The sequence below is a fragment of the Massilia sp. Masssp94 genome, assembly GCF_059491305.1.
The window spans coordinates 628,575-684,768 of the sequence record NZ_CP168501.1; the positions used below are offsets into that span (position 1 = coordinate 628,575).

The 56,194-nt window shown below is 66.3% G+C and carries 50 protein-coding genes and 1 pseudogene (2 of these 51 only partly in view); 31 read left to right on the top strand and 20 right to left on the bottom strand.

All coding sequences use genetic code 11. The features are described from left to right. Positions 1-1,167, bottom strand: the beginning of a protein-coding gene (locus tag ACEN9G_RS02625; protein ID WP_483127656.1) for a DNA translocase FtsK. Its footprint begins 1,473 nt before the window's first position; 1,167 of the gene's 2,640 nt are visible here — the first part of the coding sequence; it begins with the start codon at positions 1,165-1,167; its stop codon lies beyond the left edge, outside the window. A 189-nt stretch (positions 1,168-1,356) separates the two neighbouring features. On the opposite strand from ACEN9G_RS02625, the gene trxB reads away from it, so the two are divergent. The 4 genes from trxB (at position 1,357) to ACEN9G_RS02645 (ending at position 5,968) form a co-directional block, all read left to right on the top strand. Further along, complete coding sequence (gene trxB, locus ACEN9G_RS02630) at positions 1,357-2,310, top strand: thioredoxin-disulfide reductase (protein WP_413345516.1); 954 nt, start codon at positions 1,357-1,359, stop codon at positions 2,308-2,310. 51 nt (positions 2,311-2,361) lie between these two features. Then, positions 2,362-3,027 (top strand): Smr/MutS family protein, encoded by a 666-nt coding sequence (locus ACEN9G_RS02635; protein ID WP_413340744.1) that lies wholly within the window; start codon positions 2,362-2,364, stop codon positions 3,025-3,027. A 111-nt stretch (positions 3,028-3,138) separates the two neighbouring features. Then, positions 3,139-5,337 carry an ATP-binding protein gene (locus ACEN9G_RS02640; RefSeq protein ID WP_413340742.1) on the top strand — a complete coding sequence of 733 codons (2,199 nt, stop codon included), beginning with the start codon at positions 3,139-3,141 and terminating at the stop codon, positions 5,335-5,337. Positions 5,338-5,362: 25 nt separating this feature from the next. After that, positions 5,363-5,968: a trimeric intracellular cation channel family protein gene (locus tag ACEN9G_RS02645; protein WP_056127730.1), complete on the top strand. Its 606-nt coding sequence runs from the start codon at positions 5,363-5,365 to the stop codon at positions 5,966-5,968. A 135-nt stretch (positions 5,969-6,103) separates the two neighbouring features. Here ACEN9G_RS02645 and ACEN9G_RS02650 read toward each other — a convergent pair whose 3' ends face one another. Then, positions 6,104-6,442 (bottom strand): P-II family nitrogen regulator, encoded by a 339-nt coding sequence (locus ACEN9G_RS02650; protein WP_036236923.1) that lies wholly within the window; start codon positions 6,440-6,442, stop codon positions 6,104-6,106. A gap of 44 nt (positions 6,443-6,486) precedes the next feature. Further along, the gene (locus ACEN9G_RS02655; RefSeq protein ID WP_413340739.1) at positions 6,487-8,541 is read right to left on the bottom strand and encodes an NAD(+) synthase; all 2,055 of its coding nucleotides are present in this window, start codon (positions 8,539-8,541) and stop codon (positions 6,487-6,489) included. Between the two features lie 27 nt (positions 8,542-8,568). On the opposite strand from ACEN9G_RS02655, the gene ACEN9G_RS02660 reads away from it, so the two are divergent. Continuing rightward, entirely contained in the window at positions 8,569-9,711 is a 1,143-nt protein-coding gene (locus tag ACEN9G_RS02660) for a GNAT family N-acetyltransferase (RefSeq protein WP_413340737.1), read from the top strand. 24 nt (positions 9,712-9,735) lie between these two features. On the opposite strand, the gene ACEN9G_RS02665 is transcribed toward ACEN9G_RS02660, so the two are convergent. Next, the gene (locus ACEN9G_RS02665; RefSeq protein WP_413340736.1) at positions 9,736-11,145 is read right to left on the bottom strand and encodes an aminotransferase-like domain-containing protein; all 1,410 of its coding nucleotides are present in this window, start codon (positions 11,143-11,145) and stop codon (positions 9,736-9,738) included. A gap of 135 nt (positions 11,146-11,280) precedes the next feature. On the opposite strand from ACEN9G_RS02665, the gene ACEN9G_RS02670 reads away from it, so the two are divergent. Beyond that, complete coding sequence (locus ACEN9G_RS02670; protein ID WP_413340734.1) at positions 11,281-13,590, top strand: FdhF/YdeP family oxidoreductase; 2,310 nt, start codon at positions 11,281-11,283, stop codon at positions 13,588-13,590. Here the strand turns inward: ACEN9G_RS02670 and ACEN9G_RS02675 are convergent. Continuing rightward, positions 13,587-14,114 carry a GNAT family N-acetyltransferase gene (locus ACEN9G_RS02675; RefSeq protein WP_483127657.1) on the bottom strand — a complete coding sequence of 176 codons (528 nt, stop codon included), beginning with the start codon at positions 14,112-14,114 and terminating at the stop codon, positions 13,587-13,589. The genes ACEN9G_RS02670 and ACEN9G_RS02675 overlap by 4 nt on opposite strands. Then, positions 14,111-15,031, bottom strand: a complete 921-nt coding sequence (locus ACEN9G_RS02680; RefSeq protein ID WP_413387612.1) for a LysR family transcriptional regulator — start codon at positions 15,029-15,031, stop codon at positions 14,111-14,113. Before ACEN9G_RS02680 ends, ACEN9G_RS02675 begins: the two co-directional genes overlap by 4 nt. A 344-nt stretch (positions 15,032-15,375) precedes the next feature. Between ACEN9G_RS02680 and ACEN9G_RS02685 the strand changes: the two genes are divergently transcribed. The 10 genes from ACEN9G_RS02685 (at position 15,376) to ACEN9G_RS02730 (ending at position 26,166) form a co-directional block, all read left to right on the top strand. After that, positions 15,376-17,670: a TonB-dependent receptor gene (locus tag ACEN9G_RS02685; protein WP_413339860.1), complete on the top strand. Its 2,295-nt coding sequence runs from the start codon at positions 15,376-15,378 to the stop codon at positions 17,668-17,670. A gap of 92 nt (positions 17,671-17,762) precedes the next feature. After that, positions 17,763-18,638 (top strand): alpha/beta fold hydrolase, encoded by an 876-nt coding sequence (locus ACEN9G_RS02690; RefSeq protein ID WP_413339858.1) that lies wholly within the window; start codon positions 17,763-17,765, stop codon positions 18,636-18,638. A gap of 44 nt (positions 18,639-18,682) precedes the next feature. Continuing rightward, positions 18,683-19,876: a substrate-binding domain-containing protein gene (locus ACEN9G_RS02695; protein ID WP_413339857.1), complete on the top strand. Its 1,194-nt coding sequence runs from the start codon at positions 18,683-18,685 to the stop codon at positions 19,874-19,876. Between the two features lies 1 nt (position 19,877). Continuing rightward, a complete protein-coding gene (locus tag ACEN9G_RS02700; protein ID WP_413339855.1) occupies positions 19,878-20,639 on the top strand; it encodes an ABC transporter ATP-binding protein in 762 nt (253 codons plus the stop codon). Positions 20,640-20,661: 22 nt separating this feature from the next. Beyond that, positions 20,662-21,387 (top strand): ABC transporter ATP-binding protein, encoded by a 726-nt coding sequence (locus ACEN9G_RS02705; RefSeq protein WP_413339853.1) that lies wholly within the window; start codon positions 20,662-20,664, stop codon positions 21,385-21,387. Between the two features lie 7 nt (positions 21,388-21,394). Continuing rightward, positions 21,395-22,417: a branched-chain amino acid ABC transporter permease gene (locus ACEN9G_RS02710; RefSeq protein ID WP_413339851.1), complete on the top strand. Its 1,023-nt coding sequence runs from the start codon at positions 21,395-21,397 to the stop codon at positions 22,415-22,417. A 1-nt stretch (position 22,418) separates the two neighbouring features. Beyond that, positions 22,419-23,489: a branched-chain amino acid ABC transporter permease gene (locus ACEN9G_RS02715; protein WP_413339849.1), complete on the top strand. Its 1,071-nt coding sequence runs from the start codon at positions 22,419-22,421 to the stop codon at positions 23,487-23,489. A gap of 167 nt (positions 23,490-23,656) precedes the next feature. Further along, complete coding sequence (locus tag ACEN9G_RS02720) at positions 23,657-24,319, top strand: choice-of-anchor J domain-containing protein (protein ID WP_413339847.1); 663 nt, start codon at positions 23,657-23,659, stop codon at positions 24,317-24,319. Between the two features lie 13 nt (positions 24,320-24,332). Then, complete coding sequence (locus ACEN9G_RS02725) at positions 24,333-24,722, top strand: post-PEP-CTERM-1 domain-containing protein (RefSeq protein WP_413339846.1); 390 nt, start codon at positions 24,333-24,335, stop codon at positions 24,720-24,722. Next, on the top strand, positions 24,709-26,166 hold the full coding sequence (locus ACEN9G_RS02730) for a PA domain-containing protein (protein ID WP_413339845.1): 1,458 nt from the start codon (positions 24,709-24,711) through the stop codon (positions 26,164-26,166). Before ACEN9G_RS02725 ends, ACEN9G_RS02730 begins: the two co-directional genes overlap by 14 nt. Before the next feature lie 61 nt (positions 26,167-26,227). Here ACEN9G_RS02730 and ppa read toward each other — a convergent pair whose 3' ends face one another. Beyond that, on the bottom strand, positions 26,228-26,764 hold the full coding sequence (gene ppa / locus ACEN9G_RS02735) for an inorganic diphosphatase (RefSeq protein WP_413339843.1): 537 nt from the start codon (positions 26,762-26,764) through the stop codon (positions 26,228-26,230). Between the two features lie 275 nt (positions 26,765-27,039). On the opposite strand from ppa, the gene ACEN9G_RS02740 reads away from it, so the two are divergent. Continuing rightward, the gene (locus ACEN9G_RS02740) at positions 27,040-27,231 is read left to right on the top strand and encodes a hypothetical protein (RefSeq protein WP_413339841.1); all 192 of its coding nucleotides are present in this window, start codon (positions 27,040-27,042) and stop codon (positions 27,229-27,231) included. Positions 27,232-27,234: 3 nt separating this feature from the next. Here ACEN9G_RS02740 and ACEN9G_RS02745 read toward each other — a convergent pair whose 3' ends face one another. From ACEN9G_RS02745 to hemC, 4 genes are read right to left on the bottom strand one after another with little or no spacing between them, the layout of a single operon-like run. Continuing rightward, positions 27,235-28,401 (bottom strand): heme biosynthesis protein HemY, encoded by a 1,167-nt coding sequence (locus tag ACEN9G_RS02745; protein WP_495605520.1) that lies wholly within the window; start codon positions 28,399-28,401, stop codon positions 27,235-27,237. A gap of 47 nt (positions 28,402-28,448) precedes the next feature. Then, positions 28,449-29,600 carry a uroporphyrinogen-III C-methyltransferase gene (locus ACEN9G_RS02750; protein ID WP_413345607.1) on the bottom strand — a complete coding sequence of 384 codons (1,152 nt, stop codon included), beginning with the start codon at positions 29,598-29,600 and terminating at the stop codon, positions 28,449-28,451. Continuing rightward, the gene (locus ACEN9G_RS02755) at positions 29,597-30,367 is read right to left on the bottom strand and encodes a uroporphyrinogen-III synthase (protein WP_483127659.1); all 771 of its coding nucleotides are present in this window, start codon (positions 30,365-30,367) and stop codon (positions 29,597-29,599) included. The genes ACEN9G_RS02750 and ACEN9G_RS02755 overlap by 4 nt, the downstream gene beginning before the upstream one ends. After that, positions 30,360-31,265, bottom strand: coding sequence for a hydroxymethylbilane synthase (gene hemC, locus ACEN9G_RS02760; protein WP_495605574.1), 906 nt, complete (start codon positions 31,263-31,265; stop codon positions 30,360-30,362). The genes ACEN9G_RS02755 and hemC overlap by 8 nt, the downstream gene beginning before the upstream one ends. Before the next feature lie 149 nt (positions 31,266-31,414). Here hemC and ppc point away from each other — a divergent pair, with 149 nt between their 5' ends. Continuing rightward, positions 31,415-34,330, top strand: a complete 2,916-nt coding sequence (ppc, locus tag ACEN9G_RS02765; RefSeq protein WP_413338256.1) for a phosphoenolpyruvate carboxylase — start codon at positions 31,415-31,417, stop codon at positions 34,328-34,330. A 27-nt stretch (positions 34,331-34,357) separates the two neighbouring features. Here ppc and ACEN9G_RS02770 read toward each other — a convergent pair whose 3' ends face one another. Next, complete coding sequence (locus tag ACEN9G_RS02770; protein WP_413338258.1) at positions 34,358-35,269, bottom strand: LysR family transcriptional regulator; 912 nt, start codon at positions 35,267-35,269, stop codon at positions 34,358-34,360. A 183-nt stretch (positions 35,270-35,452) separates the two neighbouring features. Here ACEN9G_RS02770 and ACEN9G_RS02775 point away from each other — a divergent pair, with 183 nt between their 5' ends. The 5 genes from ACEN9G_RS02775 to ACEN9G_RS02795 all read left to right on the top strand — a co-directional run bounded on the left by ACEN9G_RS02775 (position 35,453) and on the right by ACEN9G_RS02795 (position 44,055). Beyond that, positions 35,453-36,454 (top strand): zinc-dependent alcohol dehydrogenase family protein, encoded by a 1,002-nt coding sequence (locus ACEN9G_RS02775; RefSeq protein ID WP_413338260.1) that lies wholly within the window; start codon positions 35,453-35,455, stop codon positions 36,452-36,454. Positions 36,455-36,518: 64 nt separating this feature from the next. Further along, positions 36,519-39,635: a type VI secretion system Vgr family protein gene (locus tag ACEN9G_RS02780; protein ID WP_483127661.1), complete on the top strand. Its 3,117-nt coding sequence runs from the start codon at positions 36,519-36,521 to the stop codon at positions 39,633-39,635. Further along, a complete protein-coding gene (locus ACEN9G_RS02785) occupies positions 39,632-41,989 on the top strand; it encodes a T6SS effector phospholipase Tle3 domain-containing protein (RefSeq protein ID WP_413338266.1) in 2,358 nt (785 codons plus the stop codon). The genes ACEN9G_RS02780 and ACEN9G_RS02785 overlap by 4 nt, the downstream gene beginning before the upstream one ends. Before the next feature lie 131 nt (positions 41,990-42,120). Next, positions 42,121-43,755 (top strand): type VI lipase adapter Tla3 domain-containing protein, encoded by a 1,635-nt coding sequence (locus ACEN9G_RS02790; protein WP_413338268.1) that lies wholly within the window; start codon positions 42,121-42,123, stop codon positions 43,753-43,755. A gap of 30 nt (positions 43,756-43,785) precedes the next feature. After that, the gene (locus tag ACEN9G_RS02795) at positions 43,786-44,055 is read left to right on the top strand and encodes a PAAR domain-containing protein (protein ID WP_413338270.1); all 270 of its coding nucleotides are present in this window, start codon (positions 43,786-43,788) and stop codon (positions 44,053-44,055) included. Positions 44,056-44,073: 18 nt separating this feature from the next. Here the strand turns inward: ACEN9G_RS02795 and ACEN9G_RS02800 are convergent, their stop codons facing one another. The 4 genes from ACEN9G_RS02800 to ACEN9G_RS02815 all read right to left on the bottom strand — a co-directional run bounded on the left by ACEN9G_RS02800 (position 44,074) and on the right by ACEN9G_RS02815 (position 47,323). Next, a complete protein-coding gene (locus ACEN9G_RS02800) occupies positions 44,074-44,850 on the bottom strand; it encodes a transporter (RefSeq protein ID WP_413338272.1) in 777 nt (258 codons plus the stop codon). Between the two features lie 53 nt (positions 44,851-44,903). Further along, entirely contained in the window at positions 44,904-45,212 is a 309-nt protein-coding gene (locus ACEN9G_RS02805) for a hypothetical protein (protein ID WP_413338274.1), read from the bottom strand. 10 nt (positions 45,213-45,222) lie between these two features. Beyond that, a complete protein-coding gene (locus ACEN9G_RS02810; protein WP_483127662.1) occupies positions 45,223-45,999 on the bottom strand; it encodes a transporter in 777 nt (258 codons plus the stop codon). A gap of 157 nt (positions 46,000-46,156) precedes the next feature. Further along, the gene (locus ACEN9G_RS02815; RefSeq protein ID WP_413338285.1) at positions 46,157-47,323 is read right to left on the bottom strand and encodes an MFS transporter; all 1,167 of its coding nucleotides are present in this window, start codon (positions 47,321-47,323) and stop codon (positions 46,157-46,159) included. 99 nt (positions 47,324-47,422) lie between these two features. Here ACEN9G_RS02815 and ACEN9G_RS02820 point away from each other — a divergent pair, with 99 nt between their 5' ends. Continuing rightward, a complete protein-coding gene (locus tag ACEN9G_RS02820) occupies positions 47,423-47,923 on the top strand; it encodes a MarR family winged helix-turn-helix transcriptional regulator (RefSeq protein WP_413338287.1) in 501 nt (166 codons plus the stop codon). Here the strand turns inward: ACEN9G_RS02820 and ACEN9G_RS02825 are convergent, their stop codons facing one another. Together ACEN9G_RS02825 and ACEN9G_RS02830 are read right to left on the bottom strand one after the other, a co-directional pair. After that, positions 47,924-48,076 (bottom strand): glutathione S-transferase C-terminal domain-containing protein, encoded by a 153-nt coding sequence (locus ACEN9G_RS02825; RefSeq protein WP_413338277.1) that lies wholly within the window; start codon positions 48,074-48,076, stop codon positions 47,924-47,926. Then, a pseudogene (locus ACEN9G_RS02830) lies at positions 48,076-48,177 on the bottom strand (thioredoxin domain-containing protein); the annotation flags it as partial. The gene ACEN9G_RS02825 and the pseudogene ACEN9G_RS02830, both read right to left, overlap by 1 nt. A 26-nt stretch (positions 48,178-48,203) precedes the next feature. Here ACEN9G_RS02830 and ACEN9G_RS02835 point away from each other — a divergent pair. Then, positions 48,204-48,476 (top strand): LysR family transcriptional regulator substrate-binding protein, encoded by a 273-nt coding sequence (locus tag ACEN9G_RS02835; protein ID WP_413338279.1) that lies wholly within the window; start codon positions 48,204-48,206, stop codon positions 48,474-48,476. 53 nt (positions 48,477-48,529) lie between these two features. Here ACEN9G_RS02835 and rpoD read toward each other — a convergent pair whose 3' ends face one another. Beyond that, positions 48,530-51,250 (bottom strand): RNA polymerase sigma factor RpoD, encoded by a 2,721-nt coding sequence (gene rpoD, locus ACEN9G_RS02840; protein WP_483127663.1) that lies wholly within the window; start codon positions 51,248-51,250, stop codon positions 48,530-48,532. 588 nt (positions 51,251-51,838) lie between these two features. Here rpoD and ACEN9G_RS02845 point away from each other — a divergent pair. The 6 genes from ACEN9G_RS02845 (at position 51,839) to ACEN9G_RS02870 (ending at position 55,725) form a co-directional block, all read left to right on the top strand. Further along, positions 51,839-52,342 (top strand): ProQ/FINO family protein, encoded by a 504-nt coding sequence (locus ACEN9G_RS02845; protein ID WP_413345500.1) that lies wholly within the window; start codon positions 51,839-51,841, stop codon positions 52,340-52,342. Positions 52,343-52,355: 13 nt separating this feature from the next. After that, on the top strand, positions 52,356-53,033 hold the full coding sequence (locus ACEN9G_RS02850; RefSeq protein ID WP_495605521.1) for a 3'-5' exonuclease: 678 nt from the start codon (positions 52,356-52,358) through the stop codon (positions 53,031-53,033). Between the two features lie 2 nt (positions 53,034-53,035). After that, complete coding sequence (locus tag ACEN9G_RS02855) at positions 53,036-53,413, top strand: c-type cytochrome (RefSeq protein ID WP_413346451.1); 378 nt, start codon at positions 53,036-53,038, stop codon at positions 53,411-53,413. A gap of 83 nt (positions 53,414-53,496) precedes the next feature. Continuing rightward, positions 53,497-54,225: a c-type cytochrome gene (locus tag ACEN9G_RS02860; protein WP_483127665.1), complete on the top strand. Its 729-nt coding sequence runs from the start codon at positions 53,497-53,499 to the stop codon at positions 54,223-54,225. Continuing rightward, positions 54,222-55,493 (top strand): cytochrome c, encoded by a 1,272-nt coding sequence (locus ACEN9G_RS02865; RefSeq protein ID WP_413338600.1) that lies wholly within the window; start codon positions 54,222-54,224, stop codon positions 55,491-55,493. Before ACEN9G_RS02860 ends, ACEN9G_RS02865 begins: the two co-directional genes overlap by 4 nt. Before the next feature lie 16 nt (positions 55,494-55,509). Next, positions 55,510-55,725 carry a hypothetical protein gene (locus tag ACEN9G_RS02870; protein ID WP_413338602.1) on the top strand — a complete coding sequence of 72 codons (216 nt, stop codon included), beginning with the start codon at positions 55,510-55,512 and terminating at the stop codon, positions 55,723-55,725. Here ACEN9G_RS02870 and ACEN9G_RS02875 read toward each other — a convergent pair. Further along, positions 55,715-56,194, bottom strand: the 3' portion of a protein-coding gene (locus ACEN9G_RS02875; protein WP_413338604.1) for a DUF4865 family protein. Its footprint extends 57 nt past the window's final position; the window shows 480 of its 537 coding nt (coding positions 58-537); its start codon lies beyond the right edge, outside the window; its stop codon occupies positions 55,715-55,717. The two genes, ACEN9G_RS02870 and ACEN9G_RS02875, sit on opposite strands and share 11 nt — an antisense overlap.

The following is a 56,194-nucleotide window of genomic DNA, read 5'->3' on the forward strand; positions in this document are numbered from 1 at the left end:
CGGCAGCGTGCTGTCGCCATGGACCTCGAACAGGTGCGACTGGCGTTCCTTTTCGGCGCGCTCGGAACGCGGCACGCTCGTCATCGCCGGTTCGATCTTGATCGGCGACGGATTCGGCGCGGATGCCGGCGGCAGCGGCGCGGTCGGCTTCGCGGGTGCGCGCGGCGCGACGGGCGCGTCATCCGGCTCGTCGAACGACGGTTCGAACGCGCCTGCCGCCGGCGGCGCCTCCGCATCGTCGATCTGCGGCTCGGCGCGGGCGCGTGCCAGCTTCGCGTCGCCGCGCGCCTTCACCTTCGCCTTCATCTTCGCGAGGAAGCCCGGCGCCGGCGGCGCGGCGTCCTGTGGATCGTCGAACTCGTCGTCGCGCGGCGTCTCGATGCGGACCGGCGAACCGGCATGTTTTTCCACGTACTTGGCGCGCTCGTGCACGACGACCTCGTCGCGCTTGTGCGCCGCCACTTCGCCGTAGCGGCGGTCTTCGCGGTCTTCGTAGCGCAGGCGGAACCAGTCCCACGTCGTCTCGACGGATTCGCCGATGCGCTCGGCGACGGCCAGCCACGACACCTGGAAATACCAGGAAAAACCGAGGCCGAACAGCAGCAGCAGGAGCAAGGTCGCGCCCGTGAAGCCGAACGCGGTGTGGGCGGAATGGCCGATCAGTTGGCCGAGCACGCCGCCGGCCGCGCGCGGCAACTCGACTTTCAGCGACCACATGCGCAGGTATTCCAATCCCACGCTGCCGGCGAACATCAGCACGAAACCGATCCAGCGGATCAGGGTCTCGCCCTGGTGCTCGGGCTCCTGCTCCGCTTCCTGGACGATGAACCGCGTGTGCAGCCGCCGATAGCCCTTCCACACGGCGCGCGTAAAGCAGACGCACAGCCACCAGGCGGAAAAGCCGAAGATGAATAACAATAAGTCGGCCATCCAGGCGCCGGCGCGGCCGCCCAGGTTGGCGACGTGGGCGACCGCGTTCTCGTGCGACCAGCCCGGATCGGCCTTGTTATAGCTGAGCAAAATGAGGACGAAATACAACAACGCGACGGCCGTGGCCAGCCAGCGCGCCTCCGACAACAGCCGCACGAGCCGGTTCGGCAGCGGCTGGCGGGGCGGTCGCGGCTTGTGAGTATAGGTCGTGCTTGTCGATGGACTATTCTTGCTCATTGCGGTGTGAAACGGTACTGCCGGGTAACAATTCCCCGAAGATGACCATTCTAAGCGATATAGCGCCGCGTTGGCCCCACGATTCATGCTTGTTTGCATCATCGACTATAATCCCGGGTTCGACGCCTCTTGATTCCCGCACTGCCCGGCCCCACTTTCCGGGCATCATCCAATAGAAGAAGTTCACACATGACCACTCGCAAACATGCCAAAGTCCTGATCCTCGGTTCCGGCCCAGCCGGTTACAGCGCTGCCGTGTACGCCGCGCGCGCCAATCTCAGTCCGATGCTGGTGACCGGTGTCGAGCAGGGTGGTCAACTGATGACGACGACCGACGTCGAGAACTGGCCGGGCGACCCGCTGGGCGTGCAAGGTCCGGAACTGATGCAGCGCCTGCTGCAGCACGCCGAGCGCTTCAATACCGAGATCGTGTTCGACCATATCCACACGACCTACCTGAACGAGAAGCCGATCCGCCTGGTGGGCGACTCGCACGAGTTCACGTGCGACGCGCTGATCATCGCGACCGGCGCCTCCGCGCAATACCTCGGCCTGCCCAGCGAACAGGAATTCATGGGCAAGGGCGTGTCCGCCTGCGCCACGTGCGACGGCTTCTTCTACCGCAACCAGGAAGTGGCGGTGATCGGCGGCGGCAACACCGCGGTCGAGGAAGCGCTGTACCTGTCGAACATCGCGACGAAGGTCACGCTGATCCACCGCCGCGACAAGTTCCGCGCCGAGCCGATCCTGGTCGACCGCCTCATGGCCAAGGTCGCAGAAGGCAAGATCGTGCTGGAACTGAACCAGACGCTGGACGAGGTCAAGGGCGACCAGAGCGGTGTGACCGGCCTGCAGCTGAAATCGACGGACGGCGGTTCGACCAAGGAGCTCAAGGTGCACGGCCTGTTCGTGGCGATCGGCCACAAGCCGAACACGGGCATCTTCGAAGGCCAGATCGACATGCACAACGGCTATATCAAGACCCGCGGCGGCAGCGAAGGCATGGCCACCGCGACCAACGTCCCGGGCGTGTTCGCGGCCGGCGACGTGCAGGACCACGTGTACCGCCAGGCGATCACGTCGTCGGGTTCGGGCTGCATGGCCGCGCTGGATGCCCAGCGTTACCTTGAAGCCCTGGAGTAACGCCCGGGTTGCCGGGGGCAACCCGGCGAATCTAGATGAGGTTTTATGGCGATGAAGGACTTCGCTGAACTGAAATCCCTGCGCGACAAGCTCAAGGAAGACGAAAGGCTGCGCGCCATCGAAAAGGCCGAGCGGGAAAAGCGCGAGCGCATCGCGCGCGAGCACGCCGTCGAATTCCGCACGGCCGTCACGGACGTCGTCAAGATGCCCGAGTCGGACCGCTACGTGTGGCGCCCGATGCACGAATTCGAAACGCGCGGCCAGCCCCTGCCCACGCGTCCCCGCACCCTGGAAGAAGAAACGGCCGCCGTGCTGCGCGAGTCGATGCTGTCCGACCAGTTCGACGTGGACGGCCTGCTCGACGAAGATCCGTCCCTCAGCTGGTCGGCGCCGGGCGTCGGCCCGGACGTGGTGAAAAAGCTGCGCAAGCGCCACTGGCCCGTCGAGGACGAGCTGGACCTGCACGGCCTCACACGCGACCTGGCGCGCCGCCACGTCGACGCCTATCTCCGCAAATCCACCAGGCGCGGCATCCGCTGCGTGCGCATCATCCACGGCGTGGGCTATGGTTCGGCCGGCGGCGAACCGGTCCTGCGCGGGATGGTCCACAGCTGGCTCGTGCAGACGGGCGACGTGGTCGCGTTCTGCGTCGCGAACCGGGCCGACGGGGGCAATGGCGCATTGATCGTCCTCCTGCGCCCCGCACTGCTCGACTGAACACATCCATTCAAGCACGTTTCATCGTCAAGAATCCGCAACGATCTGACGAAACGGGTAAGATGCAGACTCGTAGCGCCACGGTGGCCCTGCCAGTATAAGGATGAGTGAGTGGAGTCCAGTACGCCCGAACCGATGGCAGTGCCGCAGCGGGTCGATCTGCAGAATTGTGCGGACGAACCGATCCATCTCCCCGGCTCGATCCAGCCGCACGGCGCCCTCCTCTTCCTGTCGGACGCCGGGCGCGTCGAAGGCTGGAGCACCAACATCGCCACCGTCATGGACCACGAACCCGCGCTGGGACAACCCTTCGGCACGCTCGGGCTGCCGGGGGCGGTGACTGAACTCATCCAGGAATGCCTGGCCACGATCGAGGACGGCGAAGCACCGGCCTCGGTGGCGGCCCTGTCCATCGGCGGGCGCGAATACGATTGCGTCGTGCACGCACACATGCGGCGCGTGCTCGTCGAATTCGAGGCGCGCGACGTCAGCATCGAGGAAGTCGCCCAGTTCGCGATCAAGGCGCACTCGTCGATCGACCGCCTGCGCCGCCAGCGCAGCATCGACGGCCTGCTGGAAGCGGCCGTGCGCCAGATCCGCGACTTCACGGGTTTCGACCGCGTGATGGCCTACGCTTTTCGCAGCGACGATTCCGGCGACGTGGTGGCCGAGGCACGCCGCGACGACCTCGTGCCCTACCTCGGCCAGCGCTACCCGGCCGGCGACATCCCGCCACAGGCGCGCCGACTGTACGTGCTGAACACCCTGCGCATGATCGCCGACGTCGGCTACCACGCCGTGCCGCTGCTCGGCGCGGAAGGCGGCGCGCCGCTCGACATGAGCTTCGCCGTGCTGCGCAGCGTGTCGCCGATCCACGTGGAGTATCTGCAGAACATGGGCGTGGGCGCGTCGATGAGTGTGTCGATCGTCATCCACGGCCGCCTGTGGGGCCTGATCGCGTGCCACCACATGGCGCCGAAGCGCGTGCCCTACTCCGTGCGGATGGCGGCCGACGTGCTCGCGCAGGTGATCGCCTCGACCGTGCAAGGCATCGAGGCGCGCGAGGACGCGGAACTGGTCGAGCATGCGGCCAAGGTGCGCACGAGCCTCGTCGAATCGCTGCTGCTGGAAGAAGACCCGCTCGAAGCCCTCGTCGAGCATGGCGACGGCCTGCTCGAATCCACGCATGCGCAGGCGCTCGTCGTCTGCCAGTACGGGCACGTCGTGTGCCGCGGCGTCGACCAGGCGCTGGGGGACGCCATCGTCGCGTCGCTGCCGGCCGAGCCGCACGACACCGTCATCCGGACGTCCGTGAAGGAGTGGCCGGACGCGATCCAGGCCCGGCTCGGCAAATGGGTCGGCATGCTGGGCCTGCCATTCGACCCGCCCAGCGGCGGCTGGTGCGTGCTGCTGCGCACCGAACAGATCGAGGAAGTTGCCTGGGGCGGCAAGCCGGACAAGACCCAGGCCGGCCCGCTGGGCGAGCGCCTGACGCCGCGCGGTTCGTTCGAGGCGTGGCACGAGACCGTGCGCGGCCTCGCCCACCCGTGGGAAGACGGCATCCTCACGCATGCGCGCATGATGCTGGGCGAACTGGCGCGCGTGTCGAACGCGCGCCGCGCCCAGACGGAATCCACGCGCGCGCAACTGCTCGCCATGCTGGGCCACGACCTGCGCGACCCGCTCAACTCGATCAACATGGCCGGCATGGTCCTCGAACGCACGGACGGCGTCGGCAACAAGGGCACGCTGGGCAAGCGCATCCAGTCGTCCAGCAACCGCATGCAGCGCATGATCGGCCAGGTGCTGGACATGAGCCGCATCGACCGCGGCCTCTCGCTCGGCATCGACCTCCAGCCCGTCGACCTGGCGGCCCTCGCCTGCGACATGGTCGAGGAAGCGCGCCTCGCCTATCCGACCATCGTCTACGATTTGCACACCGTCGGGCCGGCGTTCGTGCTGGCGGATGGGGGCCGGCTCGGCCAGGTGATCTCCAACCTGCTGTCCAACGCCCGCCACCACGGCGAACCGAACCAGCCGATTACGATCCGCCTCGCGCCGCGCGACGGTATCGCCGTGCTGGAAATCGCGAACGCGGGCGCGCCGATTCCGGAAGAGACGGCAAGCGCGCTGTTCAATCCATTCAAGCGCAGTTCGCTGAACAATCCGCGCAACCGCACGGGCATGGGCCTCGGCCTCTACATCGCCCAGCAGATCGTGCGCGAGCACGAGGGCGAGATCGACTACCGCCACGAGGGCGGCAAGGTGATCTTCGCCGTGCGCCTGCCGCTGGCACCGAACGCCAGCTGACGCGGCCCGGGCCCTCTCCTCCCGCATGCACCTCATCACCGTCATTGAAATCGTTGCGATCCTGGTGGGCGCGTTCTCGGGATTCATCGAGGCGCGGAGAAAGCGCATGGACGTGGTGGGGGTGTTCACGGTGGCCTTCATCGCCGCATTCGGCGGCGGCACCCTGCGCGACATCCTGCTCGATAAACGGCCGCTGTTCTGGGTGATCCACCAGGAATACGCGATCCTGATCTTCGTGCTGGCCCTCGTCGCGACGCCGCTGATCCGCACCCTGCGCCAGATCGTGTCGGAACGGCTGATCGTCATCGCCGACGCGGTCGGCCTGGGGCTGTTTTCCGTGGCGGGCGTATCGTCCGCGCTGGACGCGCACATGCCGCTGTTCATCGCCTCGATGATGGGCGTGATCACGGGGATCTTCGGCGGCGTGATGCGCGACATCGTCTGCAACGAAGTGCCGATGGTGTTCAGGGACGGCAAGCCCTACGCGATCTGCGCGTTCCTCGGCAACTGGATGTTCCTGCTGCTGGGGATGAACGGCTTCCCGCACGATTTCGCGCTGTGGTCCAGCGCGATGTTCATCGTCGTGTTCCGGCTGGTGGCGTGGAGGTTCGATGTGCGGGTGGGGCGGTAAGGCCACGTAACACATGAACACCGTCATTCCCGCGAAGGCGGGAATCCATGCTGACTCTCAGAATCAGGTCAACGCGGCGTCACTGTGCCAATTACCGGAGCCTCAGTATGGGTCCCCGCCTTCGCGGGGACGACGTTATACGGCGTCCGGCCCCGTCTCGCCCGTACGGATACGAATCACCTGCTCCACTTCCTGCACGAAGATCTTGCCGTCGCCGATCTTGCCGGTGCGCGCCGCCTTGATGATCGCGTCCACGACCTGCTCGGTCAGCGCATCGTCGACCACCACTTCGATCTTCACCTTGGGCAGGAAGTCGACCACGTATTCGGCGCCGCGGTACAGTTCCGTGTGGCCCTTCTGGCGGCCGAAGCCCTTCACTTCCGTGACGGTAAGGCCGGTGACGTTCACTTCCGCCAGCGCCTCGCGCACTTCGTCCAGTTTGAACGGCTTGATCACGCAGGTAATCTGTTTCATGTTTATCTCCTAAAAATTTCCCGGGATTATCGCATGGTGCCCGGTCAGTCCGGAATCCTCGCCAGCTGGTCCATCCACACGGTCGCTTCCGAGTCGCTCGGCGCGCGCCAGTCGCCGCGCGGGGACAGCGAGCCGCCGTTGCCGACCTTCGGCCCGTTCGGCACGCACGAGCGCTTGAACTGGCTCGTCTTGAAGAAGCGCCACAGGAAGATGCCGAGGTTTTTCTTGATCGCCGCGAGGTCGTACTGGTTGCGCGCCGGGCTGCCGCCTTCCGGCCACGGACCGGCCGCGCGATCCTGCCACGCGCTCCACGACAGGAACGCGACCTTCGCCGGGCCGAAACCGTAGCGCAGCGTGTAGTACAGGTTGAAATCCTGCAGCTCGTACGGACCGATGAAGTCTTCCGTCACCTGCGCCGGCTTGTTCGCCTCCCCCACCTTACCCGGGACCAGCTCCGGCGAGATCTCCGTCTCCAGCACGTTGATCAGGACGTCGGAGCCCGTGTCGCCGATCTGCTTCGTATCGGCGACCCAGCGCACGAGGTGGGAAATGAGCGTCTTGGGCACGCTCGCGTTGACGTTGTAGTGCGACATGTGGTCGCCCACGCCATACGTGCACCAGCCCAGCGCCAGTTCGGACAAATCGCCCGTGCCGATCACGATCGCATGATGGTGGTTCGCGAGACGGAACAGGTGACTGGTGCGCTCGCCCGCCTGCACGTTCTCGAACGTGACGTCGTACTGTTCCGCGCCTTCCGCGTACGGGTGGCCGAGGTCCTTCAGCATCTGGATGCAGCTGGGGCGGATGTCGATCTCGTGCGCCGTGCAGCCCACGACGCGCATCAGTTCGCGCGCCTGGCGCAGCGTGCGTTCGCTCGTCGCGAAGCCGGGCATCGTGTACGCGAGGATGTTCGTGCGGGGAAGCCCCAGCTTGTCCAGCGCCTTGGCGCAGACGAGCAGCGCGTGTGTCGAATCCAGGCCACCGGAAATACCGATGACGACTTTCTGGTGCCCGGACGACTGCAGCCGCTGCACGAGCGCCTGCACCTGGATGTTGTAGACCTCCGTGCAGCGCTCGTCGCGGCGGCGGCCGTCGGCCGGCACGTACGGGAAGCGCTCGACGAGGCGGGCCAGCGGCAGGTCCCGGTCGACTGGCAGCGGCACGGCGAATTTCTGTACGCGGAATTTTTCGACCTCATGCGCGTGGCGGCGCACCGATTGCGCGAACGTCGTCGTGTGCATGCGGTCGACCGACAGGCGTTCCAGGTCGACGTCGCCGAAGATGATGTGCGAGTCGGCCAGGAAGCGCCCGGACTCGGCCAGCCTGTCGCCCTTTTCGTAGATCAGCGACTGGCCGTCCCACGCCATGTCCGTCGTCGATTCGCCGCGGCCCGCCGATGTGTACAGGTACGCGGCCAGGCAGCGCGCCGACTGCTGCGACACGAGCTGGTGCCGGTAGCCGCTCTTCCCGACGACGACGTTCGACGCGGACAGGTTCACCAGCACCGTCGCGCCGGCCAGCGCGGCGTACGAGGACGGCGGGATCGGCACCCACACGTCTTCGCAGATCTCGACATGGAAGCGGAACAGCGGTTGATTCTCGAGCTCGAAGATCTGTTCGGGACCGAACGGCACGTCCTGGCCCAGCAAGGTGATCCGGTCGACGGCCGCGTTGTCCGCGGGACTGAACTGCCGACTTTCATAAAATTCGCCATAATTGGGCAGGTAGCTTTTCGGGACCACACCCAGGATGCGGCCGTCCGCGACGACCACGGCACAGTTGAACAGCACGTGGTTGACGCGCAGCGGCGCGCCGACGACGAGGGCCAGCGGCAGAGTGCTCGACGCGGCGACCACCTCGGCCAGCGCGTCCAGCACGGCGTCGAGCAGCGCGCGCTGGTGGAACAGGTCGTCGCACGTGTAGGCCGACAGCCCCAGTTCGGGGAACGCGGCCAGCACGGCGCCATTCTCGGCGGCTTCACGCGCAAGGCGGATCGTTTCCTGCGCATTGAACGCCGGGTCGGCAACCTTGCAACGCGGGCTGGCGACGGCCACGCGCGCGAAATCATGGGAATACAGGTTGAAGAATCGCTTATCCATAGGTCTCAACAGCTCACGGAAGTCATCTTGAATTATCGCACGCATATCGTTTCTTCTCTGTCCGAGATCGGGCAGGCGGACTGGGATGCCCTCGTGGCCCTGCAGCAGGATCCGAACCCGTTCCTGTCCTTTGCCTTCCTGCACGCCCTGCACGAATCCGGCAGCGCCACGCCGGAGACGGGCTGGCAGCCGCAATACATCGCCCTGTACGACGCGGATGAGCAGCTGGCGGCCGCCCTGCCCCTGTACGTGAAAGGCCATTCGTACGGCGAATACGTGTTCGACTGGGCCTGGGCCAACGCCTACCAGGAGCATGGACTCGACTATTACCCGAAGCTGCTGTCCGCGATCCCGTTCACGCCCGTGAGCGGCCCGCGCCTGCTCGCGCGCGATGCGCCCGCGCGGGCGGCCCTCGTCGACGTGCTCGTGAAAACGCAGAAGGCGACGGACGTGTCGTCCACGCACGTGCTGTTCCCGCCGGACGAGCAGGCGAAGCAGCTGGCCGACGCCGGCTTCCTGCTGCGCAGCGGCGTGCAGTTCCACTGGATGAATGCGGGCTACGCCACGTTCGACGAGTTCCTCGCCACGCTCGAACAGAAGAAGCGCAAGAACATCCGCGCCGAGCGGAGAAAAGTGCGCGAGGCGGGCGTGACGTTGCGCCGGGTGCGCGGTCCGGCCATCACGGACGAGGAATGGCGGTTCTTCGCGCGCTGCTACCGCAACACCTATTCCGAACACTTCTCGAAGCCCTATTTGAACCTGGACTTCTTCCGCCGCATCGGCAAGACGATGCCGGACAACCTGCTGCTCGTGATCGCGGAACGGGACGGCCACCCGATCGCGGCGTCGCTCGTCGTGCACGACAAGACCACCTTGTACGGCCGCTACTGGGGGGCGCTGGAACACGTGCCCTGCCTGCACTTCGAGACGGCCTATTACCAGCCGCTGGAATTCTGCATCGAACAGGGCATCCAGGTGTTCGAAGGCGGCGCGCAGGGCGAGCACAAGATGGCGCGCGGGTTCCTGCCGACGCGGACGTGGTCCGCGCACTGGCTCGCGCACCCGTCGTTCCTTGACGCCGTCGCGCGCTTCCTGGAACGGGAGGCCGGCGGCATCGACGATTACATCGATGAACTCAACGACCGGAACCCATTCCGCACAGGATCGTGACGGCCGCGACGAGGTCGTCCTCGTTCATGCGAGCTCCGCGACGAGACGGCCCAGCGTGCGCAACGCGTCTTCCGTCGCCGGCGTCCACGGGTAGCTGTAGTTCAGGCGGATGCAGTGCGTCCAGCTGCCGCGCGCCGAAAACATGTGGCCGGGGCCGACCGTGATCCCGTGCTCAAGGGCGCGGGCATACAGCCGCATCGCATCGACGCCGCCCGCCAGTTCCACCCACAGCACGTAGCCGCCCTGCGGTTCGGAGACGCGGGTGCCGGCCGGGAAGAAACGCAGCACGGCGGCCGCCATCATGCGCGCGCGCTGCGCATACCCCTTGCGCACCTGGCGCAGGTGGCGGTCGAAGCCGTCGTGCTGCAGGTAGTCGGCGATCGCCAGTTGCGGCAGCGACGGCGTGCTGAGCGTGTTCAGGAATTTCAGCTTTTCCACCTGGGCCGCGTAGCGTCCCGCGAGCGCCCAGCCGATGCGGTAGTTCGACGTCAGGCTCTTCGAGAACGACGCGCAGTGCAGCACGAGGCCGCGCGTGTCCCACGTCTTGAGGGGGCACGGGTGGCTGTCGCCGTAATACAGTTCGTCGTAGACGCAGTTCTCGATCGCGGGGATGCCGTGCTCCGCGAGCAGCGCCACGAGTTCGCGCTTGCGCTCGTCCGGCATGATGAAGGCGAGGGGATTCTGGAAGTTCGGCATCACCATCACCGCGGCCACGCGCTGGCTGGCCAGGATCGTGCGTAGCGCGTCGACATCGATACCGGTGCGCCGGTCCGTCGGCACCTCGAGCGCGCGCATGCCCATGCGCTCGATCGCATGCAGCATGGCGTAGAACGTCGGCGACTCGACGGCGACGGTGTCGCCCGGCCTGGCGACGGCCTGCAGGCACAGGTTGATCGCTTCGGTGGCGCCGACGGTGACGATGATCTCGCCCGGATCGACGGCGACCCCGTGCTCCATGTAGCGGCGCGCGATCTGGCGGATCAGTTGCGGATTCCCCGGCGGCAGGTCGTCCAGCACGCTGACGGGGCGGCTGCGCGCGATCGCGTTGGCGTACCGGCTGATGCGCGCCGCCGGGAAGGCGGCGGGATCCGGGTACGGCGAACCGAGCGGCGCGGCGCCCTGCGTGCGGATCGTGCGCAACGTGGACAGCACGAGCCGGCTCACGTCCACTTCCGACGACAACGTCAGGGCGGGCGCCGGCTCGGCGGAACGAGGCGTGACGCGCTGCCGGGCGCGCACGAAGAAGCCGGATTGCGGCCGGCTCTCGATGACGCCCCTGCTCTCCAGCAGCGAGTACGCGCGCAGCACCGTGCTGATGCTCAGCTTGCGGCGCTGGCTGGCCTGGCGCACGGAGGGCAGCCGCTCCCCTTCCAGCAGCACGCCGCGCGCGACCTGGCCTTCGACTTCGGCGGCGAGGGACTCGTAGAGCTTCATGCGGACGAGTATAGCGCAGCGGTACAGTTGCAGCACCGCCGGGCCAACTGTACTCCATCGTCATCTGCGCAACTGTATCTGCACAGTGGGAGGCTCATCCATGACACTGTTGCCATCGCAAAAAGAGAGGCAAGCATGGCCGAGAACGACACCGGAGGGCGCATCGCCCCGTACTCCAACCCCGCCGGCGGCTGGGGCGCGCTGAAATACGTGGCGCTGAACCTGGTCCGCGAACGCGTGGGCAGGAACAGCATCGGGACGCTGCTCGCGCAGAACCAGCCGGACGGCTTCGACTGCCCCGGCTGCGCGTGGCCCGACCGCGTCCATACGTCCACGTTCGAATTCTGCGAGAACGGCGTCAAGGCCGTGGCGGCGGAAGCGACGAGCAAGCGCGTGCCGCCCGAGTTCTTCGCACGGCACACGGTGACGGAACTGATGGCGCAAAGCGACTACGAACTGGAACGGCACGGCCGCCTGACCGACCCGATGGCGTACGACCGCGCCACCGACAAGTACGTCCCCATCGCGTGGGACGATGCGTTCGCCCTCATCGCGCGCCACCTGAACGCGCTGGACGACCCCGACCGCGCGGCGTTCTACACGTCCGGCCGCGCCAGCAACGAAGCCGCGTTCCTGTACCAGCTGTTCGCGCGCATGGTCGGCACCAACAACTTCCCCGACTGTTCCAACATGTGCCACGAGGCGACGAGCCGCGGCCTGCCCGGCACGGTCGGCATCGGCAAGGGCACCGTCACGCTGGACGATTTCGACGAGGCCGACGCCATCCTGATCTTCGGCCAGAACCCGGCCACGAACCACCCGCGCATGATGGGCCTCCTGCGCGAATGCGCGAAACGGGGCGCCGCCATCGTGTCGATCAACCCGCTGAAGGAACGCGGCCTGGAGCGCTTCCAGGATCCGCAAAGCCCGGCCGAGATGCTCACCAATGCCAGCACGCCGATCAGTTCCATGTTCGTGCGCCCGCGTGTGTCCGGCGACCTGGCCCTCATCAAGGCCGTGGCCAGGCGCGTGCTGGAACTGGACGACGAGGCCCAGGCCGCGGGCAATCCGCGCGTGCTCGACACGGCATTCATCGACGCCCACACGACCGGCTTCGCCGCGTTCGCGGCCGACCTGCGCGCCGAGGACTGGGGCATGCTGCTGGAGGAATCGGGCGTGCCGCGCGCCGAGATCGAACGCCTGGCGCGCCTGTACGCGAGCGCCGAACGCGTGATCGCATGCTGGGGCATGGGCATGGGCCTGACCCAGCATAGGCAATCGGTGGCGGCCGTGCAGATGCTGTCGAACCTGATGATGATGCGCGGGCAGATCGGCCGCCGCGGCGCCGGCCTGTGCCCCGTGCGCGGACACTCCAACGTGCAGGGCGACCGCACGGTCGGCATCGAGGAACGCCCCACGCCCGCCTTCCTCGACCGGCTGGGCCAGGTATTCGACTTCTCTCCGCCGCGGCATCACGGGCTCGACGTCGTGGCGACGATCCGCGGCATGGTGGATGGCCGCGTGAACGTGTTCGTCGGCCTGGGCGGCAACTTCGCGGCCGCCACGCCCGACACGCCGCTCACGTGGGCCGGCCTGCGCCAGTGCGCGCTGACGGTGCAGGTGTCGACGAAGCTGAACCGCAGCCACCTCGTGCACGGCCGCGACGCGCTGATCCTGCCCACGCTGGGCCGCACGGAGATCGACATGCAGGACGGCGTGGCGCAGGGCGTGACGGTGGAAGATTCGATGAGCATGGTGCACATCTCGTACGGCATCAACCGCCCCGCGTCGCCGAACCTGCTGTCCGAGATCGCCATCGTCGCGCGCATAGCCCACGCCACGCTCGGCAGCGGCAAGGTGGACTGGCTGGCCCGCGCCGCGAACTATGCGCTGATCCGCGACGACATCGAGAAGGTGTTCGACGACTTCTACGACTACAACGCGCGCGTGGCCAGGCCGGGCGGCTTCCACCTGCGCGTGGCGTCGCGCGAGCGCACGTGGGCGACGCCGAGCGCGCGGGCCCAGTTCGTCGTCAACGCGATCGACCGCGATACGGCCATCCACCGCGCCCGCGCCATCCACGGCGAGCGCCTGCTGACCATGATGACGACCCGCTCGCACGACCAGTACAACACGACCATCTACGGCCTCGACGACCGCTACCGCGGCGTGTTCGGCATGCGCCGCGTCGTGTTCATCCACCGCGACGATCTCGCGATGCTGGGACTGGAGGCGGGCGACAAGGTCGACATCACGAGCATGTGGAACGACGGCATCGAGCGCCGCGCGGACGGCTTCCTGCTCGTCGAATACGACATCCCGCGCGGCTGCGTCGGCGCCTACTATCCGGAGACGAATCCCCTCGTGCCGCTGGACAGCGTGGCCGTGGGCGCGGGCACGCCGACGTCGAAGTCGATTCCGGTGCTGCTGCACCCGGCACGCTAGCGCGCGGCGAGACGCGCCAGCGCTGCGGGAATGCTTGCTGCCGGCAGCCTGTAACGCGCGTACGGCGCGCCGCGGATCGGCGGCAGGTCGTGCTCGCGCACGAAGCCGATCGACGTGTACAGCCGCAGCGCCGTCGTCATGATGGGACTCGTGTGCAGGCCGATGGCCGGCGCCCCTGCACACTGCGCCCGTTCGAGCGTGGCCGCGACGAGCGCGCGGCCGATGCCGCCGCCGCGCGCCGCCGGGTCGACGACCAGCATGCGGATCACCGACCAGTCGTCCGGATAGATCGCGCTGCGCGGCCGTCCCGGCCCCACATGCACGACGGCCCCCGCGACAACGCCGCCACGCTCGGCCACAAGCAGGTCGCCGTCCGCGGCCAGGTCGGCCATCCGGCCGATGCCCGCGCTGAACGTGGGCCAGTCGTCGTAGTCGCCCGCGTATTGCGCGAACGCGGCCAGCGCGACCTTGTTGACCGCGGCGTGGTCGGTCTCGACGTAGCCGCGGATCGTCGTCGCGTTCATGCCGCCTCCCCCATGTCGCCGTTGTGCCACCACAGTGTCGGATTGTTGTCGGCCAGGTCGCGCAGCAGGTCCCACACCACTTTCACGCGGCGCAGCCGGTACAGGTCCGTCGGTGCCGCGAGCCAGAACGAGCGCTCGGCATAAAAGCCCGGCAGCACGGGCACGAGGCGGCCGTCGTCCGGCACGGCGTACGGCGGCGCCATCATGAGGCCCATGCCCAGCGATGCCGCCTCGATCTGCGCCGTCATGCCCGAGCAGCACAGCCGGCGGCGCGGCGTGAATCCGAGCTCGTTCAGGTACGACAGTTCGCGACTCGCGAGGCGGTCCTGCACGTAGTCGACGAAGTCGTGGCGCTCCAGGTCCGCGTGCGTGCGGATCGGCGGGTGCTTCGCCAGGTAGGTCGGCGCCGCGTACAAATAAAATCGGAAGGAGGCAAGACGGGTGACCATGTACCGCCCCGTCGACGGCGGGTCGAGCATGACGCCCAGGTCGGCCTCGCGGTTGGCGAGGTTGGCGAAGCGCGGCAGCGCCAGCAGGTCGATCGACAGATCCGGATGATCCTCGAACAGCTTCACGAGCAGCGGCGCGACGACCCGCGTGCCGAACACCTCGGGCACGCCCAGCCGCACGACGCCGGCCGCCGCGACCTCCGCGCCGCCCAGCTGCTCGGTGGCCGCGAGCGCCGCGCCTTCCATCGCTTCGGCGTGCGGCAGCAGCGCCTGGCCCATCTCCGTCAGCTCGTAGCCCTCGCGCGAACGGTCGAACAGCGTGGTGCCCAGTTGCTGCTCGAGGCGGTCGATGCGGCGCGCCACCGTCGTGTGCTCCACGTCCAGGCGGCGCGACGCCCCGGACAGGGTGCCGGCGCGCGCCAGCTCCAGGAAAAACCGCAGGTCCGTCCATTCCGGCAGGCTGTGCATGTCTGTCTCCCCCATTCTCCGACCCGCCACGCATGGGATCGCCATTCGCTGCGGCTTTTTCGGGAACCGTTGTTTGATATCAAGGTGACATATTGTGCACCAGTGCACATTGCCGCTGCAACGTTTTCGGAACAGCGCTTGCGTATGCACAGCAAACCCGCTTTCCGGACGTCGCGACACGCCGCGCCCTCTGGCGCCGCCCCTCACGGGACGTCCCGCGGCGTTGTGCATAAATGCACACCCTGTGGGCGCGGCGTTGTCTTTTCAGCCAAATTCATCCGAGGCACACTGTGATGCATGCGAAGACTGAACGCATGACACCACAACAAAATCAGGAGACCTCAATGCGTCTTAGCAAGAAGAAACAGCAGCTGATCCAGCGCTCGGCTGCCGCCCTGCTCGTCCTGTCCGGCGGTGCCGCCGGCGCCGCGCACGCCCAGGATACGGGTGCCGCCAGCGGTGCCGCCGGCAGTGTCGTCACTGCACCGGAAGGCACGATCGAGAAAGTCGTCGTCACCGCGCGCCGTCGCGAGGAAACGCTGCAGGATGTCCCGGTGTCCGTTACTGCGTTCAGCGCCGACCAGCTGTCGAAGCAGGCCGTCCCCGACGTCGTCGCCCTGGCGACGGCGCTGCCGAACACCACCCTGAAGGCGTCGCGCGCCACCAACTCGACGCTGACCGCGTTCATCCGCGGCGTGGGCCAGGCCGACCCGCTGGCCGGCTTCGAATCCGGCGTCGGCATCTACCTGGACGACGTCTATCTCGCCCGTCCGCAGGGCGCCGTGGCCGACATCTACGACGTCGAGCGCATCGAGGTGCTGCGCGGCCCGCAGGGCACGCTGTACGGCCGCAACACCATCGGCGGCGCCGTCAAGTACGTCACCCGCAAGCTGGCCCCGCAGACGGACGTGCGCCTGCGCGGCACCCTGGGCAACTACCAGGAGCGCGACGCGGTCATCACGGCCAGCACGCCCGTCAACGAGCAGCTGCGCGTGGGCGGCACGGTCGCGCGCTTCAAGCACGGCGGCTACGGCACGAACCTGTTCGACGGCTCGCCGAACTACGACAAGGACCTGAAAGCCGCGCGCCTGTCGGCCGAATGGACGCCGACGCCCGACCTGTTCATCCGCCTCGCCGGCGACATCACGCAGGACGACTCGCATCCGAAGAACGGCCACCGCCTCATCGTCGGCCGCACGAGCGGCGCCCCGATCCTGTCGAACGTGTACGACACGAATGCGGAGATGCTGACGGCCCTCGGCCACAAGCAGTCGGTGCGCCAGCACGGCGTCGCCGCCACCGTCGAGTGGAACGTGTCGCCCGAGCTGACGTTCAAGTCGATCACCGCGCAGCGCCAGGATAAATCGTGGGCGCCGATCGACTTCGATTCCCTGCCCGTCGTCGACATGGAAGTGCCGGCGCTGTACACGAACCGCCAGTTCAGCCAGGAATTCAACCTGACCTACACGGGTCCGAAGATCCAGGGCGTGGCCGGCGTCTACTACATCGACGCGAACGCGTACAACAAGTTCGACACGATCCTCGCCGGCGCCGTCCCGACCAGCACCTTCACGAGCGGCAGCATCGACACGAAGGCCTGGGCCGCATACGCCGACGGCAGCTACAACCTGACCGACGCGCTGCAGCTGTCGCTGGGCGGCCGCTACACGGTGGACAAGCGCGACGCCGACATCTACCGCCAGATCTACCTGGGCATGAAAGGCACGCCGGAGATGGGCAACCCGGGCGCGATCCTGTTCCGCACCGACACCGACCTGCGCGACCTGTCGCGCGAGGACAAGAAGTTCACGCCGCGCATCGCCCTGAGCTGGAAGGCGACGCCGTCGCAGAACGTGTACGCGTCGTATTCGAAGGGTTTCAAGGGCGGCGGCTTCGATCCTCGCACGAACGTGGTCGGCACGAAGATCTCGCTGGCGCAGGCCCGCGCCGGCTACAAGCCCGAGACGATCGGCACCTATGAGCTGGGCCTGAAATCCTCGTTCAACGGCGGCCGCATCACGACCAACACGGCCGTGTTCTACAGCGACTACAAGGACGTGCAGATCCCGGGCTCGGTGGCCATCGACACGAACGGCGACGGCAAGGACGACAGCTTCGCGGGCCTCACGACCAACGCCGGCAAGGCCAAGATCAAGGGCTTCGAATTCGAGGCCGTGGCCCATCTGACGAAGGAATTCTCGCTGTCCGGCATGTACAGCTACATCGACGCCAAATATAACGAGTACATCGTGGCGGGTGTGAACGTGGCCGACCAGCGCCACTTCCAGAATACGCCGCGCAACTCGGCGAACCTGCGCGCCACCTACGAGGTGCCGATGCCGCTGGCGGGCTACAACGGCCGCCTGTCGCTGATCGGCAGCGCGTCGTACCGCGGCCAGACGTACCAGTTCGAGACGCCGTCCGTGATCGACCAGGACGCGTACAAGCTGTACGATGCCAGCATCGTCTGGACCCGCGCCGACGGCAAGATCCGCGCCGGCCTGCACGGCAAGAACCTGTCGGACGTGCACTACAAGACGGCGGGCTATTTGTTCCCGACCCTGGGCAACGAAGGCACGCTGACGGCCTTCTACGGTGCGCCGCGCACCGTGCAGGGGACGATCGAGTACCGCTTCTGACCCGCCCCACCGCGTGGCCGGCCCGCCCGGCCACGCGCCCCACACCGGCATCCGCCGCACTACCGAACATCGAACGACAGGATATCGCCAGCGTGGCCAACTACACCTCCATCCGCTATACGAGCAACGACGGCCTCGCGCTGCATGCGCGGGACTACCCCGCGGACGCCGGCGCGACGGGGCGCCTGCCCGTGATCTGCATCCACGGACTGACGCGCAACGCATCCGACTTCGACGAGTTCGCACCGATCGTCGCGCGCCAGGGCCGGCGCGTGCTGGCGCTCGACATGCGCGGCCGCGGCGAGTCGCAGCGCGATCCGAATCCCGACAACTACACGCCGAGCGTGTACGCCGGGGACGTCGCCCGGTTCATGGCGAACCAGCACATCCCGCGCGCCGTGTTCGTCGGCACGTCGATGGGCGGCCTGATCACGATGACCCTGGCCGCGAAGCACATCGACCTGATCGCCGCCGCCGTGATCAACGACATCGGCCCCGTGATCTCGGAAAAAGGCCTGGCACGCATCGCCGGCTACGCGGGCCGGACGGCTGCGGTGGATTCGTGGCCCGCCGCCGCCGGCTACGTCCGCGCCATCAACGCGTGCGCCTTCCCGGACAACGTCGATGCCGACTGGGACAAATGGGCGCGCCGCGCCTTCGCCCCGGACGCCGCCGGCCGGCTGGCGCCACGCTACGACCCGAATATTGCGATCGCGCTGCAAACCGGTAAACTCAGGCCGACGTCGCTGCCGCTGCGGATGGCGTTCCGCAAGCTCACGCAGGAACGCCCCGTATTGCTCGTGCGCGGCACGCTGTCGGACCTGCTCGAAGAACGCCAGGCCGCATGGATGCGGCGCGCGGCGCCGACGATGGCCTGCGTCGAAGTCCCGAACGTGGGCCATGCGCCGATGCTGACGGAACCCGTCGCACTCGATGCGATCCTGCATTTCCTGGCCCAAGTACCCTAAAAAGTAGGGTGGGCACCCCGTGCCCACCATCTCAAGGAGACGAGATGAAATACGTAAAACCCCTGCCCTTCGCCCTGTTCGCCGCCTTCGCCATGACGGCGACAGCTTCCGCGCTCGCCGCTCCCGACCTGAAAGTCGCCCTCATCGCCGGCAAGACGGGCCAGCTGGAATCCTATGCGAGGGAAACGGAGACCGGCTTCATGCTGGGCCTCGAATACCTCACGGGCGGCAAGATGGAAATCAACGGCCGCAAGCTGAAGGTGATCGTCAAGGACGACCAGGGCAAGCCCGACCTCTCGCGCACGCTGCTGGCGGAAGCCTATGGCGACGACAAGGCCGACATCGCCGTCGGCACGACGTCGTCCGGCGCCGCGCTCGCAATGCTGCCCGTCGCGAAGGAATACAGGAAGGTGCTGATCGTCGAGCCGGCCGTGGCCGACGAGATCACGGGCGCCAAGTGGAACAAGTACATCTTCCGCACCGCGCGCAATTCGATGCAGGATGCGCTGGCCGCCGCGTCGACGCTGAAGAACGGCAGCGTCGCATTCCTCGCGCAGGATTACGCGTTCGGCCGCGACGCCATCAAGGCCGGCAAGGAAGCACTGGCCGCCACGGGCAGCAAGGCGAACGTCGTGCACGAGGAATACGCGCCGGCCGCCGCGACGGACTTCACCGCGCCCACGCAGCGCCTGTTCGACGCGCTGAAGGACAAGCCGCAGCCGCGCGTACTGGCGATCGTCTGGGCCGGCCCGAACCCGATGAACAAGATCGCGGACATGAAGCCGGAACGCTACGGCATCTCGCTGGCCCCGGGCGGCAACATCCTGCCCGTGATGAAGACGTGGAAGGCCTATGCCGGCACGGAAGGCACCATCAATTACTACTACGGCTTCCCGAAGAACAAGATGAACGACTGGCTCGTGGCCGAGCACACGAAGCGCTACAAGGTGCCGCCCGACATGTTCACGGCAGGCGGCATGGCGGCGGCGGCGGCCGTCGTCGCGGCGCTGCAGAAAGTCCCGTCCGGGAACGGCGACCAGATGGCGGCGGCGATGGAAGGCATGTCGTTCGAGACGCCGAAGGGCACGATGACCTTCCGCAAGGAAGACCACCAGGCGCTGCAGCCGATGTACCACTTCCGCATCAAGAAGGACCAGAAGAACGAATGGGACCTGCTGGAACTGGTGCGCGAAATCCCGGCCAGCGAGCTGCCGCTGCCCGTGCGGAACAAACGCTGACATGGCCGCGCCTTCGCTCGCCACGCGCGATTTGACCATCCGCTTCGGCGGCCACGTGGCCGTCAACGCGGTGACGGCCGAGTTTTATCCGGGCACGCTGACCGTGATCGTGGGCCCGAACGGCGCCGGCAAGACGACGTACTTCAACCTGGTCTCGGGCCAGTTGCCCGCGACGTCCGGCAGCGTGTTCGTGGGCGGCCAGGACGTCACGCGGCTTGGGCCCGCGCGCCGCACGCGCCTGGGCGTCGGGCGCGCGTTCCAGCTGACGAACCTGTTCCCGCATTTGACGGTGCTGGAGAACGTGCGGCTCGCGGTGCAAAGCCGCGCCGGCATCGGCATGAGCATGCTGTCGCTGTGGTTCGGCCACAAGGAAGTCATCCAGCGCGCCGAACACTACCTCGAGCGCGTGTCGATGAGCGGCAAGCGCGCCTCTCTCGTCGGCACGCTGTCGCACGGCGACCAGCGCAAGCTGGAGGTGGCGATCCTGCTGGCGCTGGAACCGTCCATCCTGATGTTCGACGAACCCACGGCCGGCATGAGCGTGGACGAGGTGCCGGTCGTGCTCGACCTGATCCACCAGGTCAAGGCCGAGCGCAACCGGACCGTCCTGCTCGTCGAACACAAGATGGACGTCGTGCGTGCGCTCGCGGACCGCATCATCGTGCTGCACAACGGCACCCTGGTGGCGGATGGCCAGCCGGCCGAGGTGATGCAATCGAAAATCGTGCAGGAGGCCTATCTTGGCACCCCCGAACCCGCCTGACACGCTGAGAACGAAACTGCCCATGACCGAACCCATCCTCACGCTGTCCGGCGTCCACACCCACATCGGCCAGTACCACATCCTGCAGGGCGTCGACCTCGTCGTCCCGCGCGGCGGCCTGGCCGTGCTGCTGGGCCGCAACGGCGCCGGCAAGACGACGACCTTGCGCACCATCATGGGCCTGTGGAAGGCCAGCCGCGGGACGATCACGTTCGACGGCCGCGACATCACGAAGCTGTCCACACCCGACATCGCCCGCGCCGGCATCGCCTACGTCCCGGAAAGCATGGCCGTGTTTTCCGAACTGACGGTGCGCGAGAACCTGTATCTCGCCGCGCGCAACGGCCCGCTGGACGCGGCGCGCGTGGACTGGATCTGCGGCTTCTTCCCCGCGCTGAAGAAATTCTGGAACTACCCGGCGGGCAATCTGTCGGGCGGCCAGAAGCAGATGGTGGCCATCGCCCGCGCGATCGTCGAGCCGAAGAAGCTCCTGCTCGTGGACGAGCCGACCAAGGGCCTCGCACCCGCGATCGTGCAAAGCCTGATGGCGGCATTCCGCGACCTCAAGGACACGAGCACGACCATCCTGCTCGTCGAACAGAATTTCAACTTCGTGCGCACCCTGGGCGACAGCGTGAGCGTGATGGACGACGGCCATGTCGTCCACGCGGGGCTAATGCACGACCTGGCGCACGACGAGACCTTGCAGCAGCGCCTGCTGGGCCTGTCGCTCGACTCCCACCAATAGGACAACGATGAGTGCAACCTTACCTATTGCGCAGCAGGCGGACGCCCCGCTGCCGGCGGCACGGCGCGACCTCGCCCCGCTGCTGCTCGTGCCGGCCGTCGTGCTGGCGGCGCTGCCCTTCATGAGCCTGCCGACCTGGGTCACCCTGACGGTGGCCGGGCTCGCGATGGGCATGATGATCTTCATTATGGCCAGCGGCCTCACGCTGGTGTTCGGCCTGATGAGCGTGCTGAACTTCGGCCACGGCGCCTTCGTCTCCGTCGGCGCATTCACCGCGACGTTCGTGCTGCTGCCGATGCGCGGCTGGCTCCAGATGGATTCGCTGCTCGCCAACCTCGGCGTGCTGGGCCTCGCGGTCCTCCTCGCGATGGTCGTGACGGCGCTGCTCGGCTGGGCGTTCGAACGGGTCGTCATCATGCCCGTCTACGGCCAGCACCTGAAACAGATCCTGATCACGATGGGCGGCATGATCGTGTCCGAACAGCTCATCAACGTGATCTGGGGTTCCGAACAGATCGCCCTGCCGCTGCCGGCCGCCCTGCGCGGCGCCGTGTTCCTGGGCGAGGCCGCGATCGAGAAATACCGGCTGCTGGCGGTCGTCGTCGGCCTCGTCGTGTTCGCCGCGATGTTCGTCACCCTGAACCGCACCAGGATCGGCCTGCTGATCCGCGCCGGCGTCGAGAACGGCGAGATGGTCGAGGCGCTGGGCTACCGCATCCGCCGCCTGTTCGTGGGCGTATTCGCGGCCGGCTCCGCGCTGGCGGGCCTCGGCGGCGTCATGTGGGGCCTGTACAAGGAAACGCTCGTGGCGCACATGGGCAGCGAGATCATGGTGCTGACGTTCATCGTCATCATCATCGGCGGCCTGGGGTCCGTCGGCGGCTGCTTCATCGGCTCCCTGCTGATCGCGCTCGTCGCCAACTACGCCGGCTTCCTCGCGCCGAAGGTGGCGCTCGTCTCGAACATCGTGCTGATGATCGCCGTCCTCCTGTGGCGCCCGGCCGGCCTGTACTCGAAAGGACGTCATTGACATGCTGACCCAGCTTCTCTCCGGCGACCTGCCGCGCAGCCGCGCGCTGACCGCCCTCCTCGTCGTCATCCTGCTCGGCCTGCTGTTCGCGCCGTTCCTCTTTTCCGGCGCGCGCCCGCTGAACACGGCGGCCACGATCTGCGTCTACATCGTGCTCGTCGCGTCGTACGACCTGTTGCTCGGCTATACCGGCATCGTCTCGTTCGCCCACACGATGTTCTACGGCATCGGCGCGTACGGCGTCGGCATCGCACTGGCCAGCGTGGACGAGCCGACCTGGGGCGCCATCGTCACGGGCATCGTCGCCGCGCTCGCGCTGACCGTGGTCCTTGCGTTCGTCATCGGCCTGTTCGCCCTGCGCGTGCGCGCCATCTTCTACGCGATGATCACCCTGGCCGTCGCGTCGTCGTTCTCCGTGCTCGCGTCGCAGCTGTCGGACTTCACCGGCGGCGAGGATGGCCGCACGTTCAGCGTGCCGGAAGTCCTGTCGCCTGGCTTCACGCTGATGGAGAACGAGGTGTTCGGGCGCAGCGTCGACGGCAAGCTGGTCACCTATTACGTCGTGTTCGCGGGTTGCCTCGTGCTGTTCCTGTTCCTGCTGCGGCTCGTGAACTCGCCGTTCGGCCGCGTGCTGCAGGCGATCCGCGAGAACGAGTTCCGCGCCGAGGCGCTCGGCTACCGCACCGTCGTCTACCGCATCTGGGCCAATGTGCTGGGCGCCGTCGTGGCCGCGCTGGCCGGCGCGCTGATGGCCCTGTGGCTGCGCTACGTCGGGCCCAAGACGAGCCTCGGCTTCGAAGTGATGACGGACATCCTGCTCATCGTCGTCATCGGCGGCATGGGCACGATGTATGGCGCGGTCGTGGGCGCCACGCTGTTCATCCTCGCGCAGAACTATCTCAAGACCCTGATGGGCCAGGCCTCCGGGATGCTGTCCGGCGTCCCGCTGCTGGCCGCCGCGCTGCATCCGGACCGCTGGATGCTGTGGCTCGGCGTGCTGTTCATCCTCTCCATCTACTTCTTCCCGATCGGCATCGTCGGCAAGCTGCGGCTGCGCCGCTTCGCACGCTGATCCCATCCGCCGGAGGGCAGCCTTGCCCTCCTGTCCCGTCGCGCGGCCCGTCGCGGCCCGCCCATCGATACCTCAGCTTTGTCCACGCCGTTCGTTAGCTGAAAATCAAGGATCGTCATCATCCGACTCATAAGATGAGCCCATTCATATGACATGAAAGGGCGTCCATGAAACCCGTAAAAACCTTGTTCGCGACAGCCGCGCTGTCGCTGGCCGCATTGGGCGCGTCGACCGCGCGGGCGGCCGGGGTCGAAGTGCTCAGCGAAGGATTCGACGACGTGGCGGGCCTCGCCGGATGGGCCCAGGTGAACCACAGCGTGCCGGCCGGCAGCGCGTGGTTCCAGGGCAACCCGGCGCTGTTCCCCGCCCAGTCCGGCGCGCCCGATGCCTATGCGGCCGCCAACTTCCTCAGCGCCGCGAACGGCAACGGCAGCGTCGACAACTGGCTGATCACGCCGGTGCTCGACCTGTCCGGCACCACGGTGCTGAGCTTTTACACGCGGCACGATGCCCTGCCCGGCTTCAACGACCTGCTCGAAGTGCGTTACGCGGCGGGCACGGGCACCGACATGGCCGACTTCACGACGCTGCTGACGACGATCGGCGGCACGGCCGGCTATCCGACGGACTGGCAGCAGTTCACGGCGACCATCGCGAACAGCGGCAACGGCCGCTTCGCATTCCGCTACCTGGGACCGGCCGATACCCTGAACTATGTCGGCCTCGATACGGTCTCGGTAGTGACGGCGGTGCCGGAGCCCGCGCACTGGACGATGCTGGCGTTGGGCCTGGGCATGATCACCCTGCTGCGCCGCCAGTCACGCCTTTGAACCGGAGGAAGCCATGTCCAAGGAAAAACTGCTCACCATCGGCACGCTGGCCGCCCTGTGCGTGCTGGCCGCCTTTTCGATGCACGCCAGGGCTGCGGGCCAGGAAGGCATGGTCGTCGTGCGCGATCCGCAGACCGGCCAGTTGCGCGCGCCGACGGCCGACGAGCTGAAGGAGCTGCGCGCCAGGGCACCGGCCACCGCCGGCCTCGCCGCACCCCGCGCGCAAGGTACGATGAGCCGCCGCGACGGCTCGCGCGGCGTGCGCCTCGGCGAGAAAAGCATGGTCTACGAAGTCGTCACGCGCGGTCCCGACGGCAAGCTGACGAGCGAATGCGTGCAGGGCCGGACACTGGACCACAACCCGGACCACATCCACGGGGAGCCGAAGCATGAAAGCCGTTGAATCGTCGCGCCTGCAACGGGCCCTGGGCGCCCTCGCCGGCATCGCTGCCGCCTGTGCATTCACCTTTGGCGCGGCCGCCTCGGCCCAGGCCGCGGCCACCATCGTGATCGTCAACCTGAACGCGCCCGGCGTCGGATTCAACGACGCCACCCCGGTCGCGCCCGTCGGCGGCAATACCGGCACGACGCTTGGCGAGCAGCGCCTGAACGCATTCCGGCGCGCGGCCGACATCTGGGGCGCGACGCTCACGAGCAGCGTGCCGATCCGCATCGGCGCGTCGTTCGAGCCGCTGTCGTGCACGGCCACGAGTGCCGTCCTCGGCGCGGCCGGCGCCAACGAGGTCTGGTCCGACTTCCCCGGCGCGCCGCGCACGTCGACGTGGTATCCGAGCGCCCTGGCCAGCAAGCTGGCGGGCCAGGACGTTGCGACGCCGGGCGAGCCGCACATCATCGCCCGCTTCAACTCGCGCCTCGGGCTGTTCCCCGACTGCCTGCCCGGCTCCGGCTTCTACCTCGGCCTCGACGACCAGTTCGGCAGCCAGATCGACCTCGTCACGGTGCTGCTGCACGAATTCGCGCACGGCCTCGGCTTCCAGACGTTCACCGACGACGAGACGGGCGCCGAGATCCAGGGCATCCCGTCGATCTGGGATTACTACCTGCTGAACAACCGCACGGGCAAGCTGTGGGTGGAAATGACGGACGCCGAACGCGCCCAGTCGGCCGTGTCGTGGCGCGGACTGTCCTGGAACGGGCCCATCGTGACGGCCGCCGTGCCGCAGGTGCTGGACCCGGTCTCGAACCTGGCCGTCAGCGGCGCCGCCGCCGGCACCGCCGCGGGCAACTATGCAGTGGGCGATGCGTCGTTCGGCCCGCCGCTGTCCAATCCGCCCGTCGCCGGCCAGCTGATGCCCGTCGTCGACCAGTCCACCGGCACGGGCCTCGCCTGCGATCCGCTGAATGCGGTGAACCGCCTCGCCGTGCGCGGCAACATCGCCCTCGTGGACCGCGGCACGTGCGACTTCGTCACCAAGGCGCGCAACGTGCAGGCGGCGGGTGCGCTGGGCATGGTCGTGGCGGACAACCAGCCGGGCGACGTCGGCGGCATGAGCGGCAACGACGCCAGCATCACGATTCCGTCCGTGCGCATCACGCAGGCCGACGGCATCCGGCTGAAGGCGGCGCTGGAGCGCCGCTCGCGCACGCAATCGGGCGTCTTGGCCGGCCTGGGGCTCGACACGACGCGCCTGGCCGGCACGGACAGCGCGGGCCGCATCCTGATGTACACGCCGACCGCGTACTCGCCGGGCTCGACCGTGTCGCACTACACGACGGAGGCCAAGCCGAACCAGTTGATGGAACCGGCGATCAACACCGACCTGACGCACGAAGTGACGCCGCCGCGCGACCTGACGTACCCGCTGCTGCGCGACATCGGGTGGTGACGTAAACGACAAAGGGCCGCTCACCCCAGGGTGGCGGCCCTTGCATCCGGAGGGGCGGGAATTATGCGCCCTTCGACTCGTGGTTCTTCACGCCGGCGAGGATCTCTTCCTTTGCCGCGTCCGGGCCTTCCCAGCCTTCGACCTTGACCCACTTGCCCTTTTCCAGGTCCTTGTAGTGCTCGAAGAAGTGCTGGATCTGGCGCAGGGTCAATTCCTGGACGTCTTCGACCTTTTGCAGGTGCGCGTAGACCGGCAGGATTTTTTCGACCGGCACGGCCAGGATCTTCGAGTCGCCGCCGGCTTCGTCCGTCATCTTCAGCACGCCCAGTGCGCGGCAACGCACGACGACGCCCGGGATCAGCGCGAACGGGGTGATGACCAGCACGTCGCACGGGTCGCCGTCGTCGGCGATCGTGTTCGGGATGTAGCCGTAGTTGCACGGGTAGTGCATGGCGGTACCCATGAAGCGGTCGACGAAGATCGCGCCGGATTCCTTGTCCACTTCGTACTTGATCGGGTCGGCGTTCATCGGGATTTCGATGACGACGTTGAAGTCGTTCGGCACATCGCGGCCGGCGTTGACGTTATTCAGGCTCATGGATAGTCCTTGGTTGCTGGGGAAACAATAAAAGGTCGATTATAACGAATCGCCTTGGGCTTGTGCGCTGCACAAGGTTGCGTAAGCACCGAAATGCCCGCCGCAACAGGCAGTCTGTTGGTCCGGCCCCCACACACGGCAGCACAGTGTTGGCGGGGTCCCGACTCGGCAGGCCTCTTTTGCCACGGGAATCCCCCGATCGCCGGATGGCACGCCTCCTGCTGGATGGTCGTCGACGGGGCAGCCGCCCGCGTCACCAATCCGAGGGGAGCGACATGAACATCCAGAAACACATGGAAGCCATCTTCATCGCGACGCTGGCCATCGCCGGCGCCGGATCGACCGTCATCGACCGCCTGCCGGATGCCCGGGCAATGCCGGCCGTCCCGGTCGCGAACAGCATCGGCACGCCGGGCCACATGGCCGTGATCATCGTGCGCGGCAAGCGGGACGCACACCGCGCGTGACGGTCACAGCACCGTCGCCAGCGCGCACAACCGGTAATGCCTGTCGGCCTCTTCGCGCTGGCCCAGCGCCTCGTGCAGCTGCGCCAGTTTCAGGTGGGCTTCGCGCACCATGTGCGGCTCGGTGGCGTCGGACAGCGCCTGCTCCAGGTAGCGCTGGGCCTTGCCCCACAGTTTCTGGCGCAGGCACAGGGAACCCAGCGTCAGTTCCAGTTCCGGATCGTTCGGATGGGCGCGCAGCCAGGTTTCGCAATTTTCGATCTGCGCCAGCAGCGTGGCCGAACCTTCCGGACCGGCCGCCTCGCGGTAGGCGCGCACGACGCGCTCGTCCCAGCCGGCTTTCAGTGCATCCTCGACGATGCCGCGGGCGTCGTCGTGCAGGCCGCGCGCATTCAGGGCAGCCGCGGCACGCGCCGCGATGGCCGGTTTCACCCGGTCGCCGGCGGGGACGCCGGCCCACACGCGGCGGATCGATTCGGCGTCGTGGCCGCCTTCGGACAGCAGCGCGTCGTAGGCCAGTTCGCGCAGGCGCGCGGACAGCGCGGGGTGCAAGGCGTTGCGCTTGTCGAGGATGCGCACCAGACGCAGCACCTCAGGCCAGTTGCGGGCCTGCTGGTTGGCCTTCATGGCCCATTGCAGCGCGTGGATATGGCGCTGGCCGCTGGCGTTCAGTTCCGCGACGGCTTCCAGCGCGCCTTCCGGCTTGTGGTCGTCGACGAGCAGTTCCGTGACCGTCATCAGACGCGCCGTCTTGAGGGACTGGTCGTGCACGATGCCCGCGAGCCAGGCGTCGCGGCGCGCCGGTTCGCGCATGCGGTGCGCGGCGCGGGCGCCGATCAGCGCGGCGAGGCCGGCGTTCTCGGGCAGGTCGGCGGCGCGCATGGCGGCCTTCTCGGCATGGCCGAAGCGGCCTTCGAACAAGGCTTTCAACGCTTCGCGCAGGCCGCGATTCGCTTCGCGTTCACGCTTGCGGTAGCGGTACTGGGCCACGCGCTCGGGCATGCCCAGCGTGGCACGCACTGCGCGGACGAGGCCGTACAGCACGAGGAACAGCAGGAACGCCAGCACGACGAACAGGTTCAGCGACAAGTCGATCCGGTGCGGCGGATAGAAAAAGACGACGTTGCCGGGATTGAAGCGCGCGGTCACGGCGATGCCGATCGCCGCAGCCATCAAGGCGACTAACCAGAGTAATAAACGCATCGTTCAGGCCCCGCGCTTCACGGCTTCGATTTGTAATTGCGCACGGCGTTCAGGCTCTCCGACAAGTCGGGCACGTCGATGGTGACGTTGTTGGCCTGCACCTGGCGCAGCAGGGCCTGCGCGGCCTGGGTCGAGCGTGCCTTCGTGTCGAAGTACTTCACGAGCTGCTGCTGTGCGGTATTGATGTCGTCGCGGAACGTGCCTTCGTTGCGCGACAGCAGCGCCAGGCGCGCGTTCAGCAGGCGCAACTTGAGGTTCTCGCGCACGAAATACGATTCGCTCGGCGACAGCATCAGCGCATCCGGATTGTCGACCGTACGCACGCGGATCAATTGCCGGATGTCGTCCCACATCTCGTGGCTCCAGTTGCGCCACGTCTCGACGGCGCGCTGGGCCAGCGTCCGCTCGGCCGGCGCCGCCGTTTTCCCGGCGGCGGGCGCGTTGACGCGCGACGGCGCGATCGGCTCGGCCGGCTTTTCGTCGGACAGCAGCGGCAGATTGTCGATCTGCGAGATGACGTTGTCGAGGCGCAGCGCCATGCCGGGCTGGTCGACGGACGGCAGCGCCTTCAGTTTCTCGATGTCACGCGCAATGGCGCGGCGGATCGTGATGAATTGCGGCTTGTCGGAGCGCGACAGGGACCGGTCGGCGTTCTGCAGCGCGATCAGCGCGCCCTGCACGTTGCCGGCCAGCTGCAGCTGCTGGCTCGCGGTGGACAGCACCTGCTCGATCTCGGACAGCGCCCATTCGTCACGGTTCTTCGAGATGTCCTGGTACATCTGCTCGAGCGCGGCCTGCTGGCTCTGCGCCTCGGTCTGGCGGTTTTCCAGCACGCCGACCTTCACCTGCAATTCCTTGGCCGCCTCCTGGATCTCGCGCACGGTCTGCGCCGTCTCGGCGTTCGAGGCATTGTCCTTTTGCAACGTGCGCGCGACATCCTCGCGCAGCTTGTTGAAACGGCTGTGCGTGGAATACGTCTGGAGGGCAAGCAAGATGGCCAGCGCGAGGATCGCGACGTTCTGCGGCTTCTGCAGCAACCCGCCGACGCGGCCCCCCTCGGGAACGCGGGGCTCGCCCGGGCCCATCGGCGCCGGCGTCACATAGCTTTCCGGCGGAACGACCGGACCGCCCATGTTTGGTTTTTCTGGATTGTTGGGCAATTCGTTCATGCTCGTGATTGTAACGCGGCAAGCAGCCGCTCGTCGCCCGACCCTGTGAGCGTCACAGTGGTGAAACCGAGTGCGGAGGCCGTTTCCGCGATGCGGGCATGCGGAACGATCAGGCGCTGCCGTTGCAAATTTGCCACACTTATTCCACCGTCAAGCTGCTCGACGAGACCGGCCAGCCCGCGCAGGGCTTCCGAGCTCGTGATTATCCAGTCGTTCGGGCCGGCCAGCAAGGCACGCAGCGACGCGGCCAGGTCCGGCGTCAGCACGGGAACGGCACGGCGGTAGGCGGCAACGGTCTCGACCTCGATGCCGGCCGCGCGCAACGCATCCGGCAACACTTCGCGCCCCGTCTCGCCGCGCACGACGAGCACCTTGCGGCCCGCCAGCGCGGCCAGGTCGAGTGCCTGCAGCAGGTGTTCGGAATCACTGCGGGCCGGGTCGAGCGGCACATGGACGCGGTAACCGTCGCCGGCGATGCCGTGGCGGGCCAGCGCGGCCCGGCTGCCCTCGCCCACGACGGCGAGCGCCACCTCGGCCGGCCACGCGTCGAGATGGGCAAATGCGGCGTCGACGGCGTTCGGCGACACGAACGCGACCAGCGCATACTCGCGCAGGCGGGCGAGCGCGGCGCGCAGCGGGGTGGCATCAAGCAGCGGAGAAATGTCCAACAATGGCAAGATGAACGGTGTGCGGCCGAGCGCCGCCACCGCGCGGGCCAGCGGCTCGGCCTGCTGGCGCGGACGGGTGATGACGACCGCGTCAGGCATCGCCCGCGGCGGTCGCCTTGCATTCGGCCAGGATCCCGGCGGCATCCTGCGCGGCCAGCTTTTGCGCCACCTGCTCGCCCACGGCCTCCGGCAACGCGGCGGGGCCGCTGGCGTCCGCGAACGCGCTGCGGCGGCCGTCCGGCGTCGCGACCATGGCGCGCAGGTGCAAGGTGTCGCCGTCGACGGTCGCGTGCGCCGCCAGCGGGATCTGGCAGCTGCCGCCGAACAGTTGCGACACTTTACGTTCGGCCTGCACGGCCTGCGCCGTCTGCGTGTGGTTCAGCGGCGCCAGCAGTGCGCGGACGTCGAAACCGGCGGCATTGCCGGACAGGATCTCGATCGCCATCGCGCCCTGCCCTGCGGCCGGCAGGCTGTCTTCCGGCTCGAGGTAGGCACGGATGCGGCGCGTGAGGCCCAGGCGCTTGAGGCCGGCGGCGGCGAGGATGATCGCGGCGTAGTCGCCACGGTCGAGCTTGCCCAGGCGCGTGTCGAGGTTGCCGCGCAGCGGCTTGATCACGAGCTGCGGATAGCGCGCGGCGATCAGGGCCTGGCGGCGCAGGCTGCTCGTGCCGACGATGCTGCCGGACGGCAACGCGGCCAGGCTGTCGAAATCGTTGGAGACGAACGCGTCGCGCGGGTCTTCGCGTTCGAGGATGGCGGCTAATTCAAAGCCTTCCGGCAATTCCATCGGCACGTCCTTGAGGGAGTGCACGGCCAGGTGGGCACGGCCGTCGGCCATCGCCACTTCGAGCTCTTTCACGAACAAACCCTTGCCGCCGACCTTCGACAACGTCTTGTCGAGAATCTGGTCGCCGCGCGTGGTCATGCCGAGAATGTCGATTTGGCACTGCGGATATAATGCTGCGAGCCGGTCGCGCACATGCGTGGCCTGCCACATGGCCAGGCGGCTTTCGCGCGATGCGATAATCAGTTGCGCGGGAACGTGCTGCGTCGTGTCGTTGGAGTTCAAAACGGTTTCTTTCACTGTCGTTGCGCCCGGATCGGGCAGCGCCGGTTAAGCCCATACCTGAGATCACAAATTCTAGCATGGGCCTACCAGCAGGCCATGGCAAACCGCCAGCGCGCCCCGCAGGACCTTTGGTAATACCGATTCGTTGTATCTGCAGTTTCAACAATTCAACCATGGTCGATATGGACAATCCCGCTGCACTCTCCCCCCAACCGCCCGGCAACGTCGACAAGGACGCGCCGCTGAAAGAAGACATCCGCCTGCTCGGCCGCCTCCTCGGCGACGTGCTGCGCGATCAGGAAGGCGAAGCCGTGTTCGACGTCGTCGAGACGATCCGCCAGACCGCCGTGCGCTTCCGCCGCGAAGACGACGAGCAAGCCGGCACCGAACTCAAGACACTGCTGGCGAAACTGTCGCGCGAAGAGACGAACTCCGTCGTGCGCGCCTTCTCGTACTTCTCGCACCTGGCCAACATCGCGGAAGACCAGCACCACATCCGCCGCCGCCGCGCCCACCTGCTGGCCGGCTCGAAGCCGCAGCCGTCCAGCGTCGCCTACGCCCTCACCCGGTTGAAGGACGCCGGCGTCGCGCAGAGTACGGTGGAGGCTTTTCTCCGCGAAGCGCTGATCGCCCCTGTTCTGACGGCGCACCCGACCGAAGTCCAGCGCAAGTCGACGCTCGACGCCGAGCACGACATCGCGCGCCTGCTGGCCGAGCGCGACCTGCCGCTGACGCCGAAGGAACGCGCGCGCAACCTGCAACTGCTGCAGGCGCGCATCGCGACGCTGTGGCAGACCCGCATGCTGCGCTACGAAAAACTGACGGTGGCGGACGAGATCGAGAACGCCCTGTCCTACTACCGGACGACATTCCTGCGCGAGCTGCCGGCCGTGTACGACGACGTCGAGGAAGAGATCGCGGCGCAGTACGGTACGGCGGCCGCCGGCCTGGACGACGCGGCCTACATGCAGATGGGCAGCTGGATCGGCGGCGACCGCGACGGCAACCCGAACGTCAACGCCGCGACGATGCAGCGCGCGCTCGTGCGCCACTCGACGACCATCTTCGATTTCTATCTCGACGAAGTGCACGCGCTGGGCGCGGAGCTGTCGCCGTCCACGCTGCTCGTGTCCGCGAGCCCCGCGCTGCTGGCGCTGGCCGATGCGTCGCCTGACCACTCCCCGCACCGCAGCGACGAGCCGTACCGCCGCGCGTTGATCGGCGTCTACGCCCGCCTCGCGTCGACGGCGCGCGAACTGGGCGCCACCAACATCCTGCGCAAGGAAGTGGGCCATGCGGACGCGTACCGCGACGCATCCGAATTCCGCGCCGAGCTGCAGGTGCTCGCCGATTCGCTGAACGAAAACCACGGCGCGATCCTCGCCGTGCCGCGCCTGAACGGCCTCGTACGCGCCGCGCGCATCTTCGGCTTCCACCTCGCCTCGCTCGACATGCGCCAGAGCTCCGACGTGCACGAGAAAGTGCTGGCCGAGCTGTTCGCGCGCGCGGGCGTGGAAAGCGATTACGCCGCGCTGTCCGAGGACGCGAAAGTCAGACTGCTGCTGGACGAACTGGCGCAGCCGCGCCTGCTGTACACGCCGTACGAAAGCTATTCGGACATCACGAATTCCGAACTGCAGATCCTGCGCACGGCGCGCGAGATCCGCAAGCGCTACGGCACGCGCGCGATCCGCAACTACATCATCTCGCACACGGAAGAAGTGTCCGACCTGCTGGAAGTCCTGCTGCTGCAAAAGGAAACGGGGCTCTTCCGTCCCAGCGAGAAGAAGAGCGACGCGATGGTGATCCCGCTGTTCGAGACCATCCCCGACCTGCAGCGCGCGGCCGAGATCATGGGCACGTGGATGGCGCTGCCGATCGTATCGGACGTGATCGAGGGCCAGGGCCGCCTGCAGGAAGTCATGCTGGGCTATTCGGACTCGAACAAGGACGGCGGCTTCCTGACGTCGAACTGGGAGCTGTACCAGGCCGAGCTGAAGCTGGTGAAGGTGTTCGCGGACGCGAACGTCAAGCTGCGCCTGTTCCACGGCCGCGGCGGCACGGTGGGCCGCGGCGGCGGCCCGAGCTACGACGCGATCCTCGCGCAGCCGCCGGGCACCGTCAACGGCCAGATCCGCCTGACGGAACAGGGCGAGATCATCTCGTCGAAGTTCAGCAATCCGGAAATCGGCCGCCGCAACCTGGAACTGCTCGTCGCCGCGACCTTGGAAGCGGGCCTGATGCCGCACGACGCGGACCGCGAACAGATCGAACGCCTGGCGCGCTTCGAGCCCGTGATGGCCGAGCTGTCGCAGCGCGCCTACAAGGCGTACCGCGACCTCGTGTACGAGACGCCGGGCTTCACGGACTATTTCTTCGCCGCGACGCCGATCGCGGAGATCGCGGAACTGAACCTCGGTTCGCGCCCGGCGTCACGCAAGTCGACGCGCCGCATCGAAGACCTGCGCGCGATCCCGTGGGGCTTCTCGTGGGGCCAGTGCCGGTTGCTGCTGCCGGGCTGGTTCGGCTTCGGCGCCGCCGTCTCCGGCTGGCTGGCGGAAGGCGACCGTGACGAGCGCCTGGCGCTGCTGCGCGAGATGGGAGAGCACTGGCCGTTCTTCGCGACGCTGCTGTCGAACATGGACATGGTGCTGGCCAAGACCGACCTCGCCATCGCATCGCGCTACGCGGAACTGGTGCCGGATGCCGATCTGCGCGAGCGCATCTTCAAGCGCATCGCGGCCGAGTATGCGGAGACGCTGCATTGCCTCACGCTCGTCACGGGCACGGAGGAACGCCTCGTGAACAACCCGCTGCTGGCGCGGTCGATCCAGAACCGGTTTGCCTATCTCGATCCGCTCAATCACCTGCAAGTCGAGCTGATCCAGCGGCATCGGGCGCTGTCGGCCGAGGAGAAGGTCGACGAGCGGGTGCACCGCGGCATCCATCTCTCCATCAACGGCGTGGCGGCCGGGTTGCGCAACACGGGCTGACGGACCGCCCGCCCATCGCCCGGCGGTTCACCCCGAACCGCCGGGCTCTTGCCGCCTGAACGTCTCGCGCAGGAAGTCGACGAACGCCTTGACCTTCGCCGCGCGCAGGTGCTGCCGCTGGAACAGCACCGAGACGTCCGGCCCGGCGGCGGCGTAATCCGCCAGGACGGGAACGAGAACACCTCTTGCTATCTTGTCCTGCACGGACAACGACAAGACCTGGATGATGCCGCCGCCGGCCACCGCGGCCGCCACCAGCGTTTCGACGTGATCCGTGCCGAAGACACCGCGCAGCGCCAGCGGCGCGGGCTGTCCATCCCGTTCGAAGAACCACGGGCGGATGCGGCGCGATTTCGGATAAACGAAGTTCAGGCAGTCGAATGCCGGCAGATCGTCGGGCGACTGCGGCGTGCCGCGTCGTGCCAGATAATCCGGCGCGGCACAGCAGACATAACGCGTCGTCGCCAGGGTTTGTGCGACGAGGTGGCTATCGGGCAGGTTCCCGATCCGCACGAGGACGTCGATGCCCTCCTCGACCATGTCGACGAAGCGGTCGTTGGCCGTCATCCGGACCGTGATATCCGGATAGTCGCGGAAGAACAGCGGCAACGCCGGCGCGACAATCAGGTCGCCAACGATGCCCGGCATGTCGACCCGCAGGACGCCGCTGGGCGTCGCATTCGACTGCCGCAGCGCGCTTTCGAGTTCATCCATGTCGCCCAGCAGCCGAACCGCGTTGTCGTAGCACTGGCGCCCCTCGTCGGTGAGGGACATGCGGCGCGTCGTGCGGTTCAGCAGCTTCACCCGAAAATGGCTCTCGAGCGACGCCACCTGGTTCGTCACCGAAGACGTGGAAATCCCCAGCCGGTCGGCCGCACGGCTGAACGCTCCAGCTTCCACGACGCAACAGAAGACTTTCAATGCATCCAGGCGGTCCATGCTTCCTCGTCCCGGCATGAGTGACAGGCGGGTATTGTAACAGTGGCAATCCGATTATCCACGAATCCGAAATTCTGCATTGGCGGCCGAGCCATTTTTCCGGCTGCGCATTTTTCCTACACTGGGTTCACTGGCGTTGCGATCGAAGCTGGTGCCAACCACAACCGCCCGAAAGGAAATATCATGAGCAACCCGACCACCATGCAAGCCGTTGTCCTGACCGCGTACAACGAACCCCTCGTGCTGCGCGACGTCGCCCGTCCGGTCGCCGGTCCCGGCCAGGTCCTGGTCCGTGTCGCGGCGAGCGGCGTGAATCCGCTCGACACCAAGATCGTGGCCGGCAAGGCCGATCACGCACACACGGTCCTGCCGGCAATCCTCGGCATCGACATGGCCGGCGTCGTGGAAGCCGTCGGCCCCGGCGTGGAAGGCTTCCGCCCCGGCGACGAGGTCTACGGCATGACGGGCGGCATCGCGGGCGTGCAAGGATCGCTGGCGCAATACGCCGCGGTCGATGCGGACCTGCTGGCACACAAACCGCGCAATATGTCGATGCGCGAAGCCGCGGCGCTGCCCCTCGTGTTCATCACGGCCTGGGAAGGCCTGCTGGATCGCGCCAAGGTCGGCGCGGGCATGAAAGTGCTGGTCCACGGCGGTGCGGGCGGCGTCGGCCACATCGCCGTGCAGATCGCCCGCGCTTTCGGCGCCGACGTGTATGCGACCGGCTCGGCAAGCCAGCGCGAGATCATCGAAGGATACGGCGCCACCGCGATCGACTACCGCACGCGCACCGTGGACGACTACGTGGCGCAGTACACGGACGGCGCAGGCTTCGACATCGTCTTCGACACGGTCGGCGGTGCCACCCTCGACGCCTCGTTCCGCGCCGCCCGCCTGTATGGGGGCCACGTCGTCAGCGCCCTCGGCTGGGGCACCCATGCGCTGGCGCCGCTGTCCTTCCGTGCCGCGACGTACTCGGGCGTCTTCACGCTGCTGCCCCTCATCAGCGGCAAGCGCCGCGCCGCGCACGGCGCCATCATGCGCGAGGCCACCCGGCTGGTGGAAGCCGGCAAGGTCAATATTCGCATCGACCCGACCGACTACACGCTCGCCAACGTGGCCGACGCGCATCGCGCCATCGCCGACGGCACCGCCGCCGGCAAGCTGGTCGTGTCGGTGGCCTGAGCAGGGGGACACGTCGCGTCCGGGATCAGCGCCGCACCGAGATCCCGAACGCGAGGCTGAGCCCATGGCAATCCCTGTTCACCAGCCACGCCACGCCCGTGTCCACGATCGCCTGTGTCCCGTGCCCGATCTGCGGCGCGGCCACTTCCGCGAAGCCGTGCAGCCTTTCGCTGAACGCTTTCCCGACTTCGCGATGCTGCTGGCCCTGTTCGTTTTCAGCGCGGCTCTCCAGGTTGTACGACGCGCTCTCGCGACGGTCGTCAGGTTGAGTTCGCTCAAATGTCACTCAAGCATGAGCTTGAATAATTGCAAGGTTCCCCAGCGCAACGTTTGGGGTACCCACCGTACACAGAGCGTGAACATCCTGAAAGGGGTACGACCGATGGCTGATCCCGACATCGCAAGAACGTTCGCCGAAATTCAATACGTGCTGAGAGATCGCCACCGGCCGCTTCGCCTGCTTCTTGATGGAATGATCAAGGCCGGAAAGGAGTCGCTCCTGCCGCAACGAGTAATCGGTTACGAAGCGATCTGCGGCGGATTCAAATTCCGGATGCTGTGTGTGTCCGAGAACGCGACCCTGCCCCTCAAGAACTTCATCGGTGTCCCTGCCGAACTGCAAATCGTCACCGACCGCGGCCAGCTACGCCGTATATGCGGGCTCGTCACTGAGGCTGCTTCGGGCCAAAGCGACGGCGGGCTCGCCACGTATCAATTAGTCATGAGCGATGCGCTGTCGGTGCTGGAAAACAAATTCAACACACGTGTGTTCCGAGATAAAAGCGAACTGGATATCGTGCAGATACTGGTCGCCGAATGGCAGAAAAGTATGGGGGTTTTGGGAGCATCCTTCGATTTGGCAATCGACGCCAGCCTCGCCAATCGCCGTTTGCCCAAGCGCCAGTTCATCATGCAGCATAACGAGTCAGACGCCGACTTCGTCCGTCGATTGCTGCAACGACGCGGCATCGCCTGGTTTTTTCGTCCCGGGCTGACGACGGGAGCCGGGTCATCCGAAACCGGTCGGACGCCGTCAAGGATCGGACATACCTTGGTATTGTTCGCCGACTCGAGTCAACTCGATCAAAATGCCGCCGGGTTGGTGCGATTTCATCGCGACGATGCAACTGAGCAGCGCGACACCATCACCGGCTGGAGCGCGGTACGTGCGCTCCGTTCGGGGAGTACGTCATTATTCAGCTGGGACTACCTTCAGCCCAGCAATACGATGTTCATGACGGCCCAGGTACCGGCTCAGGCCGATCAGGGCGAGCACGGAAACCAACTGGCCGCCGGACTGGACCATTACCAATTTACAGCCCCGCACCTCGGCGACAGTCCACGCGATCTGTCGGACCTGAACGACGCGCAGATGGCTTACCACGAGTACGCCGCCAAATGGTTCAAAGGCGAAGGCAGCGTACGCGACCTGGCCGTCGGCGAGTGGTTCAGCCTGAAAGGCCATCCAGAAATCGACACCCATCCCGACAGCGAGCGGCAGTTCGTCGTCACATCCCAGCATATCGCTGCGGAGAACAACCTACCGGTGGACATTGGCGCACGTGTGGAGCGGCTCTTCGAACGCAGCGGCTGGGCCCGCGACACCACTGCGCAGCAGCGGACCGACGAAAACCGGACGCTGCGCTACAAGACAAGCTTCACGTGTGTTCGTAGAAGCATCCGCATCGTTCCACCTCGCCCCGTTCTTCCGCGCCCGCAGCTGCAGTCGGCAATCGTCGTCGGCCCGGAGAACGAAGTTGTGTGGTGCGACTCACTGGGCCGTGTCAAAGTCCGCTTTCTGGCCACGTGCCGGGAAGAGCATGCCCATGCGGCGGGTGCCGGCAGTTCCGATTCCGATCGCGACTCGGCCTGGGTCCGTGTCTCGTCCAGTTGGGCCGGCAATGGTCTCGGGGCTCGCCTCCTGCCCCCTGTCGGCACCGAAGTGCTGATTGAATTTGCAGGCGGCGATCCCGACAAGCCAGTCATCATCGGCCAAATGTACAACGGCGATTCGCCACCGCCCATGTTTGTCGGAGAGGACGCGTTGCCCGATACACGCTATCAGTCCGGCCTGCGCAGCCGGGAGATACGTGGCCGGCGCGGTAACCAGGTTCGGCTCGACGATACGACGGGCCAGATCAGTGCGCAGCTGGCCAGCGACCATGGCAAAACGGAGCTGAACCTTGGTTATCTCACTGAGCCGCGCCGAGAGAACGGTGCGCGGCCACGCGGTGACGGCGCGGAATTACGCACCAACGAAGCGATTGCCCTGCGCGCGGCACGCGGTATCTTGCTGAGTGCCTGGAAACTGCTCGACGGCTCTGACAGCAAGGGTGCCCAGCTCGCACGCAACGAATACCTCGACCTGCTGCGCGAATGCGGTGAACTGTGCACTTCACTCGGCAACTACGCCGCAGAGCACAACGGCCTGGCGATCGATGCCAAGGAACAGGATGCACTGCGCGCGCGATTCAAGAATTGGGAGGACGGAAGCAACACCGCGCCCGAAGCCGCCGAGCCAAGAGAGCCCGTCATCGCGGTGACCTCGCCAGCCGGCATCGGCTTCGCGAGCTCGAAGGCTATCGTCAGTTACTCGGCCACCAATGTCGACACAACCGCCCTGCAGCATCTCCAACTCACGGCGGGCCAACGCTTTGCAGTCAATGCCGGCAACGGCATCTCGCTCTTTGCGCGCGGCGGCGGACTCAGTGCGATCGCCCACGTCGGCAAACTGCTTGTGCAAAGCCAGCATGACGACATCGCTGTCAACTCGGCCAAGGACATTCAGGTGACGGCCAGCGAAGGCGCGATCACGGTATCGGCCAAGACCATCCTCTTGGTCGCACAAGATGGATCATTCCTCAAGCTCGGGGATGGATCCCCGGTCCTCGGGAGCAAGGAGGCCCTCAAGTTCCACGGACCCGATTTCATTTGGGATGGGCCGGAGACGATGACCGCGCAGCTCCCCACGTTCAAGAAGGACGGGACGGATCTCAAGTTCGAACCTCGGCTCTACCCGCACCTCGACGGCGGCGTGCCGGCGGCCGGCTTGGCTTACGAGATCGAATCGGCGGCCGGCGGCGGCGCGGGTAGCACTGACGCTCAAGGGACCACCACGATCTTGAAGCACGACCAGATGCACGTTGCAAGCATTGATCTCAAGGAGGGAAGCCAGCCATGACTGACGCAAAGAGCGCTTCACTTTACAAGAAACTGCCATTCAGCCGGGGGAAGGGAGAAGGCGTAACGTTACCGGGGCAAGGCAACAAGAAAATCGTCGGCGTCAAGCACAATCTGCCCGGTTCGATCATTCTCGTGCATGGCGTGAACGATGTAGGCGTCAGTTACGACGCGGTGGAATCGGGTTTGTGCGAGGGGCTGGCGGAACGGCTGTGCGGGGACCTGAAGCCCGGTGCATATCGCATGCCGCAAACCGCTGACCGCGACAAGGTAGAGGAAGATCCTGACGTTGTTTTCTATAAACGTCAGATTACCGACGATACGCACAGCCCGGTCATCCCGTTCTACTGGGGGTTTCGCGAAGAATCTGCGCACATACAGGATTGGAGAAAAACACCGCATGGCCAAGCCCTTGACCGCTACGACAACCGACTGGACAGGGATTACTCGAAAGAAGGCGGCCCATTCTCCAACGCGACATCGTCGCTTTTAGAAATGTGGAATCGGGGCAAGAGCGATTCCTTCGGGATCCTGAATTGGGCGTCGCACGATGCGACCCACCCGATCCTGAATAATCCGGGCCGCCTTTACATGATCCTTGCGGCGCGGCGGTTGGCTGCGCTCATCTCAATGATCCGCGACTACGACGAAAACGAAACGGTCTCAATCGTCGCTCACAGCCAGGGTTGTTTGCTCAGTTTGCTGGCACAGGCTTTTCTGCTTGATCCCAAAATGCAAAAGGACCAGCCTGGTGCGCGTCCGGCCGATACACTCATCCTGTGCAACCCGCCTTATAGTCTTGTCGCAGAACTACCCGTAGGAGCAAAGCTCGCGAACATGTACTCAGGTTCGGATTCGCTGATGACAACCAAACAGAACCGTTACCGGTACATCAAAGGTGGCCAGACATTACATGCACGTCTGGCCACCTTGGCGAACATTGTCAACGGCGTGCACACCAACAAGCATGCAACGCCACCGTTATCGGAACTGACAAACACGAAGAAGCATATGGGGACGGTTGGTCCCAAATGGGACGCCGAGAAGGACCGCGATAACCGCGGCAAAGTCTATCTTTATTTTTCTCCGGAAGATATGACCGTGGCATTTTCCGGCGTGGAAGGGATCGGCTGGCAGGGCGTGCCCGATTTCCAACGTGGTCAACGTCGAGAAACTCGCCCATTTGACGCAACTGCGCCGGTCGATAATTTTGGTCCATCGCAATCCGTGCTGATTACCGAGACACGCAAACCGCTTTCCGAATTGGGCCACGGATTCTTTCAGCGCGTCTTCACATTGAAACGTCGCCCGGATTTCCGGAATGGGAAGCCGGTTCTCGTTGGACAAGCCCCGCACGACTTTGTGCTTCGGGTAACTGGCGAAAACGACTATGCCCATACAGCCGCCAGCGACACGTTCGCAAGCAACGCCGGCCTGCGCCAACACTTGCCCACCCCGGCTGATGCGCCTGACAGTATGTCTCCTGAAGAGCGGGCACGGTTTGGCCTGCGCCGCATCACGGGCGAAGCCCTGCCGAAGGCTGTGGCGGCAAGCATGGGCGAAGGCGCCTTCCCCGATGCGCATAGCCGCTACGGAGCAAGCGAGAACGTCGATCAGATCGACGCGGCGATCTCCGTTACCAGCAAGTATGGCATTGACGGGCATCATTGGGAATGCATCTCCGATACGTGTGGCATCGCCACCAGGTTGCGGGGCTATCAACCGATTCCAAGCCCTCGTCCGGACCTGCATGTGAGTAGAGTGGCAAAAGTCAACGATCAGCGGTCCGTGCTCGCGGGACAGCTCAATCGCGACAAAAAGGTTGAAGACATGTGCGAGGTTAAGAATCTGTACGTTTGCCTGGATGTCGGTTTTGAACGCCCCCTCAGTCCGCCCAAGTTGCTGATCGAAAGAACCGAAACGCCGAACGAGGCCCGGCTGCGCTGGCAAAAAACGAATATGGCCCGGTCGTTCCACAGTGCGATTTATGGTGGCCGCAAAAACCATAGCCAGGTGACCGCGTACGACGTTGCAATTGGTGGCGGCAAGGCGCCGACGGATCCGTTGTTTTACAAGTACTTGTGCGCGGTGGCGGATTGGCGGTTGAAAGATCCACCTATTAAGCAAAAGCTTCGACCAGGCATGCTCAAATGGAGCGAGTTCCTGCAACAGTTTGCGGACTACTGGGCTGACGAGCGGCCTTGGCGAAAGACGCTTATCGAAAATACCCAAATTTATTACGCAACCGGAACATTACCCGCTGACCTGCCGCTTCCACCAGAGGGAATCCCGCCGTGCCTTGTCGTTGAATCGACGGCTGGCACGGTCGACCAAACTGGACGGGTGAACACATGAGTACGCTATACAAAAATCGGTTACTGCTGGCAAAACGCTTATCAGACAACGCAATACTCCATTTGACGCATTTGGTATTTTTTACCATTTCAACAAGCGCAATAGCGGCATCTACTCCGACGGAGACAGCAATGAGGACACCTTGGTGGTTTTTGGCAACCGCATTGGGAATAGGACTGGTGCTTGGCGGGCGTTGGGTGCTAGCGGCACGCGAAGCGGACGCACGACAGGCTCTGGCATCGGCCGCAGCGGCGGAAAAGGCACGTGAGCAGGTCGAGGTGGCACACACTGCGCAAGGCAAGCGCGAATACGTGTTGGAAGTAATCAATCTTGGTGTCACGCTAGACAAATACCGTCAAGGCAAGCTATGGGACGCACTGCAATCTGGCAACCCGTACACATCGCTTCGTGAGCAAGATCCAAAAAAATATCCTTGGACAATGTTTGACAAACTCGGCCAAAGCGGCGGACGGAGTGGAGACACCTTGGAAAACGGTGCCGGATATACCGTAACCGAATGGGGCACCCCGGTCTTTAATGCAAGACCTCCGGACATGAGCGAATATGCAGCCAACCCACTTATGCCTGACATGGGTCTCGCAGCATCTGCTGAATCATCGGGCATGTCCACTAGTTTGTTCGTAGCGGGTCCAGCGCGCTTTGCCGAGCGGCCGGACCGCATTCTCGAAGAGGTGTTCGAGTTCTTTGACGTGAACCCCGATGTTCCCTATGTCGTTTTGAACTCAGACGACGGCGACGATGTCCGGCACGTGTCGCGCCCCTCCGGTTCCCCACCGCTCGTCAAAGAAGGCTACTACATCCCCAAAATGCCTGACGCTTCGGCCCTTTTTGTGCTCGCCCGCCGCGAGCGGGTCGATCCGATCCGCCCTTTCACCTACGAAGATATCGACGACTACCGCACGCCAATGGAAGTGCTCAATCGCGACGGTGTCGCAAGACGCCTGTACCTCGGCTACCTCGACTTACAGAAATCGGTACCCTGTCCGAATGGTTACACTTCGGCCGTAGGTCGATCGGTAACTGCTGCCGAATGGGTCGAATACGCCGCCAAGTTCAGCAAGCGCCCGGACATCCGCGGTACCGGCCAGATCAGTTTCCTGGATCGCGAATTCAACGCCAAGCACCGTCCCCCACTCGACTGGAAACCGACGCCCTGGTTCCCCATCCCATGGAGCAAACTACAGCTTCAACAATTCGACAGCATGGCAACGCTCGGCTTCATCCACCGACCAGTTTTCGTCAAGACCACGGACGAACACGGCAAGCCACTCCCCCGGCGCGATGCGCGGCAAAAAGCATTAGTGGAAGGCCTGCAGGAAGCACTGCGCACGCTGCCCGAGACCGAGCGCGCCAAGGGCCCGGCGCGCGTGATCGCAGCCACGAACAATCAAACCGAGCAACTGGTCGCCCTCGAAGGCATGCTGCATCAATACGCCGCGCAAGGCGGTCCCGAAATCGACAGCGGCAAGCTGGACCAGTTCATCAACATCGACCGGCGCCTCGGCAATACCGGCGCGGCCACCTTGTTCATGCAGATGGCGATTGGCGTAATGGGCAGCTACCGTGCCGGCGGCCCGAGCCTCGCCGTCAATCTGCGCGATCCGCACGAGGCGACGTTCATTTTCATCAGTCCCCCTTCAGAAGAAAAACGCAAAGCCCAGCAGGAATCACGCGGTGACGTGTTCCGTAGTATCAGATCGATGACGCCCCCTGCAGAGAGCGACGCTGCCACGGCCGTCAGGTAGCCATGTTCGTATTCAAACCGGATACCCACCATGAAAAACGTCATCAGGCTAGGCGACGCCACAACCCACGGCGGCAAAGTGATCAGCGCCAGCGCGTCGCATTTCAAAGTTCACGGGATTCCGGTCGCCTGCGTGGGCGACACGTGCAGTTGTCCCATCCCTGGCCACTCAGGCTGCACGATCACCAGCGGTTCTCCGCACCATACAATCAGCGGCAAGCACATCGCTTTCGATGGCGACAGTCTGAGTTGTGGAGCGAAGCTGATCTCAAGCTTTCAGCATTTCAGCACAAAGATATAGCGTAAGTCGCGTACGACGTTAGCGTCTGACGGACACGCCAAACGCCAGGCTCAGCCCCGGCGTCTGGCGATTCACCCCATGCACGACCATCGCGTCGATCTGGCAATCCCTGTTCACCAGCCACGCCACGCCCGTGTCCACTATCGCCTGCGTCCCGTGCCCGATCTGCGGCGCGGCCACTTCCGCGAAACCGTGCAGCCGCTCGCTGAACGCCTTCCCGACCGACGCCGCGAACACGCCGTACGTAACGTCGCTATCGCGCACCATGCCCGGCATCACGCCCAGCGACCAGTCGTGCCCGAGATCCCACTCCACCGGCAGCTCGACCGCGGGCCGGAACCCGCTGCCGCGCAGCGCCGCACTGCCCGTGGGCAGCGCCACCTCGGCGATCATCCCGACGGATGGCCGCATGCCGTCCTGGTCGGCGACGTGCCACTTCACACCGGCGGACAGATCGGCCCAGCCCGCACTGACCGTATGCGCGCCGGACGCGGGGTCGCTCGCGTGCTCGATGGTGCGCCCGTCCGTCTCCACGCGCAGTTCGAACGCGTTCGAGACGCCGATGCGCAGCAGCGTCGGCGTCGTGAGCGTGCGCACGTGCACGTCAAGGTCGCGCTGGCGATCCCATTGCACGCCCGTCTCGAGCTGGATGCGGTGGCTGCCCACCACCTGGCTCGAGTTGGCGACGTTGGGACGGTCGGGGTTGATGGTGTCGTCGTCCGCATGGGCGGCCGGGACGGACAGGACGCCTGCCAGCAGGCAGGCCAGGGAAGCGGAGCGGATCGAAGTTTGCATACCGACAGTATGCCAAGACCGGGCCGGCGCGGCCCAACCTGTCTACATCGTAATCATTGCAGGGCCAGGCGCGCGGCGTGGCCGCCGGCGGCGCGGGTGTCGTCCGACCCGGCTTCGATGCGTCCGGACAGCGTCTCCATGCTTTTTTCGAGTACGTGGAAACGCTCCATGAACGCCGGATACGCGGCGCGCGCGGCGGCCCGGAGGGCGTCATGCGCCTGGTCGGCCTGCATCTGGTGGCGGATGGCGCTGCCGTTGCCGGTGATGGCGTCCATGGCGCCGTCGAGCTGTCCGACGGCCAGTTCGCCGATGCCGCCGACCATCACGACGAAGGCGATGGCGGTGACGTTCCAGGCCAGCATGGGAGTTCCTTTAACGGCGGACCGACAGGCCCAGGCCGATGCCCAGGTCCGGCGTGCGGCGGTTCAGGCCGCGGCTCACCGCGGCGTCCAGTTGGATGTCGTTCGTGACCAGCCAGGTCACGCCGGTGTCGAAGACGGCCTGCGTACCGCCGCGGTTGGCGCGGGCGATCCGCGGCGCAGCCAGTTCGACGAAGCCGTGCAGGCGTTCCGTGATGTCGCGGCCGACCGTGGCGGCGAGGATGCCGTAGCCGCGGCGGGCGCCGCGCTCGTCGTTGTCGGTCCCGACGCCGGGCATGATGCCGATTTCGACGCCATTCGCCAGCTCCCACTCGGCGGCGACACGCAGCGACGGGCGCACGCCGGAGCCCCGCAACGCCTTGCTGCCGCCGGGCAGGTCCGCGTGCAGCAGCCAGCCCAGCGACGGGGTGGCGCCATCCTGGTCGGCCGTGTGCCATTTGATGCCGACGGACGTGTCGGCGTAACCGGCCATCGTCGCGCCGCCCGCGTGCTCGATGGTGCGGCCGTCCGTTTCGAAGCGCAGTTCCATCGTCTCGCCGAGGCCGATGCGCAGCAGGGTCGGCATGGTCAGCGTGCGTACCGTGGCGCCGTCGGTGCGGTCGCGCTCCCACTGCAGGCTCGTTTCCAGCTGCAGGCGGCCTTTGCCGACGACCTGGCTCGATTCGACGACGTCGGGACGGTCGGAGGTCATCGTGTCGTCAGCGCCGGCCGATGCGGCGAGCGGCAGGCCGCAGGCGGCGGCTAACAAAAGGGAAGAAAAGCGATCCATGCGGATATTCGGAACAGTCGATGTGCCAAGTATCCGCAAGCTGGCTCAGCAATACCAGACAGATTGTGAATGTCCCGATAGGACCATTTTTCGTTTGATAACTTGTGTCGGGGCGGCACAACACAGCTTGCCGGACCGCCATGTCGAACGCCGTGCATCAACCCTGGAAAGAAATGCGATGACCAGGGCGCAACGGAATGGCGATGAGCGCCAGCACGAGGCACAGCGCGGCCATCAACCACCATGCGGGTGCGAGATTCGAGAGATGCTCGCGCAGCAGTCCGGCAACGAGCGGCAGGATCGCCGCCAGCAGGTAGCCGCCGCCCTGGACGAAACCCACGATGGCACCGGCATCCGCCGGGTTATCGCCATGGTCCATCGCGACGATGAGCGACAGGGGGAACAGGGCACCGATGCCGAACCCGGCCAGCAGTGCCGCCGGCCATGCGAGCGCGGCCGGGGCGACGGACAAGCCGAGCATCCCCGCGAGGAGCGCGCCGATCGCCAGGAGCAGCACCACGCGCCGGTCGGGCGTCCGGCCGACCACGGCGGACACGGCGATCCCTGCCGCCACTTCCGCGCAGGTCAGGGCGCCGAGCAACGCCCCCGCCGCTTCCGGCGACCAGCCGAGCTGTGTGTAAAACGGCGGCAACCACGCCAGTACCAGGGTATAGGCGCCGGTGCCCAGGCCGAAAAAACCCAGCAGGAGCCAGCCGCGCGGCTTCCGGTGGACCGGGCGCCGTGCCGTGGGCACAGGAAGTACGTCGGGTTGCGACGTAGCCAGGCACCAGGCCACCAGTCCCACCAGGGCGGGAAACACCCATACGCCCAGGGCTGCGGTCCAGTCCATGCCTTGCGCCAGCCATGGACTGGCTGCGCTGGAGATCATCGCCCCGCCCATGATTGCCGTCGAATAAATCCCCATCACCGTTGCCGTGTGCCCTCCCGCGCGGTGCCGGATCACCATCGGCATCAAAGCCTGGACCAGCGCGATACCGATGCCGCCTGCGATCGCCGTCGCGAGCAACGCCGTGGGGCCGCTCCACACCCAGCGTCCCAGGCAGGCCAGCACGACGAGCAGCACGCCGGACGCGATGCCCCGGCGCGCGCCGAATGCGGCTTGCAGACGGGACGCGCCCAGCATGCACACGCCCATCAATGCGACCGGAAGCGTGGTCAGCAGGCTGGCCCCGGTATCGCCCAGCCCCGTCTCGCGCTGGATCACGTCGAGCAGGGGCCCGATCGTCGCCATCGTGGGACGAAGGTTGATTCCAACGAGCACTACCGCTGCCGGAAATGCAAATGCGCCGCGTGGTTCTACCATGATGAATTCCTGGAAGCGTTTGGCGCTTGGCTGCGCCATCGGCATTCCATATAATTTGATGTGAAGATATTTTATCTCTACATCAAGATACTTGCAAACATGGATAGAGCGCAGAAAGCAGCGGAACAATGGGCGCGCGAACGCCCGGATCTCGACGTGGGACCCATGATCCTGTTGGGACGACTGGGCGAAGCGGGCGTGGTGATCATGCGCGACCACCTCAATCCGCTATTCGCGCGCTTCGGCTTGCAGCCGGGCGAATTCGACGTGCTGGCAACGCTGAGGCGCAGCGGACCGCCCTTTGCGCTGACGCCGACCGACCTCTACGAAGCGGCCATGATCTCGTCGGGCAGTATGACCAACCGCATCGATCGGCTGGAAAAGGCCGGGCTCGTGCAACGGCAGCCCAACCCAAGGGATGGCCGGGGCACCCTGGTGGCGCTCTCCGCCGCGGGACTTACCCTCATCGACGAGGCTGTTGCCGAGCATGTCGCCAACCAGCAGGCGATCGTCAGCGGGTTGACGGACAAGGAGCAGGCGCAACTTTCAACGCTCCTGGCCAAGCTCCTCGCCTCGACCAGCGGCAAGGCGCCAGGCTGATCACGTCGTGGTTTCGGCGTGTACCGATGCCAGTACCGCGGGCCAGTGGCCGCGATCGATGGCAAAGAACCTGCACCAGCCCAGCACGGTGAAGAGGCAGGCGTCGGCGACGCTGAAAGACGCGCCCGCCAGATGATCCTGGCGGCCCAACACGTCTTGCTGTCCACCTTGACGAGATCGAACGGCAGGCCGAGTTCGCGCAACACGATATGCGGAGACAGCGAACAGGTATGGGGGGCGTAGTACAGCTTCATGGCGCGCCGGGACGGGCGGCTGCGCCGTGCACGGCCGGAGTCTCGTGGAACAGGCGGGCCTGCGCCTGCCGGACATCCGCGTGACCGTGCGCGACTGGGCCAGCGCCTGCATGCTGGTGCGCGAAGGCATGGGCGTCGCCCTCGTGCCCGAATCGACGTTGCCTGAAGACCGGCGCGGACTGCGCGTCATGCAGCTGACGCCGCCTGTTCACCGCGAATTCGGCCTGGTCTGCGCCGAAACCGGGAAGGCGTCCCGCCCGGTGCAGGCTTTCCTCACAGGACTTCTGCCCGCGCAATGAAAAAGCCGCGCGGCCCGGACGGGCGGCGCGGCTGTTCGGGACTCGCGTAACGCTTACTGGTTCTGCAGGAACGTCTTGAGCTTGTCCGAGCGCGACGGCTGGCGCAGCTTGCTCATCGCCTTCGCTTCGATCTGGCGGATACGCTCGCGGGTCACGTCGAACTGCTTGCCCACTTCTTCCAGCGTGTGGTCGTTCGACATCTCGACGCCGTAGCGCATGCGCAGCACCTTCGCTTCGCGCGGGGTCAGCGAGTCCAGCACTTCCTTGATCACGTTGCGCATCGACGCGTGCATCGCGGCGTCCAGCGGCGCCAGCGTGGCGTTGTCTTCGATGAAGTCGCCCAGCTGCGAATCGCCGTCCTCGCCCATCGGGGTTTCCATCGAGATCGGTTCCTTCGCGATCTTCATGATCTCGCGGACCTTCGATTCCGGCATCTCCATCTTCGTCGCCAGCGTGGCCATGTCCGGCTCGGTGCCCGTTTCCTGCATGATCTGGCGCGAGATGCGGTTCATCTTGTTGATCGTCTCGATCATGTGCACCGGCACGCGGATCGTGCGGGCCATGTCGGCGATCGAACGCGTGATCGCCTGGCGGATCCACCACGTCGCGTACGTCGAGAATTTATAGCCGCGACGGTACTCGAACTTGTCGACCGCCTTCAGCAGGCCGATGTTGCCTTCCTGGATCAGGTCGAGGAACTGCAGGCCGCGGTTGATGTACTTCTTCGCGATCGAGATCACGAGACGCAGGTTGGCCACGGTCATTTCGCGCTTCGCCGTGCGGGCGCGCTTTTCGCCGGCCGCCATCTGGCGGTTGATGGTGCGCAGGTCCGCCAGCGGCAGCGCCACGCGCGCCTGCAGGTCGATCATGCGCTGCTGCAGTTCCAGGATCGCCGGGGCGTTGCGCTTCAACACGGCGCTGTACGGATACGCGCAATCGACTTCGCGCTGCACCCATTCCAGGTCCGTCTCGTTGCCCGGGAAGACCTTGATGAAGTGGGCGCGCGGCATGCCGCAGCGGTTCACGCAGATGTCCAGCACGGCGCGTTCGATCGAGCGCACCTCGTCCATCTGGTGGCGCAGCGTGTCGCACAGCTTTTCCACGACTTTCGCCGTGAAGCGGATGCCCAGCAGTTCGGACGAGATGACTTCCTGCGCGGCCGTGTAGGCCGGCGAGCCATAGCCCTGCGTCTTGAACGCGTGACCCATCTTGTCGAACTGCTTCTCGATGAGGGAGAACTTCTCCAGCGCGCCCTTCTTCAGCGCGGCCAGCTGTTCGGCCGAGTAGCCCGCCGCGGCGCTGCCGCCGGCACCGCCGTCGTCTTCCTCTTCCCCGACGTCGTCGTCTTCCTCGTCCTCGTCCTCGTCGCTCGCGCCGGTCACCGGCGCGGTGGCGGGGGCGCCTTCGTTGTGGTCGATCAGGCCGTCCACGACGTCATCGATCTTCAGCTCGTCCTTGGCGATCTTGTGCGACAGCGCGATGATCTCGGAAATCGTCACCGGGCACGCGGAGATCGCCTGCACCATGTCCTTCAGGCCATCCTCGATGCGCTTGGCGATGGCGATCTCGCCTTCGCGCGTCAGCAGCGACACGGCGCCCATCTCGCGCATGTACATGCGGACCGGATCGGTCGTGCGGCCGAAGTCGGAGTCGACGGTCGACAACGCGGTCGCGGCGGCCGCTTCCACTTCGTCTTCGGAGGTCGGCGTGACGACGGCGTCCGACAGCAGCATCATTTCCGCTTCCGGCGCGCGCTCGTAGACGGCGATGCCCATGTCGTTGAACGTCGCGATGATGCCTTCGATCGCTTCCGGATCGATGATGTTTTCCGGCAGCTGGTCGTTGATTTCCGCGTGGGTCAGGTAGCCGCGCTCCTTGCCCATGTTGATCAGGTTCTTCAGCTGCTGGCGGCGCTTTTCCAGTTCCTCGGCCGAAAAGCCTTCCGCGGCGCCGAACAGGTTGGCGCTGCCCTTGGCCTTGCGCTCACGCAGTTTCGACGCGGCCTTCAGCTCGGCGCGCTCGACGGCGTTCAGCGCCGCGATCTCGTCGTTCTCCGGCACGAATTCGCTCGGCTTGCGGCCGCGGCGGCCCGGCACCTTCACTTGCGGCAGCAGGTAGCCGGACGTGTCGATCGCGGCCAGCGCGGCGGCGTCCGTCGTCGTGCTGACGGTGCCGGTCGGCTGCGCGGACGTCGTCGTCGCGGCGGACGGCTCGATGCGGCGCGCCGTGCGGGTGCGCACGACGCGGGCGGCCGGCTCGGCGGCGGGCGCGGCAACGGCCGGCGCCTGCGGCGCGGCGGCGACCGGTTCGGGAACGGCTGCGGCGGCAGGCGCGGTGTCGGCTTTCAGCGCGGCCAGGCGCGAGATGCGCTTCTTGACGATCACCGGCGGCGCGGCGGGCGCGGTCGGCGTGGGGATCACGTCGTCCGTCTCATCGAAGGCCACGGCGGCGACGGGCGCGACGACGGGCTCGGCAGCCTCTGCGACAGGCTCGGCAACGTCTTCCGATGCCTGCACGTCGGCAGCGACGGCCTCGGCCTGCGCTTCGCCCGCGGCGGCGTCGTCGAACTGTTCCGGTTGCAGACGCGGCGCTTCCTCGGCCTGCACTGCCTTCAGCGACGCCAGGCGCGAACGCGTCTTCACCACCGTCACCTTGGCTGCCGCTTCCGTTTCGAGGAAATACGAGGTCGCGGTCTTCGGCACCGACAGCTGGGCCGTGCTCTTGGCCGGCGCTTTCTTCGCTGTCAGTGTCAGGGTCTTGGCGGTGTTTTTCATAGTCTTTCTCCAGTCGAGGCGTGGCGCGGTGCCTGCGAGGTCAATAACCCACCTGGTCCGCTTGGCGGTCCTTGTGGGCGGGGATGAGGGGAAGGCCCTAGCTAGGGGCGGAAAGCCCGATATCAAGCACTCCTGCCGCTGCCCGGCGGGCGCCCCGGGCAGCCGGGATGGGCTGCGGCGCGCGTGCACAGTGGGTTCAAGCGGAACGGAACGTGGTCGAAATCGCGGGTTAACATGTCGGAACGAAAAAAAGCCCGTCAGACAACGGGCTTGAATCTATTTTCCAGAGGAGAAATAGAGGAGACGGAGGCATTATGCCTTAAGGAAATTTTTAGCGATAATTGAAATATCCGATATGGGATATCACTCAGACGCATATTTCCTTTTCCTCTTCCTGACCCTGGCTGCGTCGGCGCAAACCGTGCGCAAGGAAAGGGGCGGATCATACACGATTTCTTGCCCGCGCGCCGCTGTACATGCGTGAAATCACCGTCGTCGACTCAATAAAACGATCCGTTACATGGCTGAGCGGCACGCGCGCGGCGCGGCCATGCTATCCTTCCGCTTCCCGTTCTTACCATGAAGTCAATGAATACGATGAGTCCTGTCGCCGAGCTCCCCGAGGCCACCGAAAACGCCACCCCCGCCACGCCCGACGCGCCTGCGAATGACGCGCCGGCTGCGGCCCCGGAAGCCGCCCAGTCGCCCCGCGCCCTGCTCAAGCAGCTGCAACAAGAGTTCAAGGCCTTCCGCGACTGCCTGCCGCTGGCGATCGGCATCGACAAGCAGGTGCTGGCCCGCCTGCCCGGCCTGAACCGCAAGACCATGCGCGCCGCGCTGGGCATCCACACGGGCTCGATGCGCTACCTGCGCGCAATGGAAAAAGCCACCGTGCGCTACGACCTGGACGGCAATCCGGGCGCCGAAGTGACCGACACGCACCGCCAGCACGCCAAGGAACTCCTGCAGGAACGCTTCAAGAAAGAAGCCGAGCGCAAGAAGGCCGAGCGCGACGCCGCCGCCCAGGTGGAAGCCGACCGCAAGCGCCAGGAAAAGCTGCAGCAGCTGGCCTCCAAGTTCGCGAAACGCTGATCCGGCAGCACGGATGAGCGAGGCCGAGGACGCCCTCCCCCCTTACGAAGGCATCACCCTGGCCGACGTGCGTCTCGTGCGCACGCGCCAGGATGCGGACGGCGCGCTGTCCGCGCTGCTGGCGTCCGACGTCATCGGCTTCGACACCGAATCGAAGCCCACGTTCCAGAAGGGCGAGCAATCGACGGGGCCGCACCTCGTCCAGCTCGCTACCGACCAGCACGCCTATCTGTTCCAGATCGGCGTGCTCAAGCCGCGCGCGCCGGACGCAACTCCCGAGCTGCCGCCCGGCGTCGACGTGTTGCGCGCCGTGCTGGAATCGCCTGCCATCCTGAAAGTCGGCTTCGGCCTCGGCGACGACCTGCGCCGCCTGCGCGCCAAGCTGGGCATCGAGACGTGCAACGTGCTCGACCTGTCCACGGCCCTGCGCCGCGGCGAGCGCAATGCGCTGGGCGCGAAGACGGCCGTCGCGCGCTTCTTCGGCAAGCGCCTGCAGAAATCGCGCAAGATCACGACGACCAACTGGGCCCTGCCGCGCCTGTCCGACAAGCAGATTCTGTACGCGGCCGACGACGCCCACGTCGCCCTGCGCATCTACCGCCACTGGCGCGCGAATCCGCCGCCGCCGTTGCCGCCGAAGCCCAGCGCCGGCGGGCCGCGCCGCGCCGCGCAGCCCAAGCCGCGCACCTGAGCATGCGTGTCATCGTCGTCCGGCCGCTGCTGGCGGCCCTCTTGCTGGCCGGCTGCTCGCGCCACGAGGGTCCGGTCGACGGCGCCACAGTCTTCAAACCATGCGCGTCCTGCCACCAGATCGGTCCGAACGCGCGCGGCGGTTTTGGTCCGCAGCTCAACGGCCTGTTCGGCCGCCGCGCCGGCAGCACGCCCGATTTCAAATACTCGGATGCAATGAAAGCGTCGGGCATCGTGTGGGACGAACGCACGCTGGCCGCGTACCTGCGCGATCCGGACAAGATGGTACCGGGCACGAAGATGCGCTTCTGGGGCATCCACGACGAGCAAGAGATGGCCGCGCTGCTGGCTTACCTGCGCACGTTCCAGGACGCGCGCTAGTTAGCTTTCTCAAAAGATTGCGTGAAGTTCAAGTCGACGCGGTATCATGCCGCTTGTACTTTCTCGTCGACCACAGGAACGTCATGCATTTGCGCCCTGCCCCGCTGTTGCCATTGCTATTGCTGGCAAGCTTGCACGCGGCGCCGGCACGGGCCCGGCAAGCCGTGCCGGACACGCTGGAACGCCGCGTGGCCGCGTGCACGTCGTGCCACGGCAGCCAGTCCGCGCCGGCGCCGCAGCCGTCGTCGGGTCCGAACTACTACCCGCGCATCGCCGGCAAGCCGGCCGGCTACCTGTATAACCAGTTGCACAACTTCCGCGCGGGGCGCCGCCAGTACCCGTTGATGACCTACATGGTCGAGCACATGTCCGACGATTACCTGCGCGAGATCGCGACATGGTTCTCGACGCAGCACGTGCCCGCGCCCGTGCTGGCGCGCTCCAGCCTGCCGGCGGGCCAGCTCGAGCGGGGGCACGAACTCGTCACGCGCGGCGACGCCACGTTGAAGGTGCCGGCCTGCATCGCATGCCACGGCCAGCGCCTGACGGGCGCCCTGCCCGCCATCCCGGGCCTGCTGGGCCTGCCGCGCGACTACATCAACGCCCAGTTCGGCGCCTGGCGCAACGGCACCCGCCGCGCCCACGCGCCCGACTGCATGGCGACGATCGCCGGGCGCCTGTCGCTGGCGGACGTGGCCGCGATCTCGGGGTGGCTCGCGAGCGAACCGGTGCCGGACGATGCCACGCCCGCACCCGACGTGCCTCACCCGATGCCGCTGGCGTGCGGGAGCGAACCGGAGCGGCGGCCATGAAGCGCAGCGTCATCCTGATCCTCATCGTGGCGGCGCTGGCCGCCCTGTTCGTCGCGTGGCCGCGCGCCGAATTCATCCCGTCGCGCTCGCAGGCAGCGTGGGCGGCGACACAAGCCAATATCGCCCGCGGCGCCTATCTCGCCCGCGCGGGCGACTGCATGGCGTGCCACACCGCGCGCGGCGGCACGCCGTATGCGGGCGGACGCGCGCTGGCCACGCCGTTCGGCACCGTCTACGCCCCGAACATCACGCCGGACGCGCAGACGGGCATCGGCGCCTGGACCGCGGACGATTTCTGGAATGCCCTGCACAACGGCATCGGAAAAGGCGGCCGCTTGCTGTATCCGGCCTTCCCGTACCCGAACACGACGAAGGTGACGCGCGACGACGCCGACGCCCTGTACGCGTACTTGCGCAGCCTCGCGCCCGTCAACCAGCCGAATCGTCCACATGCATTGCGCTTCCCGTACGACCGGCAGATCGTGCTGGCCGGCTGGCGCCTGCTGTATTTCAAGCCGGGCGTGTACGCGCCGCAGCCAGCGAAAGGCGCCGAGTGGAACCGGGGCGCCTACCTCGTCGAGGGCCTGGGCCATTGCGGCGCCTGCCACAGCCCGCGCAACGGCCTCGGTGCGACGGGCGCCCGGCTGTCCGGCGGCCACATTCCGATCGTCGGCTGGTACGCGCCTGCGCTGGACGCCGACAACGAGGCAGGCCTCGGCAACTGGGACCAGGCGCACATCGTCCAGCTGCTGCGCACGGGCGTCGCGCCGCGCGGCGCCGTGTTCGGGCCGATGGCGGAAGTCGTGGGACAAAGCCTGCAATACCTGACGGACGCGGATGCGGGGGCAATGGCGACGTACCTGAAATCGCTGCCGGCCGATCCGGCGCCGCGGCGGCCAATCACGCCGCCGCCCGAGGAGATCATGAAGGCGGGCAGGAAGCTGTACGAAAACCACTGCGCCGACTGCCACGGCAGCGACGGCCGCGGCACGAGCGTCGCCGGCCATCCCGCGTATCCGCCGCTGGCCGGCAATGGCGCGTTGACGATGATCGATCCGGTGAACGCCATCCGCATCGTGCTGAACGGCGGCTTCCCGCCCACGACCGCGGGGAATCCGCGGCCGTTCGGCATGCCGCCGTACAGTCCCCTGCTGGACGACGCGGAGGTGGCGGCCGTCGTGACCTATGTGAGGAATAGCTGGGGCAATGCGGCACCTGCCGTCACGCCGCCGGAAGTCAACCGGTGGCGGGCGGTGCCGCTCGACTGATCACAAGGAGGACAACATGCCACTTTATCGCGTCTGGTACCGCAACAACGAGGAACCGCTGGAATTCACCACGCCCGGCCGCATCAGCGAAGCGGAGATGCTCGACCAGGTCCTCGCGCACGAAGGCATCGAACCCACGGGCCCGACGACCGTGCAGGCGCTCATCGCCAGCCACGGCCTGGCGCCCGTGCGCTACACGGAAGACGAAAGCGAGATGAACGTCATCGGCTAGCCGTGGACACGTGGCCGACCGCATAGACCAGCGTCGCGGCGTCGGCCACCGGCTCGCTGTCCCACAGGCGGAAGCGCACCAGGGTCCACGTTCCCGGCTCGTAGCCGACGACCACCGCGAGCGCGCGGCCGCCGTCGGCCGTCTCTTCCCTGCGCAACGCTTCCAGGTCGGCGCCGGGCGGAATCGTCCGCCGCTCGACGGACGCGAAGCGCGCGTGCTCGAAGCCCGGCGCACATCGTGCCTGCCACACGAGCCACGTCGCCACCGGCGGCCGGCCGAACGCCTGCGCCACGCCGGCGAATCCGGGGCCGTTCAGGAACGCGTGCATCCCGTCGACCGTGTTCCAGACGTAGAACGGCGCGTACGCATTGTCCTGCGCCGGCCCCGTCTTGCGCGCGCTGAGATAGGCCTTGAACAGGAGCCCGGGAAAACCGTCCATCAGGTGGCCCTTGTCCGCGATGCGCCGGTC

What these genes read in the sequence shown, in the direction of transcription:
- ACEN9G_RS02730 (WP_413339845.1), top strand. Translation starts at nt 24,709, where the DNA reads ATGAAAGCCGTTGAATCGTCGCGCCTGCAACGGGCCCTGGGCGCCCTC.
- ACEN9G_RS02855 (WP_413346451.1), top strand. Translation starts at nt 53,036, where the DNA reads ATGCGTGTCATCGTCGTCCGGCCGCTGCTGGCGGCCCTCTTGCTGGCC.
- ACEN9G_RS02705 (WP_413339853.1), top strand. Translation starts at nt 20,662, where the DNA reads ATGACCGAACCCATCCTCACGCTGTCCGGCGTCCACACCCACATCGGC.
- ACEN9G_RS02775 (WP_413338260.1), top strand. Translation starts at nt 35,453, where the DNA reads ATGAGCAACCCGACCACCATGCAAGCCGTTGTCCTGACCGCGTACAAC.
- ACEN9G_RS02645 (WP_056127730.1), top strand. Translation starts at nt 5,363, where the DNA reads ATGCACCTCATCACCGTCATTGAAATCGTTGCGATCCTGGTGGGCGCG.
- ACEN9G_RS02850 (WP_495605521.1), top strand. Translation starts at nt 52,356, where the DNA reads ATGAGCGAGGCCGAGGACGCCCTCCCCCCTTACGAAGGCATCACCCTG.
- ACEN9G_RS02755 (WP_483127659.1), bottom strand. Translation starts at nt 30,367, where the DNA reads ATGCCTGACGCGGTCGTCATCACCCGTCCGCGCCAGCAGGCCGAGCCG.
- ACEN9G_RS02720 (WP_413339847.1), top strand. Translation starts at nt 23,657, where the DNA reads ATGAAACCCGTAAAAACCTTGTTCGCGACAGCCGCGCTGTCGCTGGCC.
- ACEN9G_RS02725 (WP_413339846.1), top strand. Translation starts at nt 24,333, where the DNA reads ATGTCCAAGGAAAAACTGCTCACCATCGGCACGCTGGCCGCCCTGTGC.
- ACEN9G_RS02750 (WP_413345607.1), bottom strand. Translation starts at nt 29,600, where the DNA reads ATGAACGAATTGCCCAACAATCCAGAAAAACCAAACATGGGCGGTCCG.
- ACEN9G_RS02700 (WP_413339855.1), top strand. Translation starts at nt 19,878, where the DNA reads ATGGCCGCGCCTTCGCTCGCCACGCGCGATTTGACCATCCGCTTCGGC.
- ACEN9G_RS02635 (WP_413340744.1), top strand. Translation starts at nt 2,362, where the DNA reads ATGAAGGACTTCGCTGAACTGAAATCCCTGCGCGACAAGCTCAAGGAA.
- hemC (WP_495605574.1), bottom strand. Translation starts at nt 31,265, where the DNA reads ATGTGGCAGGCCACGCATGTGCGCGACCGGCTCGCAGCATTATATCCG.
- ACEN9G_RS02800 (WP_413338272.1), bottom strand. Translation starts at nt 44,850, where the DNA reads ATGCAAACTTCGATCCGCTCCGCTTCCCTGGCCTGCCTGCTGGCAGGC.
- ACEN9G_RS02870 (WP_413338602.1), top strand. Translation starts at nt 55,510, where the DNA reads ATGCCACTTTATCGCGTCTGGTACCGCAACAACGAGGAACCGCTGGAA.
- ACEN9G_RS02745 (WP_495605520.1), bottom strand. Translation starts at nt 28,401, where the DNA reads ATGGCTGCGGCGATCGGCATCGCCGTGACCGCGCGCTTCAATCCCGGC.
- ACEN9G_RS02685 (WP_413339860.1), top strand. Translation starts at nt 15,376, where the DNA reads ATGCGTCTTAGCAAGAAGAAACAGCAGCTGATCCAGCGCTCGGCTGCC.
- ppc (WP_413338256.1), top strand. Translation starts at nt 31,415, where the DNA reads ATGGGCCTACCAGCAGGCCATGGCAAACCGCCAGCGCGCCCCGCAGGA.
- ACEN9G_RS02715 (WP_413339849.1), top strand. Translation starts at nt 22,419, where the DNA reads ATGCTGACCCAGCTTCTCTCCGGCGACCTGCCGCGCAGCCGCGCGCTG.
- ACEN9G_RS02790 (WP_413338268.1), top strand. Translation starts at nt 42,121, where the DNA reads ATGAGGACACCTTGGTGGTTTTTGGCAACCGCATTGGGAATAGGACTG.
- ACEN9G_RS02805 (WP_413338274.1), bottom strand. Translation starts at nt 45,212, where the DNA reads ATGCTGGCCTGGAACGTCACCGCCATCGCCTTCGTCGTGATGGTCGGC.
- ACEN9G_RS02680 (WP_413387612.1), bottom strand. Translation starts at nt 15,031, where the DNA reads ATGCACAGCCTGCCGGAATGGACGGACCTGCGGTTTTTCCTGGAGCTG.
- ACEN9G_RS02675 (WP_483127657.1), bottom strand. Translation starts at nt 14,114, where the DNA reads ATGAACGCGACGACGATCCGCGGCTACGTCGAGACCGACCACGCCGCG.
- ACEN9G_RS02740 (WP_413339841.1), top strand. Translation starts at nt 27,040, where the DNA reads ATGAACATCCAGAAACACATGGAAGCCATCTTCATCGCGACGCTGGCC.
- ACEN9G_RS02670 (WP_413340734.1), top strand. Translation starts at nt 11,281, where the DNA reads ATGGCCGAGAACGACACCGGAGGGCGCATCGCCCCGTACTCCAACCCC.
- rpoD (WP_483127663.1), bottom strand. Translation starts at nt 51,250, where the DNA reads ATGAAAAACACCGCCAAGACCCTGACACTGACAGCGAAGAAAGCGCCG.
- ACEN9G_RS02860 (WP_483127665.1), top strand. Translation starts at nt 53,497, where the DNA reads ATGCATTTGCGCCCTGCCCCGCTGTTGCCATTGCTATTGCTGGCAAGC.
- ACEN9G_RS02665 (WP_413340736.1), bottom strand. Translation starts at nt 11,145, where the DNA reads ATGAAGCTCTACGAGTCCCTCGCCGCCGAAGTCGAAGGCCAGGTCGCG.
- ACEN9G_RS02650 (WP_036236923.1), bottom strand. Translation starts at nt 6,442, where the DNA reads ATGAAACAGATTACCTGCGTGATCAAGCCGTTCAAACTGGACGAAGTG.
- ACEN9G_RS02810 (WP_483127662.1), bottom strand. Translation starts at nt 45,999, where the DNA reads ATGGATCGCTTTTCTTCCCTTTTGTTAGCCGCCGCCTGCGGCCTGCCG.
- ACEN9G_RS02780 (WP_483127661.1), top strand. Translation starts at nt 36,519, where the DNA reads ATGGCAATCCCTGTTCACCAGCCACGCCACGCCCGTGTCCACGATCGC.
- ACEN9G_RS02710 (WP_413339851.1), top strand. Translation starts at nt 21,395, where the DNA reads ATGAGTGCAACCTTACCTATTGCGCAGCAGGCGGACGCCCCGCTGCCG.
- ACEN9G_RS02820 (WP_413338287.1), top strand. Translation starts at nt 47,423, where the DNA reads ATGGATAGAGCGCAGAAAGCAGCGGAACAATGGGCGCGCGAACGCCCG.
- ACEN9G_RS02695 (WP_413339857.1), top strand. Translation starts at nt 18,683, where the DNA reads ATGAAATACGTAAAACCCCTGCCCTTCGCCCTGTTCGCCGCCTTCGCC.
- ACEN9G_RS02815 (WP_413338285.1), bottom strand. Translation starts at nt 47,323, where the DNA reads ATGGTAGAACCACGCGGCGCATTTGCATTTCCGGCAGCGGTAGTGCTC.
- ACEN9G_RS02655 (WP_413340739.1), bottom strand. Translation starts at nt 8,541, where the DNA reads ATGGATAAGCGATTCTTCAACCTGTATTCCCATGATTTCGCGCGCGTG.
- ACEN9G_RS02865 (WP_413338600.1), top strand. Translation starts at nt 54,222, where the DNA reads ATGAAGCGCAGCGTCATCCTGATCCTCATCGTGGCGGCGCTGGCCGCC.
- ACEN9G_RS02795 (WP_413338270.1), top strand. Translation starts at nt 43,786, where the DNA reads ATGAAAAACGTCATCAGGCTAGGCGACGCCACAACCCACGGCGGCAAA.
- ACEN9G_RS02785 (WP_413338266.1), top strand. Translation starts at nt 39,632, where the DNA reads ATGACTGACGCAAAGAGCGCTTCACTTTACAAGAAACTGCCATTCAGC.
- trxB (WP_413345516.1), top strand. Translation starts at nt 1,357, where the DNA reads ATGACCACTCGCAAACATGCCAAAGTCCTGATCCTCGGTTCCGGCCCA.
- ACEN9G_RS02770 (WP_413338258.1), bottom strand. Translation starts at nt 35,269, where the DNA reads ATGGACCGCCTGGATGCATTGAAAGTCTTCTGTTGCGTCGTGGAAGCT.
- ppa (WP_413339843.1), bottom strand. Translation starts at nt 26,764, where the DNA reads ATGAGCCTGAATAACGTCAACGCCGGCCGCGATGTGCCGAACGACTTC.
- ACEN9G_RS02845 (WP_413345500.1), top strand. Translation starts at nt 51,839, where the DNA reads ATGAATACGATGAGTCCTGTCGCCGAGCTCCCCGAGGCCACCGAAAAC.